Annotated in this window: 56 protein-coding genes and 4 pseudogenes (1 of these 60 running past the window's edge); 45 read left to right on the plus strand and 15 right to left on the minus strand. The window is 42.5% G+C overall.

What is annotated here, in order from left to right:
* Window positions 1–76: 76 nt before the first annotated feature.
* From QGT46_RS06340 to QGT46_RS06350, 3 genes are all read right to left on the minus strand, one after another.
* Entirely contained in the window at window positions 77–826 is a 750-nt protein-coding gene (locus QGT46_RS06340; RefSeq protein ID WP_148458741.1) for a helix-turn-helix transcriptional regulator, read from the minus strand.
* Between the two features lie 158 nt (window positions 827–984).
* Window positions 985–2,619 (minus strand): recombinase family protein, encoded by a 1,635-nt coding sequence (locus QGT46_RS06345; protein WP_301590028.1) that lies wholly within the window; start codon window positions 2,617–2,619, stop codon window positions 985–987.
* Window positions 2,620–2,681: 62 nt separating this feature from the next.
* Window positions 2,682–2,882: a hypothetical protein gene (locus tag QGT46_RS06350; RefSeq protein WP_051405269.1), complete on the minus strand. Its 201-nt coding sequence runs from the start codon at window positions 2,880–2,882 to the stop codon at window positions 2,682–2,684.
* A 397-nt stretch (window positions 2,883–3,279) separates the two neighbouring features.
* Here QGT46_RS06350 and QGT46_RS06355 point away from each other — a divergent pair, with 397 nt between their 5' ends.
* The 9 genes from QGT46_RS06355 to QGT46_RS06395 all read left to right on the plus strand — a co-directional run bounded on the left by QGT46_RS06355 (window position 3,280) and on the right by QGT46_RS06395 (window position 11,126).
* Window positions 3,280–3,852 (plus strand): TetR/AcrR family transcriptional regulator, encoded by a 573-nt coding sequence (locus QGT46_RS06355; protein WP_148458740.1) that lies wholly within the window; start codon window positions 3,280–3,282, stop codon window positions 3,850–3,852.
* 26 nt (window positions 3,853–3,878) lie between these two features.
* The gene (locus QGT46_RS06360) at window positions 3,879–4,670 is read left to right on the plus strand and encodes a class I SAM-dependent methyltransferase (protein ID WP_148458739.1); all 792 of its coding nucleotides are present in this window, start codon (window positions 3,879–3,881) and stop codon (window positions 4,668–4,670) included.
* A 21-nt stretch (window positions 4,671–4,691) separates the two neighbouring features.
* Window positions 4,692–4,862: a cysteine-rich KTR domain-containing protein gene (locus QGT46_RS06365; RefSeq protein WP_148458738.1), complete on the plus strand. Its 171-nt coding sequence runs from the start codon at window positions 4,692–4,694 to the stop codon at window positions 4,860–4,862.
* Window positions 4,863–5,219: 357 nt separating this feature from the next.
* Complete coding sequence (locus QGT46_RS06370; protein ID WP_148458737.1) at window positions 5,220–5,678, plus strand: RNA polymerase sigma factor; 459 nt, start codon at window positions 5,220–5,222, stop codon at window positions 5,676–5,678.
* Window positions 5,650–5,853, plus strand: a complete 204-nt coding sequence (locus QGT46_RS06375; protein ID WP_148458736.1) for a helix-turn-helix domain-containing protein — start codon at window positions 5,650–5,652, stop codon at window positions 5,851–5,853. Before QGT46_RS06370 ends, QGT46_RS06375 begins: the two co-directional genes overlap by 29 nt.
* 816 nt (window positions 5,854–6,669) lie before the next feature.
* Window positions 6,670–7,362 (plus strand): deoxyribose-phosphate aldolase, encoded by a 693-nt coding sequence (deoC, locus tag QGT46_RS06380; protein ID WP_148458735.1) that lies wholly within the window; start codon window positions 6,670–6,672, stop codon window positions 7,360–7,362.
* A gap of 13 nt (window positions 7,363–7,375) precedes the next feature.
* Entirely contained in the window at window positions 7,376–8,389 is a 1,014-nt protein-coding gene (locus QGT46_RS06385) for a Gfo/Idh/MocA family oxidoreductase (RefSeq protein WP_148458734.1), read from the plus strand.
* 18 nt (window positions 8,390–8,407) lie between these two features.
* Window positions 8,408–10,255: a PTS mannitol transporter subunit IICBA gene (locus QGT46_RS06390; RefSeq protein ID WP_148458733.1), complete on the plus strand. Its 1,848-nt coding sequence runs from the start codon at window positions 8,408–8,410 to the stop codon at window positions 10,253–10,255.
* Window positions 10,256–10,361: 106 nt separating this feature from the next.
* Entirely contained in the window at window positions 10,362–11,126 is a 765-nt protein-coding gene (locus QGT46_RS06395) for a DeoR/GlpR family DNA-binding transcription regulator (RefSeq protein WP_024726677.1), read from the plus strand.
* Window positions 11,127–11,240: 114 nt separating this feature from the next.
* Here the strand turns inward: QGT46_RS06395 and QGT46_RS06400 are convergent, their stop codons facing one another.
* Complete coding sequence (locus tag QGT46_RS06400) at window positions 11,241–11,444, minus strand: cold-shock protein (protein ID WP_006565614.1); 204 nt, start codon at window positions 11,442–11,444, stop codon at window positions 11,241–11,243.
* A 159-nt stretch (window positions 11,445–11,603) separates the two neighbouring features.
* Window positions 11,604–12,029 carry a hypothetical protein gene (locus QGT46_RS06405; RefSeq protein WP_024726678.1) on the minus strand — a complete coding sequence of 142 codons (426 nt, stop codon included), beginning with the start codon at window positions 12,027–12,029 and terminating at the stop codon, window positions 11,604–11,606.
* Between the two features lie 183 nt (window positions 12,030–12,212).
* On the opposite strand from QGT46_RS06405, the gene QGT46_RS06410 reads away from it, so the two are divergent.
* Window positions 12,213–12,665, plus strand: a complete 453-nt coding sequence (locus QGT46_RS06410; RefSeq protein WP_024726679.1) for a PaaI family thioesterase — start codon at window positions 12,213–12,215, stop codon at window positions 12,663–12,665.
* 59 nt (window positions 12,666–12,724) lie between these two features.
* Here QGT46_RS06410 and QGT46_RS17495 read toward each other — a convergent pair.
* The 5 genes and pseudogenes from QGT46_RS17495 to QGT46_RS06435 all read right to left on the minus strand — a co-directional run.
* A pseudogene (locus tag QGT46_RS17495) lies at window positions 12,725–12,889 on the minus strand ((2Fe-2S)-binding protein); the annotation flags it as partial.
* A 61-nt stretch (window positions 12,890–12,950) separates the two neighbouring features.
* Window positions 12,951–13,578: pseudogene (locus QGT46_RS06420) on the minus strand (molybdopterin cofactor-binding domain-containing protein); the annotation flags it as partial.
* A gap of 216 nt (window positions 13,579–13,794) precedes the next feature.
* Entirely contained in the window at window positions 13,795–15,069 is a 1,275-nt protein-coding gene (locus tag QGT46_RS06425) for a VanZ family protein (RefSeq protein ID WP_148458732.1), read from the minus strand.
* Between the two features lie 42 nt (window positions 15,070–15,111).
* A complete protein-coding gene (locus QGT46_RS06430; protein ID WP_148458731.1) occupies window positions 15,112–16,569 on the minus strand; it encodes a GHKL domain-containing protein in 1,458 nt (485 codons plus the stop codon).
* Window positions 16,553–17,311, minus strand: coding sequence for a LytR/AlgR family response regulator transcription factor (locus QGT46_RS06435; protein ID WP_024726684.1), 759 nt, complete (start codon window positions 17,309–17,311; stop codon window positions 16,553–16,555). Before QGT46_RS06435 ends, QGT46_RS06430 begins: the two co-directional genes overlap by 17 nt.
* A 269-nt stretch (window positions 17,312–17,580) precedes the next feature.
* Here QGT46_RS06435 and QGT46_RS06440 point away from each other — a divergent pair, with 269 nt between their 5' ends.
* The 13 genes from QGT46_RS06440 (at window position 17,581) to spoIIID (ending at window position 31,218) form a co-directional block, all read left to right on the plus strand.
* Window positions 17,581–18,546, plus strand: a complete 966-nt coding sequence (locus QGT46_RS06440; protein ID WP_024726685.1) for a CobW family GTP-binding protein — start codon at window positions 17,581–17,583, stop codon at window positions 18,544–18,546.
* A gap of 13 nt (window positions 18,547–18,559) precedes the next feature.
* Complete coding sequence (locus tag QGT46_RS06445) at window positions 18,560–19,516, plus strand: GTP-binding protein (RefSeq protein ID WP_148458730.1); 957 nt, start codon at window positions 18,560–18,562, stop codon at window positions 19,514–19,516.
* A 176-nt stretch (window positions 19,517–19,692) separates the two neighbouring features.
* On the plus strand, window positions 19,693–20,601 hold the full coding sequence (locus QGT46_RS06450; protein WP_148458729.1) for a D-alanyl-D-alanine carboxypeptidase family protein: 909 nt from the start codon (window positions 19,693–19,695) through the stop codon (window positions 20,599–20,601).
* A gap of 491 nt (window positions 20,602–21,092) precedes the next feature.
* Window positions 21,093–22,169: a zinc-binding dehydrogenase gene (locus tag QGT46_RS06455; protein ID WP_024726688.1), complete on the plus strand. Its 1,077-nt coding sequence runs from the start codon at window positions 21,093–21,095 to the stop codon at window positions 22,167–22,169.
* A gap of 35 nt (window positions 22,170–22,204) precedes the next feature.
* Complete coding sequence (locus QGT46_RS06460) at window positions 22,205–22,918, plus strand: ribulose-phosphate 3-epimerase (protein WP_024726689.1); 714 nt, start codon at window positions 22,205–22,207, stop codon at window positions 22,916–22,918.
* A gap of 54 nt (window positions 22,919–22,972) precedes the next feature.
* Window positions 22,973–24,343 carry an MFS transporter gene (locus QGT46_RS06465; RefSeq protein ID WP_024726690.1) on the plus strand — a complete coding sequence of 457 codons (1,371 nt, stop codon included), beginning with the start codon at window positions 22,973–22,975 and terminating at the stop codon, window positions 24,341–24,343.
* Between the two features lie 24 nt (window positions 24,344–24,367).
* Window positions 24,368–25,423, plus strand: coding sequence for an NAD(P)-dependent alcohol dehydrogenase (locus QGT46_RS06470; RefSeq protein ID WP_148458728.1), 1,056 nt, complete (start codon window positions 24,368–24,370; stop codon window positions 25,421–25,423).
* A gap of 15 nt (window positions 25,424–25,438) precedes the next feature.
* A complete protein-coding gene (locus QGT46_RS06475; RefSeq protein ID WP_148458727.1) occupies window positions 25,439–26,278 on the plus strand; it encodes a class II fructose-bisphosphate aldolase in 840 nt (279 codons plus the stop codon).
* Window positions 26,271–27,242, plus strand: coding sequence for a carbohydrate kinase family protein (locus QGT46_RS06480; RefSeq protein WP_148458726.1), 972 nt, complete (start codon window positions 26,271–26,273; stop codon window positions 27,240–27,242). The genes QGT46_RS06475 and QGT46_RS06480 overlap by 8 nt, the downstream gene beginning before the upstream one ends.
* A 53-nt stretch (window positions 27,243–27,295) precedes the next feature.
* Window positions 27,296–28,288 carry an aldo/keto reductase gene (ydjG, locus tag QGT46_RS06485; RefSeq protein ID WP_148458725.1) on the plus strand — a complete coding sequence of 331 codons (993 nt, stop codon included), beginning with the start codon at window positions 27,296–27,298 and terminating at the stop codon, window positions 28,286–28,288.
* Window positions 28,289–28,416: 128 nt separating this feature from the next.
* Window positions 28,417–29,175, plus strand: coding sequence for a DeoR/GlpR family DNA-binding transcription regulator (locus QGT46_RS06490; protein WP_301590049.1), 759 nt, complete (start codon window positions 28,417–28,419; stop codon window positions 29,173–29,175).
* A gap of 126 nt (window positions 29,176–29,301) precedes the next feature.
* On the plus strand, window positions 29,302–30,654 hold the full coding sequence (locus QGT46_RS06495; protein ID WP_024726696.1) for a dicarboxylate/amino acid:cation symporter: 1,353 nt from the start codon (window positions 29,302–29,304) through the stop codon (window positions 30,652–30,654).
* A 288-nt stretch (window positions 30,655–30,942) separates the two neighbouring features.
* Window positions 30,943–31,218: a sporulation transcriptional regulator SpoIIID gene (gene spoIIID, locus QGT46_RS06500; RefSeq protein WP_301590051.1), complete on the plus strand. Its 276-nt coding sequence runs from the start codon at window positions 30,943–30,945 to the stop codon at window positions 31,216–31,218.
* A gap of 53 nt (window positions 31,219–31,271) precedes the next feature.
* Here the strand turns inward: spoIIID and QGT46_RS06505 are convergent, their stop codons facing one another.
* Window positions 31,272–31,913, minus strand: a complete 642-nt coding sequence (locus QGT46_RS06505; RefSeq protein ID WP_024726698.1) for a hypothetical protein — start codon at window positions 31,911–31,913, stop codon at window positions 31,272–31,274.
* Window positions 31,914–32,075: 162 nt separating this feature from the next.
* Between QGT46_RS06505 and QGT46_RS06510 the strand changes: the two genes are divergently transcribed.
* Both QGT46_RS06510 and QGT46_RS06515 read left to right on the plus strand, forming a co-directional pair.
* Entirely contained in the window at window positions 32,076–33,395 is a 1,320-nt protein-coding gene (locus QGT46_RS06510) for a replication-associated recombination protein A (protein ID WP_148458723.1), read from the plus strand.
* 3 nt (window positions 33,396–33,398) lie between these two features.
* On the plus strand, window positions 33,399–34,265 hold the full coding sequence (locus QGT46_RS06515; protein ID WP_148458722.1) for an aldo/keto reductase: 867 nt from the start codon (window positions 33,399–33,401) through the stop codon (window positions 34,263–34,265).
* Between the two features lie 41 nt (window positions 34,266–34,306).
* Here the strand turns inward: QGT46_RS06515 and QGT46_RS06520 are convergent, their stop codons facing one another.
* The 4 genes and pseudogenes from QGT46_RS06520 to QGT46_RS06530 all read right to left on the minus strand — a co-directional run bounded on the left by QGT46_RS06520 (window position 34,307) and on the right by QGT46_RS06530 (window position 36,164).
* On the minus strand, window positions 34,307–34,492 hold the full coding sequence (locus tag QGT46_RS06520; protein ID WP_024726701.1) for a hypothetical protein: 186 nt from the start codon (window positions 34,490–34,492) through the stop codon (window positions 34,307–34,309).
* A complete protein-coding gene (locus QGT46_RS06525) occupies window positions 34,489–35,235 on the minus strand; it encodes a tyrosine-protein phosphatase (protein ID WP_148458721.1) in 747 nt (248 codons plus the stop codon). The genes QGT46_RS06520 and QGT46_RS06525 overlap by 4 nt, the downstream gene beginning before the upstream one ends.
* Window positions 35,236–35,534: 299 nt before the next feature.
* Window positions 35,535–35,774, minus strand: a pseudogene (locus tag QGT46_RS17500) (permease); the annotation flags it as partial.
* Window positions 35,775–35,882: 108 nt separating this feature from the next.
* Window positions 35,883–36,164, minus strand: coding sequence for an ArsR/SmtB family transcription factor (locus tag QGT46_RS06530; RefSeq protein ID WP_148458818.1), 282 nt, complete (start codon window positions 36,162–36,164; stop codon window positions 35,883–35,885).
* 572 nt (window positions 36,165–36,736) lie between these two features.
* Here QGT46_RS06530 and QGT46_RS06535 point away from each other — a divergent pair.
* From QGT46_RS06535 to QGT46_RS06625, 20 genes and pseudogenes are all read left to right on the plus strand, one after another.
* Window positions 36,737–36,910, plus strand: coding sequence for a hypothetical protein (locus tag QGT46_RS06535; protein ID WP_270430223.1), 174 nt, complete (start codon window positions 36,737–36,739; stop codon window positions 36,908–36,910).
* 478 nt (window positions 36,911–37,388) lie between these two features.
* A complete protein-coding gene (locus QGT46_RS06540; RefSeq protein WP_148458719.1) occupies window positions 37,389–38,792 on the plus strand; it encodes an AAA family ATPase in 1,404 nt (467 codons plus the stop codon).
* Entirely contained in the window at window positions 38,773–39,486 is a 714-nt protein-coding gene (locus QGT46_RS06545) for a hypothetical protein (RefSeq protein WP_301590058.1), read from the plus strand. Before QGT46_RS06540 ends, QGT46_RS06545 begins: the two co-directional genes overlap by 20 nt.
* Window positions 39,431–39,640 (plus strand): annotated as a pseudogene (locus tag QGT46_RS17505) (hypothetical protein); the annotation flags it as partial. The gene QGT46_RS06545 and the pseudogene QGT46_RS17505, both read left to right, overlap by 56 nt.
* Before the next feature lie 388 nt (window positions 39,641–40,028).
* The gene (locus QGT46_RS06550; protein WP_148458716.1) at window positions 40,029–40,268 is read left to right on the plus strand and encodes a helix-turn-helix domain-containing protein; all 240 of its coding nucleotides are present in this window, start codon (window positions 40,029–40,031) and stop codon (window positions 40,266–40,268) included.
* Window positions 40,268–41,326 carry a DNA cytosine methyltransferase gene (locus QGT46_RS06555; protein WP_148458715.1) on the plus strand — a complete coding sequence of 353 codons (1,059 nt, stop codon included), beginning with the start codon at window positions 40,268–40,270 and terminating at the stop codon, window positions 41,324–41,326. Before QGT46_RS06550 ends, QGT46_RS06555 begins: the two co-directional genes overlap by 1 nt.
* Entirely contained in the window at window positions 41,313–42,359 is a 1,047-nt protein-coding gene (locus QGT46_RS06560) for a DUF262 domain-containing protein (protein ID WP_148458714.1), read from the plus strand. The genes QGT46_RS06555 and QGT46_RS06560 overlap by 14 nt, the downstream gene beginning before the upstream one ends.
* A gap of 4 nt (window positions 42,360–42,363) precedes the next feature.
* Complete coding sequence (locus QGT46_RS06565; RefSeq protein ID WP_148458713.1) at window positions 42,364–43,035, plus strand: MAE_28990/MAE_18760 family HEPN-like nuclease; 672 nt, start codon at window positions 42,364–42,366, stop codon at window positions 43,033–43,035.
* 792 nt (window positions 43,036–43,827) lie between these two features.
* Window positions 43,828–44,334, plus strand: coding sequence for an SEC-C metal-binding domain-containing protein (locus tag QGT46_RS06570; RefSeq protein ID WP_024726707.1), 507 nt, complete (start codon window positions 43,828–43,830; stop codon window positions 44,332–44,334).
* 226 nt (window positions 44,335–44,560) lie between these two features.
* On the plus strand, window positions 44,561–45,847 hold the full coding sequence (locus QGT46_RS06575) for a hypothetical protein (protein ID WP_024726708.1): 1,287 nt from the start codon (window positions 44,561–44,563) through the stop codon (window positions 45,845–45,847).
* Complete coding sequence (locus QGT46_RS06580; RefSeq protein WP_148458712.1) at window positions 45,834–46,505, plus strand: DUF6320 domain-containing protein; 672 nt, start codon at window positions 45,834–45,836, stop codon at window positions 46,503–46,505. Before QGT46_RS06575 ends, QGT46_RS06580 begins: the two co-directional genes overlap by 14 nt.
* 18 nt (window positions 46,506–46,523) lie before the next feature.
* Window positions 46,524–47,456 (plus strand): alpha/beta hydrolase, encoded by a 933-nt coding sequence (locus QGT46_RS06585; protein WP_148458711.1) that lies wholly within the window; start codon window positions 46,524–46,526, stop codon window positions 47,454–47,456.
* A gap of 102 nt (window positions 47,457–47,558) precedes the next feature.
* Window positions 47,559–48,020, plus strand: coding sequence for a MarR family winged helix-turn-helix transcriptional regulator (locus QGT46_RS06590; RefSeq protein WP_024726710.1), 462 nt, complete (start codon window positions 47,559–47,561; stop codon window positions 48,018–48,020).
* Window positions 48,021–48,038: 18 nt separating this feature from the next.
* Window positions 48,039–50,207, plus strand: a complete 2,169-nt coding sequence (locus QGT46_RS06595; protein ID WP_024726711.1) for an ABC transporter ATP-binding protein — start codon at window positions 48,039–48,041, stop codon at window positions 50,205–50,207.
* Window positions 50,200–52,035, plus strand: a complete 1,836-nt coding sequence (locus QGT46_RS06600) for an ABC transporter ATP-binding protein (protein WP_148458710.1) — start codon at window positions 50,200–50,202, stop codon at window positions 52,033–52,035. Before QGT46_RS06595 ends, QGT46_RS06600 begins: the two co-directional genes overlap by 8 nt.
* 102 nt (window positions 52,036–52,137) lie before the next feature.
* Complete coding sequence (locus QGT46_RS06605; protein ID WP_148458709.1) at window positions 52,138–53,127, plus strand: Gfo/Idh/MocA family protein; 990 nt, start codon at window positions 52,138–52,140, stop codon at window positions 53,125–53,127.
* Between the two features lie 14 nt (window positions 53,128–53,141).
* Window positions 53,142–53,912: a peptidylprolyl isomerase gene (locus QGT46_RS06610; RefSeq protein WP_022261241.1), complete on the plus strand. Its 771-nt coding sequence runs from the start codon at window positions 53,142–53,144 to the stop codon at window positions 53,910–53,912.
* 22 nt (window positions 53,913–53,934) lie between these two features.
* Window positions 53,935–55,326, plus strand: a complete 1,392-nt coding sequence (locus QGT46_RS06615) for a PLP-dependent aminotransferase family protein (protein WP_024726715.1) — start codon at window positions 53,935–53,937, stop codon at window positions 55,324–55,326.
* Window positions 55,327–55,355: 29 nt separating this feature from the next.
* On the plus strand, window positions 55,356–56,765 hold the full coding sequence (gene clpX, locus QGT46_RS06620; RefSeq protein ID WP_148458708.1) for an ATP-dependent Clp protease ATP-binding subunit ClpX: 1,410 nt from the start codon (window positions 55,356–55,358) through the stop codon (window positions 56,763–56,765).
* An 86-nt stretch (window positions 56,766–56,851) separates the two neighbouring features.
* Window positions 56,852–57,671: the 5' portion of a fructose-bisphosphatase class III gene (locus QGT46_RS06625; RefSeq protein ID WP_006565581.1), read on the plus strand. Its footprint extends 1,136 nt past the window's final position; only the first 820 of its 1,956 coding nucleotides appear in the window; it begins with the start codon at window positions 56,852–56,854; the stop codon falls past the right edge of the window.

Genomic DNA, 57,671 nt, shown 5'->3' on the forward strand with positions numbered 1-57,671 from the left:
GTTTTACTGCCTGTACTTTGTATTCATGGTCATATTTACGTGCCACTTTGAATACCTCCTTATTCTCTTGGTTTTATTATGAAATCCTTGAGAATAAACTGTCAACTTTTTTTATACCACACCATTCAAGAGGAGATATAACTTTAACCTTATCAAGCATACTAAATACAAGTTCATTTGTCCATGCTAAATCTGATGTATAAAACTGTATTTGTGATTTCTCAGAAGAGCCCTCCACTTTATGAAAGAAAGAAGCATCAATTTTTGATGATAAAGAAAATTCGTCTTTCTGGTCATACTCAAGCACAACCTTGACATATCCATCTCGATATTCTTTAGAAAATAAATTTGCTCCATATTTTGTGTCAAATTTAATTATATCAGTTGGACGCTTCTGAAATTTAACATCTGCTATTTCAAAAGAAACAATGCGGTTAAGCCTAAACATACGAAAATCTTTTCGCTCTTGACAATAGGCGTATAGATACCATAATGAACATTTAAAAACCAGTTTATGTGGTTCTACAGTCCTAACTGTACGACCTTTATTAGAACAATATTCTATTTTTACGCAACATTGATTACAAATTGCTTGATGTAAAGAAGTTGCTTTTTCATAAGTGAATTCATCATTAAACCAAGAGGAAAGATTAATAACATACTGACTTTTGGTGAAAATATCCTTTTCTGGAACAGGAACAAGTTTTGCAATTAAATTCGTGATTGCTTCGTCCTTTTCAATACTATTTAATGCATTTAATGCTGTATATATTTTTTCAGTATCAGCAAAGGATAGAATATTTGTATTTATTTTATACTCTTCCATAATGGATATTCCACCGCTAATTCTAATACGGTTATCTTTTTTGTATTGGTAAGAACGGAAAGTATACCTAATAATCGTTATGTTTTTCGTTATAGGGAAGTATTTTCGATTAAGGCGGTATAGCCCCGATTACAAGGGCTTTACCGTCTTTTGAGTTTCTATGCGCCTTGCCGTTTCGGTTGCGTGTCAGAAAGGAAATTGATTTCCCCGACAAAGTTGAAAACAATATCTACTTTCTGTACCCGTTTCCCATCCACCTTTTCCGGCGCATGGACTATGATTTTTTTGATAAATTCGTTGACGATTGTTGGTGTGAGTTCCTTTATCCCCACATACTTGCGGATAATCGCGGAAAAGCTGTCAAAGTCGCTTTTGTTCTGTTCATAGGTATTGACTTCCTGCTGTTCGGACTTGACCTTTTCTTCCAGTTCCCGCTGTTCCGCTTCATACTCTGCGGATAGTTTCAAAAATCTTTCGTGACTGATTGCGCCGCTTATGTCGTCCTCATAAATCCGCTTGAAGATACGGTCAAGTTCTGCTATCCGCTTTTGTGCCTGTCCGACTTCACGTTTCCTGCGCTTCATTTCCTTTTCTGTTGCGCTTGAACGTTGTGCATACATCATTTCCCGGAAAGCCGTAATGTCGTCATAGAAAAGGGCGGTCACATCAAATATTCTACCCCATACTATCTGCTTCAAGGCTTCCTCACGGATAAAGTGAGCCGTACAGCTTCCCATGTTGCTTTTGTACTTTGCACAGCGGTAATGGTCTTGTCCTTGCCGAAAACTCTTGCAAGTAGAAAAGTGTAGCTTGCTCCCACAATCCGCACAGTACACCAAGCCGGAAAACAGCCCTTGTCGGTCTGCCTTTTTAGGAGGGCGACGTTTGTTCGCCCTTAGTTCCTGTACCCGTTCAAAAACGGCTTCTTCTACAATAGCTTCATGGGTATTGCGGAAGATTGCCTGCTGTTCCTTTGTGGTTGGAATCCTCTTTTTCAGCTTGTGGGATTTGGAATAGCTTTTGAAGTTCACCGTATGCCCGCAATAGTCCATACGCTCCAACATTGCCGCAATCGTACTTTCATGCCATTGATACGGGTTTTCGGGAAGCGGTTTCCCTTTCTGCTTTGCGTGATAGGCTTTAACGGTTAATATGTTTTCTGTCTTTAAGGTTCTTGCTATCTGCATAGGGCCTTTTCCGGCAATACACATGTCAAAAATCCGCTTCACCACAGCGGCGGCTTCCTCGTCCACAATCCATTGCTTTTTATCGGTAGGGCTTACCATGTAGCCATAGGGCGGTTTTGTCAGATGTTCCCCCGCCATGCCCTGCGCCCGTTTGATTGCCCGTACCTTTTTGCTTGTGTCTTTGGCGTAAAAATCGTTAAACAGATTGCGGAACGGGGTAAAATCATTGTCACCCTTTGCGCTGTCCACACCATCATTGATTGCGATATAGCGTACATCACGTTCCACGAAAAAGATTTCCGTATAGTAGCCGACTTTCAGATAGTCACGCCCTAATCGTGACATATCCTTAACTATGACCGTCGCCACGTTTCCGGCTTCAATTTCCGCAATCATGCGGTTAAAATTTGGTCTGTCAAACGTCACTCCCGATACACCGTCGTCAATGAAGAAAACGGGATTGGAAAAGCCATTGTCCGCCGCATATTTGGAGAGGACTGCTTTCTGGTTCACAATGCTGTTGCTGTCGCCCTCTAACGTATCTTCCTGCGAAAGACGGGCGTATAATGCTGTTATCTGTCCGGGCTTATTTGTATTTGCTGTCATGTGTTCATTCCTCCTGTAATGAACGCCCGACAAACAGTAGTGCTGTACTTATTATACATCGCCTATCCCTGTTTGTCATTGGGCGTTTTGACGGTTTCCGATTTTATGAGCCGTATCATCTTGTCGCGGAGCCGTTCCGAGCCGCCGCAGGAGGTAGACACTTCATAGTATGTGCCGCCGATTTTGTAGCAAACGGTTTCCTCTGTTGGTTTCCTGTTCTGCGGTACAAATTCACTATCCTTGATTTCAATATCCCATTCCATTCTTTTCCCTTCCTTTCCGTATTTGTTAAAGTGAGAAGTTTCGGAGCAAGCATAGGAAAAGAGTACCCTTTTCCGTAAATCTGCCCGTTTTCGCCTGCGGCTTTCGGACAGATTTTGCTTGTTGGGAAGAATCCCAAACCCCCTTGAAAATCCTCTCATTACCTACAACACCGCACAGGGCGGAAATGACGAAGTTTTGAGAGAAATTCTTCAAAAAGTTTTCCTTGTTCCTTAATACGGGGAAGTTTGGGAAATGCCAAAAGCTTAGAAAAATAAAACTTACTTTTTTTCAGAAAGAGGAAAATACGAAAATCCTATTGACATTTCCCTTTTTTATATGTTACATTAGTTATGCAACTATTGTAACATATAAAATTTTGTAAAAAGAGGTAATGATATGCCACCCAAAGTCAAAATAACAAAATCCATGATTTTGAACGCTGCTTTAAAGATTACACAAGAAGCAGGATATGAAAGCATAAACGCAAGGAGTATAGCAAATAAGTTGCAATGTTCCACACGCCCTATGTTTACCTGTTATGAAAACATGGAGGAATTGAAAAAGGATTTTCTTGATTTTGCTTTTGAATACTATAATCAGTATGTTGCTAACTACAATGCATCTATGAAAGTAAAACCCTGTCTGCTTCTGCCGCTTTCCTATATTGCATTTGCAAAAGAGGAAACATATTTATTCAAACTTTTATTTATAGATGATATGGATTTAGATATGGTCGTAGCTAATGATTTTTATAAAGAAATCGGTAATGTGGAAAAGGCAAAAGCATTTTCAAAAATGACAGGTATAGAATTAGAGCGTGCAAAGAAGATATTTTTAGATTTATTCCTTTATTCTCATGGTATCGCTGTCTTGACTGCAACAGGGAAAATGTCATTGGATAATGATGATATAGAAAAAATGCTGTTAAACTTTTTGTCTGCTTTTGCGGCTGAAAAGGATATTAAATAATATTTTCAAGAAAGGCAGGTATCAGAATGAAAGCAAACCAATATTTAATCGACTTCTACAATAACTATGACGAGGATAGGCGTCTTGAGCAAAAACATGGTTCAGTAGAATTTCTTACCACCATGCGTTATATACAGAGGTATTTGAAGCATGGTAATCGTGTACTTGAAGTTGGTGCTGGTACAGGACGATATTCTCATGCGTTGGCGCGTCAGGGCTATGCAGTTGACGCAGTAGAATTGATAGAACATAACATAGAAGCTTTTCAAAGAAATACTTTACCACATGAGAATATTTCTATTATTCAAGGAAATGCCTTAGACTTGTCTGCTTTTCCGGACAATCAGTATGACATTACACTTCTGTTAGGCCCTCTGTATCATCTTTATACGAAAGAGGATAAGAGGCAGGCCATTCGTGAAGCAATCCGTGTAACAAAGCAGGGAGGCATAATTTTTGCCGCATATGTTATTTCCGATGGTTGTTTGCTTGACGAGGGATTTCACCGAAACAATATCAATGTTGCTGAATATGTAAAAAATGGGCTGCTTAATGCTGAAACATTTGCCGCAAAATCGGAACCAAAGGATTTGTTTGAGCTTGTTCGTAAAGAGGATATAGATGATTTAATGTCGATATTCCCAACAACCAGACTTCACTATATTGCGGCGGACGGTTGCTCTTTATTTATGCGAGAAGCTATTGATGCTATGGACAGTGAAACATTTCAACTATATCTGAAATATCACTTTGCTATTTGTGAGCGCCAAGATTTATTAGGAGTTACGAGCCATGCAGTTGATATTTTTAAGAAGTAATCTTAAAGAGGGAGTGATTCAATGCAGACTTTGCAATGGATACGCTGTCCTGTCTGCGGAAATAAAACGAGGCTGCAGATACGGGCAGACACAGAATTAAAAAATTTTCCTCTTTTTTGCCCTAAATGTAAACAGGAAAATTTGATTGATGTAAAAAAATTAAATATAATCGTTATTAGAAAAACTGAATAAAAGTAAAGAGCCAGACGCACATAAGACGCAGAGCCGACAGACTTGTGGTAAATCACAGTTTGTCGGCTTTCTTTATGTTCAAAAATAGTGAGCATTTCTGTAAATTTTACAGATTATATATTGCGTATATTAGCAGGAGTTATGATGAAACACAAAATATGTCAACAAAATAGGATAGTTAATGACCTGCCAAAAAAAGCCAAGTTACCGGCAAATACTATTGTGTCTGTGAGTATGAATACACATATCATTTAGTATGTCTTAATAACTCATATTACCCAAGAACCTATGCGGATAAATTCTGCATGGGTTCTTGTTGTAATAGCCCCCTACCGGGAAGAAAGGGGGTGAGAGAAAATGAGATATTCTGAACAGTTCATAGAGCATATTGAATATGCGTTCAATGCGTTCTGTAAGATTGTCCTGCGCTATGAAGCAATCAACGCATGGCGGGATTTGAAGCGGAAAGAAGCAAGGGAAATATCCCTTGAATATCTGATGTCGGAAAGATTTTTTGAACCGTCTGCTATGGATAGTTACTTTGAAAAACAGGACAAGCCGACTGCATTTCTTGTGTTGAGAAAGAAAGTGATAGTTGATAATGAACAGTTAGCAACAGCATTGTCAAAATTGCCGAAATTAAGACGGGAAGTCCTGTTGCTTTATTACTTTGTCGGCTATCGTGATGAAGCAATCGGCAGACTATACGGGCGTTGCAGAAGCACGATAAACAGCAGACGAAATATTGCACTGAAACAGTTGCGAAAGGAATGGGAGAAACTGGAGCATGAGAAACAAGAAGCTGATACCTTTTGAAGTAATCGAAAAAGCGGTTGCCGGAGAGCCGGAAGCAATAGACGCAGTATTACGGCATTATACAGGATACATCAAGTATCTGTCTAGGTATAAGGGGCATATCAATGACGATACACAGGACAGACTAAAAGCAAAACTGGTTGAAGCTATATTAAAATTCCGCTTCGACCGTTAGGAAGTAGCAAAGACAGGAAAAGCTGTCAAGGGTAAACTTCGCGCTACGCGCCCTTGACAGCTTTTCCCGCCTTTGCTTTTGGTCAGTCAAGAGGACGAAATCAGTAAACTGCTTTCGCCCTCTATTTATTATGGGGTTTGTTACGCAGTAGGAGTTATTTTGCCCTTGATTTATGCAGGTTTGCGGGCGTTGAAATGACGGGGTAAGGGTTTTATATGTCTGCCCTCAAAAACGGCGTTCTATTGCGTAACAGAAAAGCAGAGAACCGACCACTAAAGAAAGTGATATATTCTCTGCTTTTGTTTGCACCCTGTCTGTCAGCGTTATTGATAAGTTGTTGTGAATACTTCCTTATCACTATTAACCTTTGTGTTTTCATGCTCATAGTTGTTTCTCCTTTTTAGACCATAATATAAAACCAATCCAAATTAAATAATATTATATCACTCCAATTCTAAAGAGGTAAAACTTGAAAGTAAAGAGTGCAAATCTAATATTATATTTGCACTCTATTCGATATTTAATTGTATTGAAATTTTACTACTACCAGTGTACGCCCCTGGGGATATGGGATAAATAAAAACAAACATTGTATTAGGGCATGCAGAAAACAGACAGATTTGTTCTGTTTGTGTAATATGAATAATTTATTGAATGAGGAGAATTCTGTGTAAACATACATGAAGTTCTTATTTTTTTTGTCTTCATTTCCATATAACTTTCATTAAGTTTTATTTTCTTTTATTTTTACTTGAAAAATGAAAGTTAATATGATAATATACAAGTATAAAATAAAAGATAATAAAAGAAAACAAAATGGAGGAATCAGAAATGAAGTTAAGTGCAGATCAAATAGCAGGTATGGTAGACCACACAAACCTGAAAGCTTTTGCCGATGAGGCAATGTTCGAAAAACTATGCGGTGAAGCCAGAGAATATGGTTTTAAGATGGTGGCCATCAATCCTGCGCAGACAGAACGGTGCAAACGTCTTTTAGAAGGGTCTCCGGTTCACGTAGGGGCAGCCATAGGATTTCCGCTGGGACAGACAACTCTGGAATGTAAAGTATTTGAGACAAAAGATGCCATCGAAAAAGGCGCGGACGAGATCGACTATGTCATCAACATTGCAGAATTAAAGAACAAAAATTATGACTACATAAAAAAAGAGATGGAAGAGATCGTGGCAGAGTGCAGAAAAGCCGACGTGATCAGCAAGGTCATCTTTGAAAACTGCTACCTGACCGATGAAGAAAAGGTGAAAGTAGCTGAAATAGCAAAAGAAGTAAAACCTGATTTTATCAAGACATCAACCGGATTCGGTACAGGAGGGGCTACGCCGGAGGATGTGAAGCTCATGAAGACCACAGTCGGTGATGAGGTGAAAGTCAAGGCTGCAGGAGGAATCAGAGATTTAAAGACAGCGCTTCAAATGATCGAAGCTGGAGCGGAGCGTCTGGGAACCAGTGCGGGCGTGGAAATTGTGGAAGAATTAAAAAAACAGGACTAAAGAGGTGGACAAAATGAAGAAGGTTAGAGTATGTTTGATCGGTTCCGGCAGAGCAGGGATGATTCACGCGAGAAATATGGCGGGAAGTGTTCCGGGCGGAGAGATCTATGCCACATGTGACCCGGATATCAGCACAGCCGAAGCCGCGGCAGAGGAGCTTGGAATCGGGACTTATTACCAGGACTATAAGCAAGCGCTCAGTGATGAACAGATTGACGCAGTGATCATTGCCTGCCCGACCAAATATCACAGAGAAATCGCAGTGGCTGCGGCCAATGCGGGAAAACACATTTTCTGTGAAAAGCCTATGGCGATGAATGAAGAAGAATGTGACGAGATGATCAAAGCCGCAGAGGACAACGGCGTAAAGCTCCAGATCGGATTTATGAGACGGTTTGACGACAGCTTCAGGGAAGCCAAAAAAATGATCGAAGAGGGAGAGATCGGGGACGTGGTCCTGGTGAAATCCCACACGAGAGGGCCGAGCAAGCCGCGTGAGTGGATGTATGACATTGAAAAAAGCAACGGCCCGCTGGCGGAGGTGTGCAGTCATGACATTGACACGGTACGGTGGTTTGCAGGAGGTGAATTAAAGAGTGTCTATGCATTGGGAGGGAACTTCCGGAATAAAGAGATCGCAGACCAGTATCCGGATTTTTATGACAATGTAATCGTGAATGCAGAATTTGAAAACGGAGTGCACGCCTGTATTGAGGGAGCACAGTATGTGCAGTATGGCTATGATGCCAGAGTCGAGATCCTTGGCACAAAAGGGGTGATCTGTATCGGGGATATGCATGAAAAGAAGATTACAAGTGCCAATGAGACTCATGAGCTTAAGAAACCTGCGATGCACAGCTGGACTCATCTGTTCAAAGATGCGTACCTCCTGGAAGACAGAAGTTTTATTGAAGCGATTTTAAATGACGGCGAAGTGGAATGCAGCGGCCATGACGGAAAAATGGCAGTGAAAATTGTGAAGGCGGGGAATGAATCAATTGTACAGAAAAAAATAGTTATGCTATAAGAAGGATAGGAGGAAATTATGGGGAATGAAGCGACAGGATTCCGTGCCAGGATCCAGAAGTTCGGAGGAGTTTTAAGCGGCATGGTAATGCCGAATATCGGGGCATTTATCACCTGGGGACTGATTACGGCGATGTTTTTAAAGACAGGCTGGTTTCCAAATGAAAAGATTGCCGTACTGATCGATCCGATGTTAAAGTATCTGCTTCCTACTTTGATCGGATATACGGGAGGAAAGAATTTTTACGGCGACCGCGGCGGGGTCATCGGTGCGGCAGCTACCATGGGAGTTATCGTAGGATCTGATATTCCGATGTTTATGGGAGCCATGATCATGGGGCCTTTGGCTGCTCTTTGCATGAAACAGGTGGACCGTTTGTTTGAAGGCAGGGTAAAACCGGGATTTGAAATGATCGTCAACAATTTTTCCTGCGGGATTCTCGGAATCTTTTTAGTACTGGCAGCATTTTTTGCGATCGGACCGTTTGTGCAGGTATTAAACCATGTGATGTCTGCCGGTGTAAATGTCATCATCGATCACGGCCTTACACCTTTTGCGAGTATTTTTATTGAGCCTGCGAAGGTTCTGTTCCTTAACAATGCTATTAACCACGGAATTCTTGGACCTCTGGGAATCACCCAGGCAGCAGAGGCAGGAAAATCAATCTTATTTATCCTGGAGCCGAATCCGGGTCCTGGAGTTGGAGTTTTGCTGGCCTATACATTCTTTGGCACAGGGACAGCGAAAAAAACAGCGCCTGGTGTAGCAATCATCCATGCGTTCGGCGGAATTCATGAACCTTATTTTCCATATATCCTTATGAAGCCTCAGATGATCCTTGCATCTATCTGCGGTGCGGTGTCAGGAAACTTTATTTTCCAGATGTTTGACTGCGGACTGGTAGCAACCGCTTCACCGGGAAGTTACTTTTCCGTGCTGGCAGTGGCACCGAAATCTGACTATCTTCCGATCATTGCCGGAATGCTCATATCCACTGCCGTATCATTTGGAGTCGGCGCGTTTATCCTGAGACTCTGCCGTGACTCCGATGAAGAAGCGCTCCAGAAGGCAGTGGCAAAGAAAGACTCTATGAAAGCAGAAGGCACAGGAGGCGGAGGCCGTATCGGTGCACGGGAAGTCATTGATTTTACAGGGAAAGTCATCAAAAAAGTATATGTGGCATGTGACGCAGGGATGGGTTCCAGTGCCATGGGAGCCTCTATACTCAAAGATAAGGCAAAACAGGCAGGTCTTGATATCGAGGTGAAAAACGTGGCGATCCCGAATCTTCCGGCAGACGTGGATGTGGTTGTCACCCATGAATCACTGACGGAGCGGGCTATGAGAGAGCGTCCGGAGGCCATACATATCTCCGTGGATAACTTCCTTTCCAGTCCAAAGTATGATGAGATCGTAAGAAAACTGACAGAGGAGAAAAATCCTCTTCCAGTACTGAAAAAGGAAAATATCAAAGTGACAGATCAGCCGAAAACAAAAGAAGATGTAATCCATATGATTGCGCAGATGCTCTTAAAAGACGGATATGTCACAGAAAGCTATGAGAAGGGCATGCTTTTAAGGGAAAAAGAAAATCCGACCAATCTGGGCAACGGAATCGCTATCCCGCACGGTGTTCTGGAGGCCAAGAAGGAAATCAAGGCATCGGGTATTGCCGCATTGATCGTACCGGACGGAATACTCTGGAATGACGAGACAGTGAGACTGGTTATCGGGATCGCAGGAGCCGACCAGGAACACCTGTCTATTCTTTCAAATGTCGCACTCACTCTGAATCAGGAGGAGGCAGTGAGAAAGATTGTAGATGACAGGGACGTAGAAGAACTATATCACATTTTGACGAAATAGCAGAAGCAAAGCTGCGGGGGCGGTAGTTCCCGCGGCTTTTCCTTTTGAGGCCGCTGTGCTATAATTTATCTTAACAAAAAGTACACGAAAAGCACGGAGGGATCGCATGTTTGCAGAAGAAAGAAAAGAAAAGATCATGGAGCTTCTAAGGCAGAATAAGAGGACGAGCATCGGGGAGCTCACCGAAATGTTTCAGGTCAGCGGAACAACGATCCGTACTTACCTCACAGAGCTTGAAAGAGCTGGAAAACTCATCCGGACACACGGAGGAGCCATGCTGAATGAAGATGTCCTGGACATGGAAGAGTCCATCTCAGCGAGAAAAGATAAACGGATGGAAGAAAAGCAAAAGATTGCAAAGACTGCCAGAGCAATGATCGAAGACGGCGATATGATCCTCCTGGACAGCGGGACGACGACGCTGGAACTCGCCAAGCTCTTAAAGGATGCAAATAATCTGACGGTGGTGACCAATGACCTCCAAATCGCTTTGGAACTTCAGAGACATCAGGGGATTTATCTCATATTTTTAGGCGGTCATGTGAGAAACTATTTTGAATGTACGGTGGGCAACATGGGACTTAAATTTTTGGAAAATCTGTCTGCAGATAAGGCATTTATGTCTGCCAATGCCCTGTCCCTGGCCAAAGGTGCCACCACGCCGAATCTGGAACAGGCAGAGATCAAAAAAGGGATGATGGGGATCGCAGAGTGGAAATATCTTATCTGTGACAGTTCAAAGATCGGAAAACGCACCATCTGTTCCTATGCAAAAGCGGAGGAGTTCCACCGGCTGATCACCGACGCACAGATACCGGACCATGCAAAGGAGGTCCTGGAAAAGCAAGGAATAGAAGTGGTTTGTTCCTGAAAGGATAAGGAGGGAAGGCCGCAGAATTTTCTATGAAATAAAGAATCCCGCAGACAGTGGTGTGCACCGTCTGTGGGATTCTTGCAAAATCTATTTAATTCAAAAAGAAAAAGATTAAGCTAATTTGGATACGTTCTCAGCCTGTTTTCCGCGAGGTCCTTCTGCGATTTCAAAGCTAACCTGCTGTCCTTCTTCTAAAGTCTTGAATCCATCACCTGAGATTGCTGAGAAGTGTACGAATACATCGTCTCCGCCTTCCTGAGAAATAAATCCGTAACCTTTTTCTGAGTTAAACCATTTTACTGTACCAGTGTTCATTTGGGTACCTCCATTAAAAATAAAAATTAACATTACTTTCATTATCAGCGAAATAAAAAGATCACGTTCCAGAGGGATACATAGCAATGCAACATCTACCCGGACGTGATCTATACATTCACTAATAACAGTAATTATCATACCACAACCATTGTTTTTTTACAAATACTTTTTTAAACTATCGATACTTTCTTCGTAGAGTTTTACAAGATCAGATGCCATCGACAAATTGTCCTTGGAAGCGTCACAGTTTTTATGAGAACTCTGTATCAGCTGGATCATTCCCATGGTATATCCCTGGATGGACATTTCTGCTAAATGGCTTGTAGATTTGTCGGCGAGGGCTTTCATCTTGGTCATCCATTCCGCATATTTTTTCTGAATTTCGCCGATTTCTTCCGGCTGCTGCATGTCTTTTGTCATAGCCTGTTTGACTCTTGAAAAAAAGTCCTGGAACTGCTGTTCCTGCTGTTCTAGACAACCTTTCAGATCACAGTCTGAGGTGGCCTGGGTGAGCTCAGGCATGGTATTTAACACCATCTGAAGATTTTGATACATCTCGTTTAATAAGTTCTGGTTATCCATAATGAAACTCCTTTCAAATACATCTGTTACAGGTAGCATTTACATAAAACAGAAAAATTATACCCAAAGGGCACATCGTATTTTATGTCCTTTGGACCTGGCGCACTTCGCGCGTTAAGGTGTGCAAAAAGGAGTCATCTGTGTTAAAATTATCAGAAAGCAAAAAGAAGGGAAGTGAATCTTATGGGTAACCGTGAGAGTTTTGAAAAAAATATGAGGCGCAGAGTGGAGGCCATCCGCCATGTGAGCGACCACAGTATTTTCAATGAATTGAGAGGAAAGATTGTGGATTACAATTATGATGAAAAACGTGTGACGATGGAATATGAGGTCGGGGATTTCCACCGAAACGGATTTAATATTATGTTTGGGGGATCTTTGGTGGGGATGTTTGACATCACCTTTGGCACGCTGACAAGCGGACTGGGCGATTATGATATCGCACCCACGGTCCAGCTCTCCACTTCCTTTCTGAAGGGAATCCCCATTGGATCTAAAGTGACAGTAAAAGCCGAAGCTGTATCCACTGGAAAAACGATCATGAATTTCATGGGAAAAGCATATGTGGGGGACGAGCTGGTGGGCAGTGCCACCGGAATATTTAAGACTCCGAGACCATTTAAAACATTTCGGTAATCTGTAATTCATGACATTTTCCACATGATTTCCGTTCGGCTCTTAGAATGCCTCACTCCAGTCATGTAGAAAATGGACATAATGTCATACCCGCAGGGCACACCGCATTCTCCCACCTCGAAGCCTTTTTTTACGGAAGTCAGGCCAAGACGGTTTCTGAGCATCTCTAACAGGGATTCTCTCACATCTTTCAGTGTCCGGGTAGAAAGATCGGTCCTGCACAGGACGCAGCAGCTCCAATAGAGATCGTTCCGTGGTTTTCGATGAAAACTCCATTTATCCCCCTTATATATAATCAGATTTTTTCAATGCCTCAAATACCCTCTGAGGTGAAAGAGGGACCTCATTGACGGGAATCCCGGTTGCGTGAAGAAAAGCATTGCGGATGGCCTGGGCAGGAGGAATTGCGGGAGGCTCGCCCAGAGCCTTGTTTCCGAACGGGCCGTTGGATCTTCAAGTTCTACAAAGTCCAAACAGAGATCCGGGGAGTCCATCATAGTGGGAAGTTTGTAGTCTAACAGGCTGCCGTTCAGTACGCGCCCGGTCTTTTCATCCAGGAGCATCTGCTCACTCAGACCATAGCCTATGCCCACGGACATATCGCCGTGGACCTGCATGGAGGCCATCTGTGTAAAAACAGTGTCGGAACCCTGCCCGATTTCTGCGGCACCGGTCCGGAGATGGACACTTCCGTCCTGATTGAGGATAAGTCTGGTTCCGGATATTTCCATGGAAATTTTATAGGCCAGATCATCCATCATCCATCGGATATGAAGCAAAACTGGGGAATACCGTAACCCCTCATGGCTCCGCCTGCCGGTGCATTTGTATAGACGGTATAAGCATCGGCGCGGATATTCTTTACATCATATAAATGGCGCCATGCGGTAGCACCGTTGGCTGCGATGGCATGGCCGATCTCGTGCTCAATATTTTCCGGAATTTTCCGGATACCCTCTCATAAGCATCTACCCTTTTTATGCTTTGACCAACAGTTTTCATAGGCAATCCCCCTCTGAATATAAAATACCTGAGCGTTTTCTAAAAACATTCTATGAAAAAGAATGCTGTTAGAGACGCCCAGGCCACGATCTAACGAAAGTCAGCTGACGCATGAAGCCAGAAAACGTTATTTGTGGAAAATATACACGGTAACAGATTCCGCGTAAAATATTTTATCTTTGACGGTTCCTTTCAGAAGAACGCTGCGGTCCTTTTTCAAGTCCTTTAAGCTGCCTTTCCGGTAGCTGGTTTTTGTTCCCTGATCATAGGCATCACAGACGGTAATCTTCAGATCCTTTTTGTATTTTACTGTGATATGAATATTAGTGCTTTCAGCAATTTGTCCGCCGTTTTTCTTGTCATCATAAGTGTTGATCTTGCTGATCGTAAATGTTCCTTTTCCCAGACTAATGACAGTACCGTTCAGTTCTTTCTTTTCTTCGGAAGGCCCATCTGTCTTGACGCTCTCGCTGTCTGTATTGACAGGGTCGGACAGAACAATGATATCCGCATTCCTGTCGTTTTTAGAAAACCAGACAGAAACTTTGGAATGTTTTTTCACAGATTTCAGCTGAGATAAGCTGTATCGCTTATAGACAGTATTGATCTGATGAAAGCTGGTCTTCTCTTTTTCATAGCTTAAGTGGAAGATTTTTGTAGCAGGGGTGATATTTATGACAGAAGGATCGCCGAATGCCTCATCTGTGTCGCTGGTACAGCGGAGCTTTCTGTTACTTCCGGAAATAAAGTAACCAGTGTAATCAGGCTCTCTTTTTGGTATGTCCTCCCCGCCTATGACAGTACTTTTATAATGCACGAGGCCCAGGCGGTTCCCGAATTCCGCATAGGCGATCACACCCGCTCCGACAAACGAAAGGAATCCAAGGATGAGACTGATAAGATAGATCCGGTGAAGATCTTTCCTGCACAATGCCGTTAGAATATGGAAGCAGAGAATCCCCGCGGCAGCGCCGAGCACATTCAGGAGCAGGTCGTCAATGTCGGCAGATCCAAGATAAAAAACATATTGGCTGGTCTCAAAGAAGAGACTTAAAAGAGCCGACAGGAACAGAATCTTTCGCTTAGAAATTTTCGGGCTTTTCAACAGAGCAAGAAGATAACCAAAAGGAAGGAAAATCAGGCTGTTTCCCAAAAGATTTGATATGCTCCACAAAAAATTTCCGTTCCCTGCAATGCGGGAAAAATTAAGAAAGGTCTGAAAAGGAATAAGGTTGAATGAACGGAATCCCTTTTTTTCACCGGTCAAAAACTTTGGAAGAGCAGAGAGGTCCGTATCTTTTAACAGAACGATCTTTATCAAAATCAACAGATAAAATATAAATACTGCCCAGAAAAATCGTTTGAAATATTTGTTTGTTTTTGTTTGTCTTTGTTTGTTCATAGTGATCTCCTTTGCTATGTGTGGAGATCAGGCAAAACGGAATCATTCAGAACTGGTAATTTCAAGGTGCTGGATGAATTTCCCGTTGTTTGTATAGGTGTTTAAAATAATGTTAGGATAGGTTTCCAGTATCTTATGGACAATCATCAGCCCATTGCCCCGGCCCAGTCCTTTATCTGACAAGCCGGGCACTACGTCCTTCTCCCTCCGGACAGAGTTGGAGATGACAGCTTCATACATATCTTTATTTGAGACGAACCGGATGTCGATCTGTTTGTCCATGGTAAGAGCAGCTTCCTCCATGGCATTGTCGAGGAAAATCCCCAAAATGCGGATAAAGTCCAGAAAATCAATGTTATCTGTGATCAGACTTTCTTTAAAGACACCGTCGAACGACAGGCGGATGTCTAAGTGCTCCTGAAAGCCGGCAGAGATTTTATAATATAGAAAAGCTCTGAGCTGTTCATCGTCTGCCTGCTGCAGCTGGGCATATAAATCATTTTTCTTAAGCTCATCCTGAAAATAAGGATTGACGGTTTGTTTAAAATATTTTTTCAGAGGTTCATCATGGCTGTTCTCAATTAGATGGCCCAGTGTAAAAAGGATATTTTTCATATCATGCTTTAAATTTCTGATCTCGGTCAGATTTTTCTCCAGATCATTGCTGTACAAAAGCAGGTTTTCCTCATAGCGCCGTTTTGCGTCAATGGTAAAACGATATTTGGAAAACATAAGAAGGGTCGCCAGGATGATGATCTGAATCAGCATGACACAGAGCGTTATCGTATCAATACAATTCATGATCTGATTATAAAATTCAAGATAATTCGCCGTATAAAAAAGCGTCATGAACGTGGAAAGCTGATATTGAAAAATCAGAGCCAGTAAAAACAAACAAATGGTACATAGAATAAAATTGCGGGCGATCTTCGGATATGACTTTTCCAGCACTGAAATTTTGAAGAGATATTTCCCGAAAATTTTTTTTATCAGAAAGATAAACAGTGTGTCCAATAACACCACAGCAGCGGAAAGAAGGACAAAGATCCCTGCTTTGACCAGATATTCAGTCTGCAGTCCGTTTGCATAGCGGAAATAAAAATCTTTAAAAGAGTCATAAATGTTCCGAAGAAACATACGGTTTGCTACATACAGGATAAATGTGATCCATGAAAACAAAACTTTGCCTTTCTGAAGCTCTTTTCTGTAGTAGCCGATGCCGAAGATCAGAAAGAAGATCAGGAAATCTGAAAATCCTTCAATAAAGTACGTTTTCGACACGACCATGAAGATTACAGAAAATAGCAGCAGATAATCAGGGAGCCGAAAGCGCAGCAGATTTAAAATGGCGATAGACAGAACAGAAACAAGGCTCATCACGAAGTACTGCATAACCGTAGTACCAGTCATTGACAGTATTCTTGGAAACTGTGTGTACCATATCACCCCCATGGCTGCAGGATAAAGCAGCCACATGATCTTTTTAGCTTTGCTTTCCATAGATGACTCCTTTTATTTCATTTCTCTGCCGGAAGGAACAGGGGACCGTATCCCCATTGATAAACTTGACCATTCCGTCAGAGAGACTGATCATATGGCACTTCTGGACAATAACGGAGCGGTGGCTCTTCATAAATCCCTCTCCTAAAGTCTCAAGTGCATGGTCGATCGTTTCACGGACTGTAATGGAAGAACCGTTCACTGTATGATAGCAGATACAGTGGGACTTCGTCTTGACTGCCTCCACATACAGGATATCGGCTTTGGGAAGTGACAGCTCCTCGTCGGTGCCGATTTTTAAAGTGACAGTTTCCGTATCCTTCTCTGATTCATCTGGAGGAAAGCTTTTTTGGGCCAGATAGATATACTGATAACAGCACTGGTTCATCTTCATAATGTCTGTGGTTTTTTCGATAAAGCCAAAAGGCTCCACTCCAGATTTCAGTACTTTAAGTGCCAGTTCATAGTGGTTCGTCACAAATACGATCTTTGAACCGGGAAAACTTTTTTTGACCTGTTTTGCAATATCAATTCCATTAAATTCATTGCTTCCAAAGTCCAGATCCAGAAAGAAAAGATATTCACCGGGATGTTTCTTTAAAAAAAGAAACAGTTCCTGATAGCCGGAGGCAACACATGCAATCCGGCCCTCAGAGATGGACTCTGATAAAATATGTTCTACCTGTTCTCTGATGATTTTTAAAATAAAAGGATCATCATCGCAGAGAATGATTTCTAACATAAAACTCCTTTCTAATTGCCTGATCTCTTTTGATTCCTATACAGGAACTACTATAAGAGAAGAAAACAAAAATGTCTTAAAAATATCCTGTGATACCGCGGACAGAACGTGAAGTTTTAAGAATTAATTACGTTCAGGACAAAAACCGCGCATTCGGGATGTTTGAAATATTTTCAAAAAGTAGTACAATAAAAAAATACTGTGGTATAAATAAATTATATGTGACCCGGCCGCAGGATGCAATCATCCAAAGAAAGGAAGTAAGATTTATGACAAAAATAGATATCATTTCAGGATTTTTAGGAGCAGGCAAGACAACGCTGATCAAGAAGCTTTTAAAAGAGGCTCTGGGACAGGAAAAGGTTGTCCTGATCGAAAATGAATTCGGTGAAATCGGCATCGACGGCGGATTTTTAAAAGAGGCCGGGATTCAGGTGACGGAGATGAATTCCGGATGTATCTGCTGTTCTCTGGTAGGAGACTTTGGAACGGCGCTCAGAGAAGTGGTTTCACAGTATGCTCCGGACCGCATCATCATCGAGCCGTCCGGCGTTGGGAAACTGTCCGATGTGATCAAAGCTGTGCAGAAGGAAACAGAGAACTGCTCTCTTACCCTAAACAGTTTTGTCACGGTGGCAGATGCGAAAAAGTGTAAAATGTATATGAAGAATTTCGGAGAATTTTACAATAATCAGGTGGAATACTCAGGCACCGTCATATTGAGCAGAACGGCACAGATGCCGGAAGAGAAACTCGGACAGGCAGTGGAATTGATCAGGGAGCATAATCAGAAAGCAGCCGTGATCACAACACCGTGGGAAGAACTTGACGGAGAGAAGATACTCGCCGTAATGGAGGAAGGAAACCAGCTGGAAATGGAACTTCTTGAAGAAGAGGAGATCTGTCCGGAATGCGGACACCACCACAGCCATGGGGAGGAACACCATCACCATGCCGATGAGGTGTTTACAAGCTGGGGAGCGGAAACTCCGAAGAAATACGAAAAAGAAGCAATGGAGCAGATTTTGAAAGATTTATCGGGAACAGACTGTTATGGAACGATCCTGCGGGCAAAAGGCATCGTAGAAGGGCCGGATCATACATGGCTGCACTTTGACCTGGTACCGGGTGAGTATGAAGTCCGTGAGGGAGAAGCAGATTATACCGGAAGAATCTGTGTTATCGGCTCAGATCTGGACACGGAAAAGATCCAGGCTCTTTTTGGGCTTGAATAGGGAGGTAAAAACTATGGAAATGCCGGTTTACCTGATATGGGGATTTTTAGAGAGCGGCAAAACTTCTTTTATAAAAGATACTTTGAACCAGGAATATTTTGCAGACGGTGAGCGCACGATGATTCTTTCTTTTGAAGAAGGGGAGGAAGAATACGAAGAAAGCTTTCTCAGGGAAAGTAATTCTTTTGTCCTGCAGGTGGAGGATATAGAAGACTTTACTCCGGCCTTTGTGGAAAACTGTGAGAAGAATTATCATCCGGACCGTATTATGATCGAATACAATGGAATGTATCAGATCGAGGATGTCATGGACGTGATCGATGAGACGGATATGGAATTGTATCAGATCATTGTCACGGTGGATGCATCCACTGCAGAGCTGTATTTGAAAAATATGCGCTCACTGATGGTGGAAATGTTCAAGATGGCAGATATGGTTATTTTCAACCGCTGTACTGATGAAACCAATGCGTCTTCCTATAGAAGGAGTATTAAGGCAGTAAACCGAAGAGCGCAGGTAGGATTTGAACGGGCGGACGGAAAGGAATTTGAGCTGAATGAGATGCTCCCATACGATCCGGAGGCGGAGATCATCAGGGTGGAAGAGGATGATTTTGGGATCTGGTACATTGACGTTTTGGAACGGCCCAATGTCTATATGGGCAAAGTGGTGGAGCTTTCCAATGTGTTTGTCAGGAGGCCTTATGGAATCCCTGCCGGACTGATTCTGCCGGGCCGGTCTGCCATGACCTGCTGTGAGGACGATATTACATTTATCGGTTTCATCTGTCAAATGAATCATGTCAAGTCTTCTACGATCAAAAAAGTACAGGATGGTTCCTGGGCCGTGCTGACGGCAAAAATCAGTATGGAAAACCATAAAACGTACGGAGGAAAGCAGGGCCCGGTTCTAAAGGCACTGCGCATAGAACAGGGAACACAGCCAAAAGATAAGCTGATCTGCTTTTAAGCAGCACACTGTAAGAAGCGGAGGCAAACGTCGGCCATTTGGCCCAAACGTTTGTCTCTGTTTTATTTGAGGCAGGATGATGCCCAATACAAGGTTTTTTTATCACGGCTCTTTTATTTATCTTTATACTGAAAATTAGAAAGACAAACTGAAAAGATAAAACAGGAGGGACTAGAATGAAAAGAAAAAGAGTTTGGATGTTGATCATCATCCTTGCCGCGGTATTGTGGGTAAAAGGCGGATATTGTTTTCCTGAGGATATTCCATTTGGGGGCGCTGTTTTCAGGGAGGTATCAAATTTAAGACAGGTCTCAGATCAAAAGATCTACAGCAATTTTGTGATTCTGGCAGAACAAAAAACGGGTAAGATCCTGATGAATAAACAGGGAAACCAGAAAATATATCCTGCCTCTTTAACAAAGATTATGACGGTTCTGCTGGCTGTGGAATCTGTTTCAAATGACGACAGGGAAATCTTGCTGAGCCAGGATATTTTTCAGTCTCTGGCCCAAAGACATGCCTCGATGGCAGGATTTCTGCCGGGGGAGAAAGTGAAATTAAAAGATCTTTATTATGGAGCGATGCTGCCGTCAGGAGCGGAGTGCTGTCTCGGGCTGGCAAAGTATCTGGCAGGAAGTGAAGAAAAGTTTGCCGTGCTGATGAATCAGAAGGCAAAGGAGATCGGAATGAAACATACAAATTTTGTGAATTCAACCGGCCTGCATGACCCGCAGCATGTTTCAACAGCGGAAGATCTGATGATCCTTCTCCGGTACGCATTGGAAAACCCACGGTTCAGAAAGGTATTTGAGGCGATGCAGTACCGGACGGAAGCCACTCAAAAGCATCCTGAGGGACTTCTTCTGCGCAGTACCCTGACAGATTATAAAGACCAGCTGAAGCCAAAGAATGGAAGGTTTCTCGGCGGAAAGACAGGATATACAAAAGAAGCGGGACTCTGCCTGGCAAGCTGGGTCAATATAAGCGGAAAGGAGTATATACTGGTGACTGCGGGTGCCAGAGGAGACCATCAGACCAGACCGTTCCACGTACTGGACGCGGAATCTATATATCAAGAATTATAGGAAGTCTGAACGGAAATGTATTTAAGCTAGGGGCGTATCCGGAATATATATGTGTCCGGAAATTATAAAGGTACAGGCATTTCATATGAACTGCGATTGAAACAGGTTCTGAGAATAGCGGGCTGCTTAAATTCAGTACTATAAAGAAAAAATATTGGCCATAGATGATCGTACAAGTGTTGTGATAAGAATTTGGCGTAGGCGTTCAATAATGAACGCCTATTTTTGTTGTTCTCAAATATAAAGAACATTTATATTATGAAAAAGATAGTCACTGGTTAAAAGGATGATAAGCTTTCTATCTTCGGTGAAAATGTATAAAAAACAGAAAATAATTTGGAAAACAGTAACAAAATCTTTGAAAAACAACATAAAATGCTTGGAATACAGAAAAAGTGATGATAAGATGAAACCATAACAAATGAAGAATGAAACATTTGTTTTCGGCCGAAACCAGTTAACAATGAGATTCATAATTTGGAGGAAAAGCGATGAAAGCATTAGCAAGATATGGAAAAGAATTTGGAGGATACAGAATGATTGATGTTCCGGAACCGGAATGTGGACCGGAGGATATTATCATCGAGGTGAAAGCCGCTGCAATTTGCGGTGCGGATATGAAACATTATAAGGTTGAAAATGGATCTGATCAATTCAATTCCATTCGCGGACATGAATTTGCCGGAGAGATTATTAAGATTGGTTCAGAGGTGAAAGATTGGAAAGTTGGACAGAGAATCGTATCTGACAATAGTGCCCATGTTTGTGGTGTATGTCCGGCGTGTGAGAATGGCGATTTCCTTTGTTGTGAAGAAAAAATAAATCTAGGTTTAGATAACAATACATGGGGTGGAGGTTTTTCGAAATATTGTAAGATTCCAGGAGAGATTTTGAGAATCCACAAACATGCAATATGGAAGATTCCAGAAGGTATTGAATATGAAGAAGCGGCAGTGCTTGACCCAATTTGTAATGCCTACAAAGCTATTGCACAGCAGGCGCATCTTCTTCCAGGACAGGATGTTGTAGTATTTGGAACAGGCCCGCTTGGCTTATTTTCCGTTCAGATTGCGCGCATTATGGGGGCGGTGAACATTGTAATGGTAGGCCTAGAGGAGGATACAAAGGTACGCTTTGGTGTTGCAAAAGAATTAGGCGCTACACATTGTGTGAATGGGTCCAGGGAAAACGTAGTAGAACGTTGTCAGGAAATCTGCGGTAAAGAGAACCTTGGACTGGTGATTGAATGCTCCGGCGCCAATATTGCACTTAAGCAGGCAATTGAAATGACAAGAGCAAATGCAGAGATTGTCCGCGTTGGTATGGGATTCAAACCGTTAGAGTTTTCTATTAACGACATTACATCCTGGAATAAGAGCATCATTGGACATATGGCATATGATTCTACTTCTTGGAGAAATGCGCTTCGCCTTCTGCAGTCAGGTGCTATCAAAGTAAAACCGATGATTACACACAGAATTGGACTTTCTGAGTGGGAAAAGGGATTCCAGGCTATGGCAGACAAGGAAGCAATCAAAGTAATTATTACTTATGATTATGAGGACTAATAGAGAAGCGTAACAAAGTATTTAAGGAAGAGGTTATGAAGAGAAAATTAATGATTGCGCCATCGGTAGGGTGCTGTGATTTGTTTCATGTGAAAGAACAGATGGAAATAATCAATCAACACTCAGACTTTTTGCATATGGATATCAAGGACGGAGTCTATGTGCCAAGTTATGGAATCGGACCGGATTATCTGGATTACTTAAACCGGCACATAGATCAGCTAAAGCCGATGGATGCGCATCTGATGGTAAAGCGTCCACAGCAGTATCTTGAGGTATTTGCCAGGGCGGGCGCGACATACATTACACCTCACACAGATTGTATCGAAGGAGATGCGTTTGTGACAATTCATAAGATTAAAGCGTTGGGCTGCAAAGCCGGTGTTGCACTTAGCCCATCTGTTCCGTTGTCAACAATTGAATATTATCTCCCGCTATTGGATAAGGTGACAATTATGATTGTGGATCCTGGTATCGCTGGACAACCAGTTGACTCTCAGATGTATGTTAAGATCAAGCGACTGGCGCAGATGCGAAAGGAACGAGGCCTCCACTTCCTGATTGAGGCAGATGGTTCCATGAACAAAAGTTTATACCGGCCGTTATATGAGGCAGGGACGGATCTTGTAGTGATGGGACCTCCGGCGCTTTGGAATAATGACAAAGATTTTAAAAAGGCGTGGGATATTATGGAAGAAGATCTCGAGAGGGAGCTCAGGGACGCCAGATGTGACGAAGAAATTTTGTAGTCACGAAGAGATGCTATATGAAAAAGCTGATATTTTACCGAAAGGAAATAGAATATGAATAAAAAGAATGCAAATATTGGAGCAAGGCTGGATCGTCTGCCTAACTCATCATGGCATATTAAAATGTGGCTGGTAACAGCCTTTGCACTGCTGGTTTGCTGGTCAAACGGTATCGGCGGCGCAGTACAAAACATCCTGTTAAATGAGATTCATTGGCTGGAGCCGGGTTCCAGACTGCTTGCCATGTGGGGAACCATTTATACGGCGGGGCAGTTATTTGGAGCATTAATCGGGGGCCCGATCGGAGATAAGATTGGACGTAAGAAATCTATTCTTTTATATGAAATAGTACATATTATCGCAATGATCGGAGGCGCGCTGTCACCAAATGTATACGTACTCTATGTGTTCAGACTGATTCAGGGTCTCGGACTGGGAGCGTTGTTAGTTGTTTTATTTGCCGGATTCACAGAGTATGTACCTGGAAGAAACCGTGGTACATGGTCAAGCCGTACTTCCTTTATTGGAAACTGGGCGCACCCTGTCTGTAATGGTATCGCGCTGCTTGTCGGTTCTATTGTGGCAAGTTATGCGTTGAACTGGAGAATTCAGTTTATGATTCCATCTGTACTTTCTATCATCGCAAGTATCCTAGTGTATAAGAAGTTTCCGGAATCACCAAGATGGCTGGAATCACAGGGGAGAGTTGAGGAGGCAGATGAAATTGTAACAAAGATTGAAAAAGAGATTGAAGCAGCGACAGGCAAACCGCTCCCGGAAGTGACAGAGGGGCCAAAGCCGGTGAAACAACTTCCGTATTCGGCATTATTTAAAGGAAAGCTTTTAAGAAGAACGATTGTAGGTTCACTTGTACTGATTGGTATGAATACCATTCAATATACATTGATGAACTGGATGCCGTCCATGCTTTCCTCTATGGGATTTGATACATCACAGTCACAGTTTATGACAATGTTTGGCCTTTTTGGAGCACCCTTTGGAATATTCATTGCGTCATTAATTATGGATAAGATTCCAAGAAAGGCAATGGGAGTTGCACTGCTGGCAATTATGGCTGTATTCGGAATTATTACAGGGCAGCAGTCTTCAATGAGCGGGCTGATCATTTGGACATTCCTGCTTAACACAGCAATTTATATGTATGTATGTTATGCATCCGCAGTATATGTGCCGGAGATGTGGCCGACATCTGCAAAGCTTTCTGGATCTGGTTTTAGTAATGCCATGGGACGTGTGAGTAACATTTTCTTCCCCTTCCTTGTAACATATGTTGCCAGTACAATCGGAGCAAATGGTGTGTTCGTTCTCATCTCCATTGTTGCGGTAATCATTGCTGTAGCTATCTTGTTCCTCGGCATTGAGACGAGAGGAGAATCGGTAGAAGATATCGGAAACGTTGACTGACAGACAGATGAAGGAGGTTCTATTATGCAGAATTCAGAAGCAATTTTAGTGACACCGAAACAATTTGAGATTCAGGAGTGCCCGATGCCCGAGCCGAAAGAAAATGAGATTTTGATGAAGGTGGAATATGTGGGAATGTGCGGGTCAGACATTCATGGATTTGAATTCGGACCGTTTATCCCACCGAAGGATCCAAATCAGAAAATCGGACTTGGACATGAGGTGGCTGGTGAAGTCGTGGGCGTTGGTGCAAAAGTTACGAAGTTTAAAGTGGGAGATAAAGTGCTGATTGAGCCCGGAGTGCCGGATGATACATGTGAATATTGCAGAACCGGCCGTTACAATATTTGCCCGAAGGTTGATTTTATGGCGACACAACCTAACTATAAAGGGGCGCTGACACAGTACATGACTCATCCGGAAGAATGGACTTATCATATTCCGGAGGAGATGTCTACATTGGAAGGAGCTCTGGTAGAACCGGCGGCAGTCGGTATGCACGCGGCAATTTTAGGAGGTGCACAGACTGGAAAAAGCGTTGTGATTCTCGGGGGCGGAGCAATCGGACTTATGGTACTTCAGGCCTGCTTAAGTCTGGGTGTTACAGATATCACTGTAGTAGATGTGATTCAAAAACGTCTTGACCTTGCTAAAAGGCTTGGCGCCAAGAGAGTTATAAACGGGAAAGAGGAAGATACCGTTGCGGCAATTCGATCAAAGGAATTATATGGAGATCATGGTGTGGATTTGGTGTTTGAGGCAGCAGGCTCTGCATTTACAACCAATCAGGCGGTACAAATGGTAGCGCGTGGCGGGAAAATTATGATGGTTGGAACACAGTCCCAGCCGGTTCCGATTGACTTTTTAAAAATTAACCGGGAAGTGACAATTCAGACTTCCTTTCGGTACTGTAACAATTTCCCGCAGACTATCGAAGCGATTGCAACCGGGAAGTTTAATGTAAAAGATATGGTAACAAATATTTACGAATATAAAGACGTTCAAAAGGCATTTATGGAAGCCATCGACCCGGTGAAAAAAGCCGATATAGTAAAAGGTGTTGTGAAAATTTCTGAATAAGAAAAGGAGAAGAATATGATTTCAGATATCAGATATTGGGAAAAAAAAGCAAAAGGAGGACATTATGCAATTCCTCATTTTAATGTATGGAATGCGGAGATGCTGATGGGAGTAATTGACGCGGCAGAAGAGCTCCGTGCGCCGATTATTATTTCTTTCGGTACAGGGTTTGTTGGAAATACTTCCTTCGAGGACTTCTGCTACATGATGGAATCTATGGCAAAAAATGCAACAATTCCTGTAATTATGCATTGGGATCACGGCCGCAATATGACGATCCTTCAGAATGCGGTGAACCATTGCATGAATTCTGTAATGCGTGATGCGTCTGCTCTCCCATATGAGGAGAATGTGGCGGAGATTAAAAGATGTGTAGATTATTTCCATGCATATAACATCCCGGTGGAGGCAGAACTTGGACACGTAGGAAATGAGACTGTCTACGAAGAGGCATTGTCAGATTATCATTATACTGACCCGAAGATGGCAAAAGATTTTGTCGAGAGAACAGGATGTGATTCTCTGGCAGTTGCCATTGGAAACGTGCATGGGGTATACACCTCCGAACCGGAACTTGCATTTGATATTCTGGAAGAGGTTGCCAAAGCAGTAGATGTGCCGCTTGTACTTCATGGCGCTTCAGGTATTGGAGACGAGGATATCAAAAAGGCAATTTCACTCGGTATTTCTAAAATAAATATTCACACAGAACTCTGTCAGGCAGCGATGGAGGCAGTCAATGCACATAAGGATGAGCCATTCCTGGCAGTTCAGCGTGAAGTGAGAAAAGCAGTTAAAGAACGTGCAATGTATAAGATTAAACTGTTTGGTGACGACGGAAGGGCTGATGAATAAAGTGGATAAGAAACTAGACGTAATTATTATTGGCGCAGCGCTTGTAGACCTGCCCCTCAGGCCGGTGGGGAAGGAAGTATTTGATGTAGTATCTTATCCGGTGGACGGGATTAAGATGACCATCGGGGGCGATGCGATTAATGAAGCGACAATTATCACTCGATTAGGACATAAGGTGGGACTGATGAGCTGTGTTGGGGTAGACCTGCCGGGGTGGTTTGTCATGGATCACTGTAAGACAAACGGTATTGATACAACCTATATCAAGCAGGATCCGACCAAAGATACCTCTATTAACGTAGGGCTTGTAGCGGAAGACGGAGAAAGAACATTTATTACAAATCGGCAGGGAAGCTTATGGAAATTCTGCTATGAAGATCTGGATATGTCTGCATTAAAGGACGCAAAGATTCTTTCATTTGCAAGTATTTTCAATAATCCCTTATTTGACAACAAGGCGCTTGTCTCAGTCTTTTCAAAGGCAAAGAAGGAAGGAATGACAATTTGTGCGGATATGGTGATGCCGAAGGTGAATGAAACCTTAAATGACATTCGCGAGGCACTGAGCTATGTAGATTACTTCTTCCCCAATTTTGAAGAGGCAAGTGAGATGACGGGAGCGGTCAAGGAAAATGAAGTAGCCGATATCCTGTATGGATGCGGTGTTAAAAACGTTGTTATGAAGATAGGAAAGCGGGGATGTTATATTCGCAATTCAGAAGGGTCTGTGATTGTTCCGGCGGCCAAGGGAGTGACGGCGATTGATACAATCGGAGCAGGAGATAATTTTGCATCTGGATTTATCACAGCATTGCTGGAGGGCAAGACGCTTCGGGAATGTGCCGCCTATGCAAACTGCACTGCAGCGGTTTCGGTCCAATATGTTGGCGCCACCGGCGGAGTAAAGGACAGAGCGATTGTGGAAGAAATGTTTACAAGGTATCGTAAAGATTATGGAGCGTAGTACATGCAGTATTGTGTGCAGGGGCTCTATAGACAAGAAAGGAACAAAAAAGTATGAAAACAATGAAGCTTGGTAAGACAGGAATTGATATTTCAAGGATCGGTCTCGGAACATGGTCAATCGGCGGAGGCTCGGCATGGGGCGGAGACCACGATATTCAGGTTGTGGTAGACACTATCAGAGAGGCTCCCAAGGCTGGTGTAAATCTGATTGATACCGCACCGGGATATAACTTCGGCAACAGCGAGAAAATCCTCGGAAAAGCTTTGGAAGGAATGAACCGGAATGAAGTAGTCGTTATTACAAAATGTGGTGTCACATGGGATCAGGAGATGAAAGGCGACCTTTTTAACAAGGTAAACGGAGTTCAGCTTTACAAGAACTTAAACAGTGCGTCTGTAAAGAAAGAAATTGAAGCATCTTTGGAACGTCTGGGAACAGATTATGTGGATGTTTATATGACACACTGGCAGGCAATAGAAGGAAGCGAATATTACGTGCCGATTCAAAAGACCATGGATGTGTTAAATGAATTGAAGGCACAGGGAAAGATTAAAGCAATCGGTGCAGCCAATGTGGATATCCGCCATATCGAAGAATACCTGAAATGGGGGCAGCTTGATATTGTGCAGGCAAAATACTCAATTCTTGACCGTGGTATTGAAGAAGAAATCATTCCTTGCTGCCGTGAAAATGGAGTGACGATTCAGGCGTATTCACCACTTGAGATGGGACTGCTCTCAGGGACAATGCCGAGAGATTACCAGCCAGTAGGCGCACAGATTCCGAAGAAATGGTTCCAGCCGGATCACATGCAGGATGCTATGGACATGATGGATGAGTGGAGACCGCTCTGTGAAAAATACAACTGCACTATCGCGAATCTGGCACTTAGCTGGATTCTTGCACAGGGAGACTTCTTGAATCTGCTGAGCGGATCTACAACTGTGGAGCAGATTCAAGAAAATGTAAAATCAGCAGAGTTAGAATTAGATCCAAAAGATGTACAGATTATGCGTGATATGGCAGAGAAAATTGATAAATAAAGAAAATAGCAAGTAATACTCCTTTAAATGTTGAAATTAAAAGAGTAATCTTTGATTTCAACATAAGATGTGATATAATTATTTCCAAGTGAAATAGCGGAGATGGTATAGAGAAGGGGAGTGAGTTAGTGGCAGCAAAGGATAGGCTTGAATTGATCAAAAAAATGATTCAGACAGAAAAAAAGGTGATTGTGTCCGAATTGAGTACATCATTTGGCGTGATGGAGGAGACGATCAGACGCGACTTGGAAAAATTAGAGAACAAAGGGGTTTTGAACCGCACCTTTGGCGGTGCAGTTCTGAATGTTGAAAATCAACGAGAAGGCATTCATTTTTATCAAAGAGCGGGAATCCATATAGAAGAGAAACGGAGGATGGCAACAGTATTTGAACCGATTTTAAGAGGTAAAAGTACGATTGCCGCAGATGCGAGCACCTCTGTGATGGAAGTTGTCAAAAGGGTGAAGAACAGCCGTGATATTACGATACTTACAACTTCAACAGCCATGCCGGCAGAGCTGGCAAGCACTGATATCAACATCATTTTAACCGGCGGAGTCTTTAACCGCAGTACCTTGTCTTTGCAGGGAAAGACAGCAAGAGAAAATATTCGCAATTATCATGTGGATATTCTGTTAATCAGCTGTAAGGGAATTGACATAGAAAAGGGTGTGATGGATTCTAAAGAGACGGAAGCGGAAGCAAAGAAGGTTATGATTAAACAGGCAAATGAGGTCGCGCTTTTCGTGGATCACTCCAAATTTGATAAAACGGCTTTTGCGCATTTGGCGTCATGGGATCAGATTGATTATCTGGTTACCGATCGCAGACCAGACGACAGATGGGCGGAATTTTGCAAAGAGAACGATATCAAGCTTATATATTAGAAAGAAGCATCCGGAACGTGGATATAGGTGTTTCGGTGTAAGCAGAGGACTCTTGTGGATGTTATATCTCAGACGGGATACATGCGCAAGGGTCCTTTTATGGTTCATGGAGAACGGAGGAATTTGATGGGAAAGCGACAGGACAGGAAACCAATGTCCATTATGAAAAAAATGGCCATTGCATTGTTTGGGGGCATTGGTGTGGGAATTCTCTTCCTGCTGTTACGTGAGTATTTGAATGCGAATGGTATGGGGCAGGTTTGGGATATAATTAACAAAATCTTTTTTAACGATATTACAAAGGATGACGGATTTAAGTCAATCGGTATTTTTTACATTATAAGCCAGTTGTTTATGAATGGATTACAATTGGCAATTGTGCCACTGGTGCTGGTATCACTCAGCTTGTCACTGTGCAGTATGACAAATCCGCGGAAACTGGGGGAAATTTTCGGAAAGACACTTTTTTGCTTTATATCATTTTATGTGGTTGGAGCATTTTTGGGAGGCTGTTTTGCATACATGGTTAAAACACTTGGTTGGTTTTCCGTTCAGCTGCCCACTGCGGACACATCGAATCTGGCAACAATGGATTCTTACAATCCGCTCACAACCATAGTAAATGCAGTGCCGAATAATATCTTTTCTGTATTTACGACCAACACGAGCATTCTTGCAGTTGTAGTGATTGCGGTTATCATCGGACTTACCATGAATGCACTCAGAAAGCAGTCAGAACCCGTTAAAAAGGTTTTGGAGAGTCTGAATGAGATGATTCGTGTGTACATGGAATTTCTGATTAATAAGATCAGTCCCATTGCAATCTTCTGTATGATTAGCAGAACCTTTGCAACTTATGGGGTAGAGTATCTTCGGCCTGCACTGGCATGGATTGTATCGACAATTTTTATTTGTATTCTGCTTGTATTTACGATCTACCCATTGGGAGTTTGGTTTACTACAGGGTTAAATCCACTGACATTTATCCGGAAGGTATTAAAAGTAGGACTTTTTGCAGCGGCGACACAGTCTTCAGCGGCTACCCTCCCTTTGAACAAAAAGACTTGTGTCGAGGAGCTTGGATGCAGTGAGGAGATTTCAAACTTTGTATTGCCTACGGGTATGACAATAAATATGAATGGAACTACCGTCATGCACATGATGGCAATTACATTTATTGCAACCTCGGCAGGGCTTGATGTCACACCGGCTCACCTTGTGCTTGCGGCATTTCTCTCTATTTCTACATCGATGGGGACTCCGGCGATTCCGGTTGCCGGGACTACGATGGTATTCGCGGTATTGAATGGACTGGGATTCAATTCGGAACTTTGCATGATAGGATATGCGTTGGTTCTGGCGATGAACTATCCTCCGGGAATGGCGGTAATTACATTGAATGTAGTAGGAGACGCTGCGGCAAATGTAATTATAAATTCAAAAGAAAAGGAACTAAATAAAGAGATATATAACAGTTAAGGAGACATAGTGACGGTAAAATTAAAAGAAATCTGGATATTGATCTGACGGACAGGACGGTAGAACTGGCAGATATCAATCGTCCGGCACTTCAACTGGCAGGTTTTTTGACCATTTTGAATCGGATCGTGTATAAGTGATAGGAAATGAGTTACCATTTACCATGTATCGTGTTTTATGTGAGTATCCGGCCTTAGCTCTGAGTCTTGTGCAATAGCCGGCGAAATCAAGGAATAAGCCTTAGAGCCCCTGCATACACTGTAAAAACAGAGAATGCAGGGGATTTTTATGAAAGAGTACATTGAAGAACGCGCGGTAGAAGTCGGCAATTATATCGTAGATAAAAAAGCCACAGTCAGACAAACTGCCAAAGTGTTCGGAATCTCTAAATCTACCGTACATAAAGATGTGACGGAACGATTGGAAAAGATCAATCAGTCCCTGGCCAGGAGGGCCAGAGAGGTACTGGATCTCAACAAATCGGAGCGGCACATACGGGGCGGCATGGCGACCCGTGGAAAATACAAGAAGATTAAAAAAAATACAAAAGCAATTCAGGGGTGAATTGCTTTTGTATTTAAGATACGGTATACCAAAGAAGGCAGCGCTTTTATGGGTCAGCGGCCGGCATTGACATTTCCCGTCTGATTATGTAGGAGCTGTTCATTGTACTTCAGCAGGGAGGATATCGGTTTTGAAAGTGTCAGATACTGTCTTGTATGACACCTGAGCGAAGATTTTTTCTGAGCGTATAATTTTTGCGGAGTAAAAAAGTCAGAGCCCTCAAACGGTGTCCTTTTAATGGAAATATCAATTACGATATCTAAAAAACGATTCTGGTGAAAGATCTTCCTGGTACATTCCTTTTTATAAGTAGGATGGAGCTTATTGATGGTGAACTGGAAATACAAAGAATTCATCGCCGGCTCTTCACTGTCCAGCAGGAACTGATAATCTCCGCTGAGCATTTTTTCTACTTCTTCCTGTGTCAGGGAAAACTTTGTCTTATGGACCACATGTCCGCTGGTCTGATTCTGAATGAAAAAAAAGTTTGTGTGGTCTTCCTCATAAATATAGTAACGGATATTCGGTTCTCTCTCCAGCCCCTCAAACATCAATACTCTTACGGGCATGCTGATCATGTATTTTTCAGGAGACCTGGACAGCAGGTATTCCTCCTGTATCTTTTCGTATTCTGTCTGACTGATATTTTTGCTGACTTCAGTGTAAGAAAGCTTTTCTACTAATATTTTACCCATAATAACTCCAATACGCAGTTTTGGTTTATTGTTTCTTATCAATATACTAGTGACATTATATCAAATCGTGTATATAAAATCATGACTTATTTCTAAAAAAAGTCTTAATTTTGCGTGGATTTTCATCGGCCCCTATGTTAAGATTACCAAAAAGGAGGAGATATGGATTTATTTGATTATGCAAGACAGAAAAACGGAAGGAAAGAAGCTCCGCTGGCCGGCAGGATGCGGCCTGAAAACCTCGATGAAGTCGTGGGACAGGAGCATATCATAGGAAAGGACAAGCTGCTTTATCGGGCCATTCAGGCAGATAAACTCAGCTCGATCATTTTTTACGGGCCGCCGGGTACTGGGAAGACGACGTTAGCAAAAGTCATTGCCCAGACAACCCAGGCCAATTTTGTGCAGATGAATGCCACTACCTCCGGCAAGAAGGAAATGCAGGAAGCCGTGAAGGAGGCCAAAGAAGCACTGGGGATGTTCCAGAAAAAAACGATTCTGTTCATCGATGAGATCCACAGGTTTAACAAAGCCCAACAAGATTTTTTGCTGCCTTTTGTAGAGGACGGGACAATCATCCTGATCGGGGCCACAACGGAAAACCCTTACTTTGAAGTAAACCAGGCGCTCATCTCAAGATCCAACGTTTTTGAACTCAAGTCTCTGGAGGCAGAGGACATTAAAAAACTGCTGGTCAGAGCCGTGACCGACGACGAGAAGGGCATGGGGATCTATCAGGCCAAGGTTACGGATGAAGCCCTGGACTTTTTGGCAGACATGGCCGAGGGCGATGCGAGGAGTGCCCTGAATGCCATTGAACTTGGAATCCTCACCACAGAACCGGGAGAAAACGGACAGATCGTGATTGACATCGGCGTGGCCCAGGAGTGCATCCAGAAGCGGGTCATGCGGTATGACAAGGGCGGGGACAACCACTATGATATTATCTCTGCATTTATTAAGAGCATGAGGGGATCGGATCCCGATGCGGCAGTTTACTATCTGGCCAGGATGATCGATGCCGGAGAGAGTGTTACCTTTATTTCCCGGAGGATCATGATCTGCGCTTCGGAAGATGTGGGGAACGCGGACCCGCAGGCTCTGCAGGTTGCGGTCGCGGCATCTTTAGCTGTGGAGAGGGTCGGACTTCCGGAAGCCAGGATCATTCTTGCACAGGCGGTGACCTATGTGGCGGGGGCGCCTAAGAGCAATGCGGCTTATATGGCTGTGAACCAGGCATTGGAGGCCGTCAGAAAGAGAAAAAACGGGATGGTTCCAAACCATCTGAGAGATGCCAGTTACAAAGGGGCGTCCAAACTGGGACGGGGGATCGGATACCGGTATGCCCATGATTATCCGGGACATTATGTCAAACAGCAGTATCTTCCGGATGAACTCATGGGAACCGTATTTTATGAACCAACAGAGAATGGATACGAGAAAAATATCAGGAAATATTTGGACAGCCTGAGGGAGGAATGAGTCATGAACAGTTTACAGGATGGATATACGCTGAGAAATGGAGTAAAAATTCCATGTATTGGCTTTGGGACCTGGAAGTCCCCAGACGATGTGGTTTGTGAGAGTGTGAAAATGGCGATTCAGGCTGGTTACCGCCATATAGACGGGGCAGCTGCATATGCCAATGAGGCAGGTGTAGGAAAAGGAATCCGCGAGAGCGGAGTGCCCAGGGAAGAACTGTTTATTACGAGCAAGCTTCCCAATGCAGACCATGGATATGAAAAGGCAAAGAAATCATTTGATAAAACACTGGAACATTTAGGCCTTGACTATCTGGATCTTTACCTCATTCACTGGCCGGTTGTGATCGAGCATAAGGACGACTATGAGCAGGATATCCTTGACACATGGAGAGCTTTTGAGGAGCTTTATGAGGCGGGTAAGATCAGAGCCATCGGTGTCAGCAATTTTATGATCGAACATCTGGAAATATTAAAGAACCATGCAAAGATCATGCCAATGGTCAATCAGGTGCAGCTTCACCCGCAGCATCCTCAGGAAGAGATGGCCGCTTACTGCAAAGAAAACCAGATCGTGCCGGAGGCTTGGAGTCCGCTGATTCAGGGACAGGCATTTAAAAGAGAGCTGTTAAAAGAAATGGCCGTAAAATACGACCGTACTGTGGCGCAGATTTGTATTCGCTGGATCATGCAAAAAGGTGTGGTCCCGCTGCCGAAAGCGTCCAGCATGGAGCGTATCAGGGGAAATGCAGATGTTTTTGATTTTGAGATCAATGAAGAAGATATGGAAAAGATTGCAACGCTCAGATCTTATGGGATGATCGGGGAGGAACCGAGTATACCGAGAACAAGACAAGTCGTAGGATTTTAAAAACAGAAGGTGCATTCCGGGAATGGGAAGCACCTTCTGTTTCAGTCTTTACTTTTTTTGTATAGAAAAATAAGCACCCACAGGAGCAGCGGATAAAAAAACATCAGTGCCAGCATACCGTAGAACGCTCCGTTTCCGGTAAATGCACAAAACAGAGTGAGGCCTATGACGAGAAAAATGGACAGGATCACAAGGATGGACAGGATACGTTTTGTTTTTTGTTTCATGAGCTTTTCCTTTCCAAGACAAGTTCTTTCAGATGTGTAATTTCAGGATCGGACAATCCATGTTTTGTAAGATAGGACACAAGGTGAAGTTCTTCAAACAAATTAAGCAGCTGTTCCATATGGGCGGCATCTGAGCCGAGCATCGGAAGCATGGATTTATAGTCAGGAAGTTTCATGGCTGCTTTGTTTACGCCGCGCTGATTGTATGTAAAGGAAACCTGATATTCTGCGACGATGTCTTCTCTGGCAGCGCCAAGAAGTGTTAGGAGTACGGCAGAAAGAACACCGGTCCGGTCTTTCCCTGCGGTACAGTGGAACAGAACTCCGCCTTTGTTAAGACATTGAACGACAGTTTTCACTGTGCCGGCGATCAACTCAGGACTGTCATACAGCATTTTCTGATAACCGTCAGCCAGGCTTTTGGTGAAGGCCTTTGAGGCTGAGTCTGCAGCATTTTCAAAGTCAATCTCTTCTTTTTGAAGGGGACAGTGATAATACTGCATTGACTCCGGAACCTGATCTTTCATAAGGAGTGTCTCGGATCTGCTCCGAAGATCTATGACAGAGACAATCTCGCATTTCTCAAGCTTTTTCCATTCGTCTGGAGAAAGGAATGCAAGACAGTCACCGCGGTATAGGCGGTTCCATCGGATGACTGAGCCATCCGCGGTTTCCAGGCCGCCCAGATCCCTGATATTAAATGCATGTTCTAAACGGATTCTTTTTAATGGTGTGTAATTCAAAAGATAACCTCCCGCACAATAGATTTGTTTCTTCTATTTTAATGGGAAGAGAAAGAAGATACAAGGGGTGATTTTGGACAGAGTGTGACGTTCTTCTTTATATAAACAGATACTGGAATACATTGAAAAAGTATCCCACAAAACAGTTATGAATAACCGCGCCTATGGCGACACCCGCCAAAATATATGGTGTGACCCCTTTTACTGTGATTTTTGCTGTCTTCCATGCATATTTGACTCTGTTTTTAAAGCACAAAGATTCCTGCGGCACATCCAGGACATGATCAGATTCATTAAAAGATTCGTTTTGTTCTTTCCGGCGGAAAGTAACTTTGGATGTAAGAGATCAGGAAGACCAATATTCCCAGCAGCACCATGATCTTCATCGTGTCATATATAAAAAACTGTATACTGTTTCCAACCCTGGATGAGGTATCAAGGCCAAAGGATTCTGAAAGTTTTTTTATGATTTGGTTCAGCCAATTCATTCCGGGGATTTCATTCTGAAAGAAATTCCATATTGATTTTATTGTATCCATGTTGTTAAAGCCCTTTCTTATATATAGATATATATAAATGTATTTATGTATAGAGTATAAATAATTTTCGCAGCGATCTTTATGATTGCTCAGGTCACCACTAAATTTTTACGATAATTTTTTGCCTGTCAGTGCATGCAAAGTCCGAAGGGCAAAGAACACTCCTTCAGATGAAATTGAATAGTAGGTCCATTTGCCTTCTCTGCGGCCCGATACAACTCCGGAATCACACAAAATTTTCATATGATGGGACATGGTAGGCTGCGAAACATCAATCTTTTCATTAAGCTCGCAGGCACATTTTTCACCTGTAACTAAAAGCTTTAAAATTTTAATGCGGTTTTCATCACAAAAAGCTTTAAAAACGGCGGAAGCCTTCTTTTCGTCAATCTCCAATTCAGATACCTCCCATAGATGATTATCTATATTTACTATATGATAAATATAGATATATGTCAATGTGTTTTTGGAGGATTTCACAGGCGTTGCGGGAAATGAAGATAACTGATACAATAAAATACAATAAGATGGTATAACAAATATTAAGCTCTTATGATAGTCTCTCTACAAAGGCGGTGAAAGAATGAAGAATATTGGAAGACTGCGATTGGATTACAGGAAGTGGATTATCTGGAGCTATCAGACTATCTGATAGAATTGTCCAAGGAAAATATATACGGTAAATTATCGAATGAGTCTGTTGAAAAGCTTTTGTATTCTCATTACAAAAATATGACGGAAGATGACCGGATAAGTCGAAGAATGGAATGTGACTTAGTATCAAACCGTATTGTACAACTATTGAAGGATGATTCTTTCACTTTCAGTCCGGCTGTGCTGAAGTCAATTCATAAATACTTGTTTCGGGGGATTTATGATATTGCGGGAGAGATCAGATCATATAATATTTCTAAAGCAGAGCCGATTTTGAATGGAGAGACTGTAAAGCATGCTAATTTTTTATGATTGAAGATACATTCCAATATGATTTTGAAGAGGAAAGACATTTTAATTATCTTGCCTGTGATGAATTTGAATTAGAGAGTCATATAGCAAGATTTACCTCTGCTATCTGGCAGGTACATGCATTTGGAGATGGAAAGGTAACATTGGGACACCAAGGAAAAGTGGCATAAACAGCAACAAATTACTTTGTATCACTCCATAATAAAATTAAATAACATATAAAATTCAGGAATACCTATAAAAAAGGGTGTTCCTTTTCTATGTGCGCCGGGCATGGCATGTATCTCCGCCAAGTGTAGCGGATCACAGACTGTTGACAGTGATTTTTGAAAAATAGCAATCCGATATTGTTTAACGGTCTGGTACTGAACTGTTGGCTCTGGGCTTATCTTGCAGATGTGAATGAAGAGGCACAGGAGGGGATTGTGTTGAATGAAATAGTATATACGTAAATTTTTGGCGGATTTCATTTGATTGTGGAGCCCGCGTTTTTCTAATAAATACGACAAGAAAATCGAAGGACAAAAGCGGAACAAAAAGTATAGAATATGAGATTGAATATTGAATTATAAATAAGGGAATGATATAATAGGAGCATCAATAGAAATAATACAGAAATATGAATTATATAGGGGCATGGAGGTTGTTATGGGCGGACGTTTTGTCAGGATAGAAAATATAACTATAGAGAATTTTAAAAATGTAAAGTACGGAACCCTTGATCTTACAAATCGCAAAAAAAATTATCGTGCAAGTATTGTGGGGGTGTATGGACAAAATGGTTCAGGGAAAACTGCGTTAGTTGATGCATTACAAGTGCTTAAATTTGCATTATGTGGAAAGGCTATTCCGGAAAAATATGCGGATTATGTTCATGTTGACGAAGACCATGCTACTTTAAAATTTCAATTTAAAATGCAAAGGGATGAAGTCAGTTATGACATTTGGTATCAATTTTCATTAAAGAAAATGATAGATGATACACATTCTAATGAAGAAGGCGTAAATGCTGATCTGGAATATAAAACACAAATATATGATGAAGTATTAAGCTTCGCATACACTTCAAAGGATGAAAAAGTCCGTAAGGGGCCACTTGTTGATACAAGAACTTCAGGAGTGTTTGTGCCAAAGTCGAAATTTAATGAACTTTTAGGTGAAGTAACAAATGATATTACAGAATTGCTTGTAACGAAACGTCTTGTTCAGACGCAGGGAAGAACATTCGTTTTTTCACGAGAAATGATAAATGCCTTTAGGAAAAACTGTAAGAATGAAAAATATATGGCATTAATTGAAGGATTATACACATTTGGAAACAGAGAACTTTTTGTTATTGACACGGAAAATTCGGGATTGATTAGCATGAATGCCTTGCCGTTGGCATTTAAGTATAAAGAAAAAAATTCAGAAACTGTTGGAAATTTAATGCTGCCCCTGAATGTGGCAGCTCCAATTCCGGAGGATGCAATGGAACTGGTGAAAAAAATTATTTCTAATATGAACATTGTTTTAGAAGAAATCATTCCGGGCCTAACAATTGATATTGATGATTTGGGACCGATGGTTTCGAAGGATGGTAAGATTGGAAGGCTTATTCAATTGATGTCTTTAAAAAATAATAAAGCAATTCCTTTTCAATATGAGTCAGAAGGAATTAAAAAAATTGTTTCGATTTTACAGTTGTTAATTGTTGTATATAACAATCCATCTATTACAGTTGCTATTGATGAAATGGATGCCGGAATTTTTGAATATTTATTAGGCGAACTTCTCAATATTATATCCGAAAGAGGAAAAGGGCAGTTGATCTTTACATCTCATAATCTTAGGCCGTTGGAAACGATTGATAAGGGATTTATTGCTTTTACAACAACAAATCCGGATAATCGTTACATTCGTATGACAAATGTGAAAGGAAACAATAATCTCCGGGATTTCTATTATCGAGATATTGTTTTAGGTGAACAGAATGAGCCGGTTTATAATCCGACCAATAATTATGAGATAGCTTTAGCGTTCAGAGAGGCGGGTGAAGTATTTGGCTCGTAAGAAAATTGTACTTGTCATTGTAGAAGGTCCTTCAGACAATGCTGCTCTGGGTGTCATGTTGAATCAAGTATATGATAAAGATTCGGTGTATGTTTATATCATGCACGGTGATATTACTACCAGAACAGGAGTAACTTCACAAAATATTATTTCCAAAATAGGAAATGAGGTGCGTGGTTATGCAAAATCGCATCATTATACAGCAAAAGACTTTAAACAAATCATTCATATTGTTGATACAGATGGTGCGTATATTCCTGAGGATCGAATATTGGAAGAACAGGATTGTAATGAGATTTTGTATGAATCTGATGGAATTCACACATTGAATCGACAGGCAATTATCAGACGTAATCAGCAGAAACAGGAAAATTTGTATCGTCTCACGAGCACAGGACAAATCTGGAAGATTCCTTATAAAGTGTATTATATGTCTTGTAATTTAGATCATGTATTACATAATAAGAGAAACAGTACAGATGAGGACAAGGAAGATGATGCATATGCGTTTGCTATAAGATATAGAAAAAATCTGGAAGGATTTGTCAAGTTTATCTGTGAATCGGATTTTTCTGTTGAGGGCGAATATAAAGAAACATGGGCATATATTGAGGATGGTATGAATTCGATCGAGAGGCATACAAATCTTGGGATTTGCATTACGGAAGAATTACAAAACAGAAGAATTAATTAGTAAAAAGAATGCAGTTCAGATGTTTGATTCGGGATTTTTCAATAATCTGGAAGCAACATTGCAGAGTGTTAATAAAATGCCACAACCAACTTTCGATAAAATTGTTGAAAAATATGTAGAAATGAATGTTGCTCACCCGTTTAGAGATGGAAATGTAACACAGAGACACCAGCAGAAAACGGCGTAACAGCGGCAAACTGCTTTGTACATAAAATTAAATAGCGTATATGCCAAAGGGCATTTCATCTTTTGTCTAGATGGATGTCCTTTTTTACACTTACTTTTAAGAGTATGGTATACGTACCTTGTACGTCATACGGATGCATGACTTCCAATATGCCAGAAACCTTGCAAACCATAGGCTTTCTCGAACATTCTATTCGTTACAGAGTGCTTGTTCGTATAACGTATTTTTTGCTAATTCTGTATCATCCTATTAGTAAATATAATTATACATGCAAGATGAAAAATAGTTTTTTGTGACTTATTGTATGTTGACTTATTGTATTCACTTGGTTAGACTAGAAAAGGGTGAATTTAGCGTGGATGTAATTAAGGTATTTTCAAGAAATGTAAAAGCATATCGTATGCAATTAGGTCTTTCTCAAGAACATTTCGCAGAAAAAGCAGGATTGCATAGGACATATATTAGTGCAATAGAATGTGGAAAACGAAGTATCTCTTTAGACAATATACAAAAAATTGCTGATGCATTACAGATAGACACATATTTACTTTTTATTGATCAAGAAAATTTCAATCAAAAGGGAGGTGAGGTTTAGTGCCTTCTACCGCAATAGATTTATTTTGTGGAATTGGTGGCTTAACAAAAGGATTATCGCTGTCGGGTATAACTGTGCAAGCTGGTATAGATATTGACGATTCTTGTCGATTTGCTTATGAAAAGAATAATAATGCGCAATTCATAAATTGTGATATTACTTCTTTACAGGGAGAACAATTAGAGGCATTATATCCTGATAACGCTACCCGAATACTTGTCGGATGTGCACCATGCCAACCATTTTCCAAATATACTAATCGCTATCGAAAAGATGGACCAACTGATGATAAGTGGAAATTATTATATTCTTTTGCAAGGTTAGTTCAGGAGATAAACCCTGAAATAATATCTATGGAAAATGTACCAGAATTAGAGAGTGAAAAAGTCTTTGCCGATTTTGTATCTACTCTGAAAGAATTGAATTATTATGTTGACTGGAAAATTGTATATTGTCCGGAATATGGCGTTCCTCAAAATCGAAAAAGACTGGTTTTATTGGCTTCTCGCTTGGGAGAATTAAAATTGATTCCTCCGTTGTATGATTCCGAACATTATCCAACAGTACGTCAAGCCATAGGGGATTTGCCTGCATTAAAAGATGGAGAACAGGATGCCAATGATTTGCTTCATCGTGCTTGTCGGCTTTCATCCACTAACTTGAAAAGAATAAGACAATCTACTCCTGGGGGTACATGGCGCGATTGGGATGAAGAACTACAATTAAAATGTCATAAAAAAGAAAGTGGAAAAACATATCCTTCTGTATATGGGAGGATGTCCTGGGATGAACCTTCTCCTACTATAACAACACAGTTTTATGGATACGGAAATGGACGATTTGGACATCCTGAGCAAGATAGAGCTTTGTCATTAAGAGAGGGCGCTATTTTGCAATCGTTTCCTCCGGATTATATTTTTATTGACAATGATCATCCATCGAACCGACGCGAAATAGGAATACATATAGGAAATGCCGTTCCTGTTGAATTAGGGCGAACTATAGGGATTAGTATTCAACAACATTTACAGGAGGTAGAGGAAAATGCCGCGAATTAAAAAAGAACATATTATTTCTACGGAAGAAAAACAAGCTGCTGATCTGCAAATCAAAGAAATGCAGAAACAAATTGATTATGACACAAAAGATTTTACCATAGAACTTTTGATTGCAAAATTTAAAAAGAAAGACTTTTTTATACCGCCATATCAAAGAAATTTTGTATGGCAAACTAAAAATAAAACTCTTTTTTTGGAATCAATCTTTCTTGGTTTACCAATTCCGTTTATGTTTTTTGCAGATTGTGATAATGGTAAACAAGAGGTAATTGATGGTGCTCAACGTATGCAGACTCTTGTTGAATTCCACAATAACAAACTGCAACTTAGCGGCTTAAAAAAATTAACCAAACTTAATGGATTTTATTTTAAAGACTTATCTGATGCTCAGCAACGTAAATTTCTGAATAAAACCTTAAGGATTATTGTTTTGGAGGAAGATACACCTACTGTAGCTAGACAGGATCTCTTTTATCGAATTAATACAACCGGAATGAAAGCTAATGATTCAGAAGTGCGGCGTGGCTCTTATCCTGGTCCATTTACTGACTTTATTGAAAAATGTTCTAAAGATGAAGCGTTTGTTGCGCTCTGCCCTATGAGTGAAGATAGAGTTAAGAGACATGAACGATTTGAATTTGTTCTCCGTTTCTTCGCCTATTTAAATAACTATGAGAACTTTGGACACACCGTTAATGAATTTTTAGACGAATATCTCATTAATAATCTGGTTGATTTTGATGAATATACTTTTTACGCAGATTTTCAACGCATGGTTTCTTTTGTAAAAGAAAACTTTCCTTTTGGCTTTGCTAAGACCGAAAAAGCGAAAGCAACTCCTCGTGTTCGTTTTGAAGCAATTTCTGTTGGCGTCGCATTAGCATTAAGAGAAAAGCCAGATTTAAGAATAAGCAATGTTGACTGGCTTGATTCTGATGAATTTAAAGAATACACGACTTCAGATGCCAGTAATAATGAAGGAAAATTGAAATTACGTGTTGAATATGTGAGAGATCAATTATTAAAAGGATAAAGCTATGCAAAACACACTAAGCATTTTTGCTGACAGAAAGCAAGAAATTGAATTTTATTTTTCTATTATGGTTGAAATTGATAATGGGAGTCCTAATATACAGACCATTGACAATACACGCTTCTATAAGATTATGAAATCCAATTTTTTGCTAATGTTATATAATTTGGTCGAGGCATGCATCGTTAGTGGAATGATGGAAATTTACGAAGATTTGAAAAACGACAATTGTTCTTATAATCAAGTAATCCGTGAGATTCAAGATATTTGGTCGAAATATAAAATAAATGAAATATATGGACCTGCCACAGAACGAGTTGCCTATGAAAATCGCGTTCAAGAAATTATTCGAGATATTACGACTAATGCACCGATTATTCTTTCAAGAGACGCCTTGGAAATTAGTGGTAATCTAAATGCAAAAAAAATTAAAAACATTTGCGATAAACATAGAATACGCTATCGTCTAGCAACTTCAGGAGAATCTTTAGAACGTGTTAAAAGGGAGCGGAATAGCTTGGCACATGGAGATGTTTCTTTTAGCGATTGTGCAAGGGATTTAACCATTAGCGATTTAGAAAATATTAAAGATGAAGTAATACTGTTTTTGACAGGAATCTTAGACGGAATGAAAAATTATTATGACCAAAAGCTATACAAACTTCCAACAACTTAATAATAATTTTTTTCAAAGTGGGAATTCAAAAGCATTCGATATTGAATACCTATTTTCAATAGAAATGAGATTTACATAGAATTAAGCAGAGAAAAAAGTATTAGCTTTAATCAAAAAAGATTCATTTACTACTACTGAAATGGCTAGACAGTTATCTGTTAATAGATAAACAATTTGAGGAGGTTTAGATGTGAGATAAAACAAAGTGTGATAGAATACAAAGGTGGTAAACGATACGGTTATTGGGAAGTTTACGAATAGGTTTTTGTATCCCTATCGTTCCATTTCCAGAAGGAAATACGAGAACTACTGCGGTATTTATCGAACGATATTTAAACAGTATTGGTTTTCCAGTCAATAACGATATGTTTCAGAAACATGCTCGATATTTCAGAAACGCTCTTGTGCGTTCTAACTATGCAAACTATCCAAAAGGGATTTGAATAGAATTTAAATATCTGGAACGATTTTTTTATAACTTACTTATAGAGGAAAAATACGAATTGCGGAATAGGGAATTGATTGTACGAAATCTGTTTTAGCAGAGAACAAAGTGGGCAAGTCTATTTCAGCTCCACGGCCCCTCAATTAAATAAAAAACATGCAGGAGGCCCTGAAACTCAAGGCCTCCTGCACGTAAAGGGGAGGATAAGTATTCTAATCTATTGATTAGACATTAAGAGTATGTCCCCTGTAATTATTTTTATACACAGATTGAAAAAATATTTTAAATTTGTTATAGTATCTTAAGTATCACGAAAGCAATAAAATCAGTAAAAGGATGGATAAATCATGGGATTACTTCAGGAATGGCGCGACTATGCGTATAAATTTGACGACCGTACACAGGAAGGACAGCAGTTTTGGCTTTCCTATTTTGGAATCGAAAAAGAGATTTACGAAAAGTTATTATCAGATAAAGACTTTGTAGAAAAAGGAACCGTCAAGGAGCTGGCAGAAAAATACGAGACTGAACTTCAGTTTTTTGTAGGTTTTCTGGATGGGATCAATGACAGTCTGAAAACTCCGAATCCGATCGAGGAGATGGAGGAAGATACAGAAGTAACTTTAGATATCGACTTTGAAAAATTATACTACAACATGGTTGCATGCCGTGCAGAATGGCTGTATGAGCTGGAACAGTGGAATGATATTCTGTCAGAAGAGAGAAGAAAAGAATTATATAAAGAACAGAAATCATCCACGACAGTTGTAAAAGGCGAGAAGATCGGAAGAAATGATCCGTGTCCTTGCGGCAGCGGCAAGAAATACAAAAAGTGCTGCGGAAGAAATGCGTGACATTTTCCACATGATTTCCGTTCAGCTCTTAGAATGCCTCACTCCAATCATGTAGAAAATGGTCATAATGTCTTCTGGAGGTGGTATCTTCTCAACAAAAGATGCTGTCCCCCGACTGTGCTGTAAAACTGTTTATAACACCCGAAAAGTTGTCAATTAAGTTTGGCAGCTTTTTGTTTATAGATAGAAATTTCTTTTGATTTTGCTTTTTAGGAAGGTAAGAATTATGAAAAAGAGAGAAGATCATATTACATGGAGGAAGCTTGACAATACGGCCCAGCTTTTTCCGGTGATCGCAAACAGGGAGATCAGCCATGTTTACCGTATCTCAGCCACTTTGAAAGAGGAAGTACGTCCGGAACTGCTCCAGAGAGCGCTGGAAGATGTCCTTCCGTGGTTTGACGTGTTCCGGGTGCGGCTTCGAAGGGGATTTTTCTGGTTTTATTTTGAAGAAAATAAGAACCGGCCCCAGGTGGAGGATGAGACCGAGTATCCTTGTCGGTATATCGATCCCCATGGAAGGAGGAAGTTTCTGTTCCGTGTTTCCTATTACAGAAGGAAGATCAATCTGGAAGTATTCCACGCTGTCTCAGACGGCATGGGAGCCATCACGTTTTTAAAGGAGCTCACTTACCGCTATATTGATCTGCTCAGGAACGAGTCCAAAGGAGAGATGAAAAAATATTCTCCGAGCGAAGAATGTATTTTGGATCAGGAAGACAGTTACTTTAAGCATTACAGAAAGAAAAAGGGAAAGGGTTACAGCACGCAAAAAGCTTATCAGATGAAAGGAAGAAGGATTTACGGAGGCGCCATCAGCGTCATACACGGTTATGTCAGTATTGCGGATCTGAAGAAAACCTGCAGGAGCTGCGGGGTCAGTGTCACTAAATATCTGACCGCCGTATTAATATACAGTATATATGAAGAATACATGAACAGGCAGCAGGATAAAAATCCTATCGGGATTAATCTGCCGATCAATTTAAGGGCTTTTTTTGACTCCAGTACGACCAGCAACTTTTATGCGGTGACGTTGATAGAATTTTTATCCAGGGGGGAGGACCATACGTTTCAGGAGGTCCTTTCTGAAGTCAGCCGGCAGATGGACGAAAAGATTAAAAAGGAAAAGATCGAGGAGGTGCTGTCCTATAATGTTTCAGCAGAGAAGAACCCATTTATACGGATTCTGCCGCTGGCTGTGAAAAACCTTGGACTAAGTTATAAGTTCAGGCGTTCCAGCAAGTCAGCGACTACTACGCTGTCCAACCTGGGACAGATCAAAGTGCTTCCCGGATATGAGGATGAGATCGAGAAATTTCATGTGATGATGGGTGTCTTCAAGACACAGGAGATGAAATGCGCCATGCTGAGTTATAAAGACCAGGCGGTCATCACATTTACGTCGGTATTCCAGGAAAGCTATCTGCAGAAAGCTTTTTTCAGAAATCTGGCGAAGGAAGGAATCAAAGTAGCCATAGAAAGCAATGGGGTAATCAATGAAAAGGTGTAAGAATTGCCAGGTGGAAGTCCTGGATGAGACAGTGACGTGCCCGCTCTGCAACAGGGTACTGATTGACGACGGAAAACCCTTTCAGCCGGAGAGAATGTACCCTGATCCGGAAGAAGAAAGAGAGAGGCTTTACGGGATTAAAAATATTTTTTTTATTCTGCTTGGTATGATTGCAGTTCTTATGGGAATCATCAATTATATTACATATAATGGATTCCTTTGGTCGGCAATCGTCCTTGCAAGTATTTTATATCTGATGGTGACTGTATCCTATTCGATTGTACACAGGAGAAATCTGGCTGCAAAAATTGTTGTGGAGGTAATCGGCGGAGGAATCCTGGTATCTGTCATTGACTATGTCATCGGATATGAAGGATGGTCTGCGGCTTATGTCATACCGGGGCTGATCCTAACGGCAGACCTGGCAGTGATAGTGCTGGTGTTAGTAAACAGAAAGACATGGTACAGTTATCTGATGTACTTGATCTTTATAGCGGTCTTGAGTGTGGTACCGGTTATCATGTACCTGTTCGGACTCTTTGAACAGCCGCTGATCGCATGGATCTCCTGCGGAATTTCAGTGCTGACAGTATTTGTTATTTTAGCGGCGGGAAACAAGCAGGGGAAAAATGAACTGGCCAGAAGATTTCACACTTAATCAGAGAAGGAGCATACTATGAAACGAGCAAGTTTGCGCGGACAGATGGCCGTTCAATGCATCAGAGGATTTACAGCGACACCCAGAGGAAGGACGTATGCCACCGGCATGGGACACCAGAATCCGAAGGAATATCGGTGGAAGTGTCCGAAAGGATATACAAACGAGAAACTGGCACATGAGAATTTTCAAATGGAATTTTTATCTCCGGATCAGGATAAAAATGACCTGGCAGTTCTGCAGCTTCACGGCGGCGGATATATCGGGACTCTTAGAAACGCATACCGAAGAGCAGCCCTTCAGTACTCCATTTGCAGCGAGGGAGGAAGTGTCCTGTCACCGGATTACCGGGTTGTGCCGGAACATCCGTTTCCTGCGGCGCTTAAAGACGCTGTCTCATCCTACCGATGGCTGACAGAGGAGAAGGGGTTTTTGCCGGAAAAGATTGTGGTTGCAGGCGACTCGGCGGGGGGAGGACTTGCGCTGGCTCTCGGATTATATCTGAAGGATCATGGAATTTCCATGCCGGCAGGTTTTATTTTGATGTCACCGTGGACGGATTTGACGCTGAGCGGAGAAAGTCTTAAGTATAACTACGGGAGAGATCCGCTGTTCGGCAGATCAAAGGTCACGATGCTTTATGATTCTCTGTATCCGGGAAGTGAGGATGTAAACAATCCATATATTTCTCCGCTGTTCGGAGATTATCATGGATTTCCCCCGATGCTGTTTCAGGCAGGCGGCAGGGAAGTTTTGCTGGACGATACACTGAGAGCGGCAAGAAAGGCGAAGGAAAGCGGTGTTTCGGTGAGATACAGTGTCTATCCCGACATGTTCCATGTGTTTCAACTGGCGATGGGAATGCTGCCGGAAAGCAAAGAGGCCTGGAGAGAGATCAGGACCTTTTTCAGAATGATTTTCGGGCCAAAAAACGTTACTAAATATTCATAATTCTTTTCTTGTATTTCAATTTGCACTGTGCTATGATAACTATTAGTCAACTAATGATTAGACAACTAATGTATTTTTTCAAAGTTTTAGAAAGGAGTCATCATGTATGAAGATGACGGCATTTATCACCTGCTTCTGAAGATCAACCATAAGAATTTTGCAATCGGATTTGCCTATTTAAAAGAGGCAGGTCTGCATCCGGGGCAGATGCCGCTGATCACCGGCCTTTACAAGAAAGAAGGAGTGACTCAGAAGGAAATTGCAGATAAATTGGGCATTAAGCCTTCAACGATCAATGTCATGATCCGCAGGCTTGAAAAAAGAAAGTTTGTCATCAGGAAGCAGGATCCGGAAGATCAGAGGAGGAGCCTCGTGTATCTCACGGAGCACGGCCGGCAGATCTATGAGAAAATTTCCGAAGCTACCGTCGAAATCAAAAATCAGGTCATGAAGACCTTCACGGAAGAGGAAAAAGAAGAACTGTTCCGGCTGCTCACAAAGTTTTATGAGGGGCTTGATAAATTAGTTGATTTGGAAATAGAAACTTGTAAATGTAAGGAATAATCGTAGAAAGGAGACATCATGCTGAAAATATTCCGATATCTGAAAAAAGCATATATCCCGATCGCATGTATTGTTTTGCTTTTGTGTGTGCAGGTCAGCTGTGAACTGACGATCCCGACGTATACGTCCAATATCGTCAATGTGGGAATCCAGCAGGGCGGAATTGAGGACGCAGTGCCGGATGCCGTCCGGGAAGAGTCCATGAAGGCACTCATGGGAATGATGAAGCCAAAGGATGCAGAGAAAGTGAAGGATGCCTATGAATTATATTCGAGAAAACAGGTGAAAGACTCAGATTATAGTTCTTATAAAAAAGGCCGTCTCTATGTGAGAAAAGACATCAGTAAAAAGGAGAGGGAGGACTTAGACATAATCCTGTCAAAACCGATGCTGATGCTGGAAATGAAAATGATGGAGCAAAGCGGCCAGACCAAAGAAAATGCCAGGATGGCGCAGAAATTCAAGGGAAAGAGCATTGACGACATGCCGGAAAGCATCATCAGCCAGGCCGCGATCTCTTTTGTAAAAGCTGAATATAAGGCCATGGGACTTGATTTAGACCAGATACAGACCAACTATATGTTAAGGACCGGAGCCATTATGGTGGGGCTTGCGCTGCTGGCTATGGCTGTGTCCGTAACGGTCGTGCTTTTGTCTGCAAAACTGGCAGCCAGACTGAGCAGGATTCTCCGTGACCATATTTTTAAAAAAGTCATGGATTTTACGAACTCAGAGTTTGATAAGTTTTCCACGGCGTCCCTGATCACCAGGAGCACGAATGATATCCAGCAGATCCAGATGTTTGTGACCATGATGTTCCGGATCGTTGTATTTGCACCGCTGATGGGGCTTGGAGGCATCTATAAAGTACTGAAGACCAATGTGGACATGACATGGACCATTGCCATCGGAGTCGTGGCGATCATGACCGTAATTTTAGTCCTGTTTACAGTGGCCATGCCAAAATTTAAGGTTTTGCAGAAGCTGATCGACCGGCTGAATCTTGTATCCAGGGAAATCCTGACCGGACTTCCTGTCATCCGTGCATTCAGCACCGAAAAGCACGAAAAAGAACGGTTTGATACGGCCAATAAGAACCTGATGAAGACCAACCTGTTTGTCAACAGGGCGATGACTTTTATGATGCCGCTCATGATGCTGATTATGAATGCCATGACAGTCCTGATCGTCTATGTTGGAGCAGACAACATTGACCTGGGAAGGATGCAGGTGGGAGATCTGATGGCATTCATCCAGTATGCGATGCAGATCATCATGTCATTCCTTTTCATATCCATGGTATCCATTATGATGCCGAGAGCCCAGGTGGCAGCAGAGCGTGTCAATGAAATTTTAGACATGGAGATCATGATCAAAGATCCAAAACAGCCGAAAAAATTTCTGAATGAGAAAAAGGGAGAAGTGGAATTCAGGCATGTTTCTTTCCGATATCCTGATGCAGGAGAGGATATGCTCCACGACATCAGTTTTACGGCGCCTTCGGGAAAGACCACGGCGTTTATCGGAAGCACAGGAAGCGGAAAGTCTACGCTGATCAATCTGATCCCAAGGTTTTTTGATGTGACGGAGGGGAGCATTTTTGTTGACGGAGTGGATATCCGGGAGGTAAAACAGTCGGAATTAAGAGATAAATTGGGCTATGTACCCCAGAAGGGTGTCCTGTTTTCCGGAACCATCGACTCGAACCTGCGTTACGGAAAAGAGGATGCATCCGAAGAAGAGGTGAAGAAAGCGGCAAGGATTGCACAGGCTGCAGATTTCATCGAAGAAAAGAAAGAGGCATATGATTCTCCGGTCGCCCAGGGAGGCTCCAACGTATCCGGAGGACAGAAACAGAGGCTGTCCATCGCCAGGGCGGTCGCCAAGGACCCGGAGATCTACATTTTTGACGACAGCTTTTCCGCACTTGATTATAAGACGGATGTGACACTTCGGCAGGCACTGGCCAGAGAGACAAAGGGAAGCACGACCCTGATCGTTGCGCAGAGGATCAGTACGATACTGCACGCAGACCAGATCGTTGTCTTAGATGAGGGCCGTGTCGTGGGCACAGGAACTCATGAAGAACTGCTGGAGTCATGTCCGGTCTACTTACAGATTGCAAAATCCCAGTTATCTGAGGACGATTTTGCAAAAGCTAGAGGGGAGGCGGCAGAACATGAGTAATCAGAACAGAAGACCAGTCAGGAGAATGGGTCACGGCCCGATGCAGGGCGGAGAAAAGGCAAAAGATTTCAAAGGAACCATCAAAAAGCTTTTAAAATACATGAGACGATATTACGGCGCCATCGCTTTTGTTATTTTGTTTGCCATTGCCAGTACGGTATTCAACATTGTAGGCCCAACCATACTGGGAAATGCCACAACTGAAATTTTTAACGGACTGGTAAAAAAAGTCCAGGGAACCGGCGGTATTGATTTTTCCAAGATACGGGGCATATTGCTGACGCTTCTCGGACTGTACCTGACATCTGCGGCATTTTCATTCCTCCAGGGACTGATTATGACCCACGTGTCCAACAACACCACATACCAGATGAGAAAAGATATTTCTGAAAAGATCCACAGGATGCCGATGAAATATTTTGAGAGCAGAACATTTGGTGAAGTGCTCTCAAGGATCACCAACGATGTGGATACTTTGGGACAGAGTCTGAATCAGAGTATGACACAGATCATTACTTCTGTGGCTACCATTATCGGTGTGTTCGTTATGATGATCAGGATCAGTGTTCCGATGACGGTCGCTGTGGTCGTGATCCTTCCGGTTTCCTTCCTGATGATCGGGGCAATCATGAAAAAATCCCAGCCTTATTTCCAGGCGCAGCAGGCATTGCTTGGGGAAGTCAACGGCCAGGTAGAGGAAATTTACAGCGGCCACAACATCGTAAAAGTATTCAATAAAGAAAAGAGTGTTGTGGAAGAGTTTGAAAAAGTAAATGAAAAATTATATAATTCAGCATGGAGATCTCAGTTCTTCTCCGGGGCAATGATGCCACTGATGCAGTTTGTGGGAAACCTTGGCTATGTGGTCGTTGCGATCCTGGGAGGCTTTCTGGCAATCAAGAATACCATTGAGGTAGGGCAGATCCAGTCATTTATCCAGTATGTAAGAAACTTTACCCAGCCGATCACCCAGCTGGCCCAGGTCGGCAATATGATGCAGACGACCGCGGCCTCCGCAGAGCGTGTCTTTGAATTCCTCGAAGAAGAGGAGGAAGAAGAAGTAAAGGAGAATCCTGTGGATGTGTCTTCGCTGGACGGAAATGTGACCTTTGAACATGTATCCTTCGGGTACAATGAAAAACAGAGGGTCATTAACGATTTCTCCGTGGAAGTCAAAGAAGGACAGAAGATCGCCATCGTCGGGCCGACAGGCGCAGGAAAAACGACGATGATCAAACTTTTGATGAGATTTTATGATGTCAGCGGCGGATCGATCAAGATCGACGGTTATGATGTCAGAGACTTTAAAAGAAGCGATATCCGGCAGATGTTTGGAATGGTTCTCCAGGATACATGGCTTTACAATGCTTCCGTCCGTGATAATATCCGGTACGGAAAGTTAGACGCCAGCGAAGAAGAGATCCAGGGAGCGGCAAGAGCTGCATTTGCCCATCATTTTATCGAGACACAGCCGAAAGGTTATGATATGATAATAAATGAGGAGAGCAATAACATTTCCCAGGGACAGAAACAGCTTCTGACCATTGCGAGAGCGATCCTGGCCGACCCTAAGATCCTGATCTTAGATGAAGCTACCAGTTCCGTTGATACAAGGACGGAGGAGCGGATACAGAAAGCCATGGATAATCTGATGGAAGGAAGGACCAGTTTTGTCATCGCACATCGTCTTTCTACGATCAAGGATGCTGATATGATCCTCGTCATGAACCACGGGGATATCGTAGAACAGGGAAATCACGAGGAACTGCTTGCGAAAGGCGGTTTCTATGCGAACCTCTATAACAGTCAGTTTGAAACAGCGGACTAGAAGGAATTTTATCTTCCGGTCCTGAAAGCCTCCGGTACCGTCGGTGCATTTTTGCCCCGATGTGCCAGAGGCTAAATTGCATTTAGGTATAAGGAGGAAATTATGGTACGGTTGGCATGTATAGGAACGAATTTTATCACGGATTGGCTCTTGGAAGGCATCCGGGAGGTCGAAGGGATCGAGCTTTCAGCGGTCTATTCAAGGACAATGGAAAAGGGGAAAGAATTTGCGGCCAAATACGGGGTCGATAAGGTATATGATAATTATGAAGAACTGGCAAAGGACCCTGAGATCGATGCGGTCTATGTGGCAAGCCCTACCTACTGTCATTTTAAGCACACGATGATGATGCTCAACCACAAAAAGCACGTGTTATGTGAAAAGCCTGTGGCATCCAATTTAACGGAGCTTGAACTGATGATTCAGGCGGCAAAGGAAAACCAGGTCGTATTTATGGAAGCCATGAAGTCCGTACATACACCCGGATTTAAAGCAATGAAAGAATATCTTCCTAAGCTCGGCACCGTGCGCCGTGCCACGATCCAGTACTGCCAGTATTCTTCACGATATGACAAGTTTAAAAACGGAATTATTGAAAATGCTTTTAAGCCCGAGCTTTCCAACGGAGCCATTATGGACATCGGCGTGTACTGCGTGCATTTTCTTGCAGCTTTATTCGGGATGCCGGAAAAAATACTGGCAGATGCCATATTCCTGGACAACGGTGTGGACGGGGCAGGCTCTCTTATCGCGTCCTATGGGGATAAACAGGCGGAAGTCATTTACTCAAAGATCACCAATTCCAAGCTTCCGACCCAGATCCAGGGAGAGAAGGGCTGCATGATCGTGTCAGAGTGCCCGAATCCAAGAGAGATCAAGATTCTTTACAACGACGGCAGCGAAGAGATCATTGAATGTGACAGCCGTTCCAACCCGATGAATTACGAAGCACAGACCTTTGTGGAACTGATAGAGACAGGGCAGACAGACCATCCATATCTGGAAGCTTCTGTCATGGAAATGAAGATCATAGACGAAGCCAGACGGCAGACCGGAATCGTATTTCCGGCAGATAAAATCACAGAACAGTAAAGGAGAACAGATTCATGAAAAAGAAACTGATCGCAGGGGGGCTGATCCTCTGCACATTAGCGCTTTGTGCATGCCAGACCGGAAAAAAACAGGAGAAAACAGAGAAAGCAAAAACCACCGCCCAGACATCCACAGAGGCAAAGGTACTCAGCAAATATAAAGAGATCAGGATCAACGGAGCCAAAAAGACCGTGCAGATCGGGGAACCGTCCAAAGGGGAGACGGTTGCTATTGTGAAAGTCAAGGGTTACGGAACAATGAAGTTTAAGTTTTTCCTCAAAGACTCCCCGCTGGCAGTCAAGAACTTTTTGACTCTGGCATCCAACGGATATTATGACGGAATTATTTTTCACAGGGTCATCAAAGATTTCATGATCCAGGGAGGCGATCCGACGGGAACAGGAAAAGGCGGGCAGAGCATCTGGGGAAAAGAGTTCAAGAATGAGACTTCCGACAAACTGATCCCGGTAAGAGGCGCTCTCTGTATGGCAAATGCAGGACCCGACACCAACGGAAGCCAGTTTTTTGTAGTGCAGAACAGGGAAATTACTGATGAAATGCTGGATTCTTCTCCGATAGAGCTTACAAAATCGCAGAGGAATCTGTTTAAAGACCAGGGAGGATACCCGTCTCTGACCGGAGACTACACGGTATTCGGACAGCTGTATGACGGATACGATGTTCTGGACAAGATTGCAGAGGCTCAGACTGTGTCAGATGCAAAGGCCGAAAACAAACCTAAAAAAGACATTGTCATTCAAAAAATCACTGTAAAGAATTACTAGAAAAACTGCTGGGGAGGGACAGATGCTTACCATCGGACTGGATCACACAAAAAAAGAACCGCTTTACAGGCAGATTTATACTTATATCCGGGATGAAATACGGAGTGGGGCTCTGCCCTGCGGGTCCAGGCTTCCGTCCACCAGGAGGCTGGCAAAGCATATGGACCTGAGTCGGAATACGATCGATCTGGCCTACGGCCAGCTGACAGCCGAAGGATATATTGAGGCAAAGCCCAAGCGCGGATATTTTATCTGCCAGGTGGAAGACCTGGCGTCTTTAAATATTCCCGTGGAGACAGAGGAGGAAGATCCGGTGCAGGAGGAAGATCCGATCCCTTTTGATTTTTCTCCCGTAGGAGTCGACATGACTCTGTTCCCCTATAATGTATGGAGACGGCTTCTGAAAGAAGTCATGATGAACGACAACAGTGAGCTGTTCCAAAAAGGAGAAAATCAGGGGGATTTAGGCCTGAGGAGGGCTATTATGTATTACCTCAGGCAGTCCAGAGGCGTCCACGTGGGCACCAGCCAGATTATCATAGGAGCGGGGATTGAAAACCTGCTGTTTCTCCTGAGCCTGACTCTGGGTAAGGGCAGGACCATGGCCATGGAAAACCCGGCATACCTAAACGCCTATCAGACGGTCCGCGAACTCGGATTTCAGGTACTTCCCGTAGACATGGACGAGGAAGGCATGAGGGTTTCGCAGCTGGAGCAGAGCGGTGCGGATCTCGCCTATGTCACGCCCGCCCGTCAGTATCCTACCGGTGTGGTTCTTCCGATCGGCAGAAGGAGCCGGCTGATCAAATGGGCCAGAGAAAAGGAAGAACGGTATATTATCGAGGATGACTACGACAGTGAGTTCCGGTACTATGGAAAGCCGATCCCGGCCCTTCAGGGCATCGACGAGAGTGATAAGGTAATATATATGGGTACTTTTTCTAAAGCGATCGCCCCTGCCATACGGATCGGTTATATGGTGCTGCCCAAAAGCCTTGTGCCTGCATACAGAAAGACCGCGGGTATTTTCTCCTGTGCGGTATCCAGGATCGACCAGAGTGTTCTCACCTCTTTTTTGTCGGAAGGTCATTTTGAACGGCACTTAAACCGGATGAGAAATGTTTATAAAGAAAAGCACGATCTTCTGATTCAAAAGCTGAAGGAAATTGACAGCCGGATCACAGTTTACGGTGCCGGAGCAGGCCTTCATGTGCGCGTTGATTTTCATATTCAGGATACAGATTGGTTTGAAAAAGAACTGCTGAAACGGGGAGTCAGGGTTTATCCTCTTTCGATGTATTATATAGACGGAGGTCCCGAAAAGGAGCAGTATATTTTAGGCTTTACGAAAATGCAGAAAGAAGATATGATAAAAGGACTTAAAGCCATCCGGGATGTTTACCGGCTGGCATGACATTTTCTACAAGAAATGAGGTACAAATAATGTCTGAAGAAATAAATGAAACAGAATTAGAAGAAAAAGAAGTGCCTGCAAAAACTACTGAGGAGAAAGACGAAACCCATGATGTGGAGCGCTACTGCTATCTGTGCCGCAGGCCGGAATCGATTACCGGAAAGATGATCACGCTTCCCAAGGATATACATATATGCGTAGACTGTATGCAGAGAACTATGGACAGTATGGGAAACGGACAGTTCGGCTTTATCGATGCCACAAACATGGACCTGAACAATATGGACTTATCCCATCTGATGGAAAATATGCAGGAACCGCCTGCGCAGGCAGTGAAGAAAAAAGATAAAAAGAAGAAAAAGAAAGAAAAAAAAGAATTAAATTTAAGAGATATTCCGGCACCGCACAAGATCAAGGCTATGCTGGATGAATATGTCATAGGACAGGATTATGCAAAAAAGGTCATGTCTGTGGCGGTCTACAATCACTATAAACGGGTGGTGACCAACACCATGGAAGAGATCGAGATCGACAAATCCAACATGCTCATGGTCGGGCCTACCGGTTCCGGAAAGACGTATCTTGTCAGGACTCTGGCGAGGCTTCTTCAGGTGCCGCTTGCCATTACGGATGCCACTTCTCTGACGGAGGCTGGCTATATCGGAGATGATGTGGAGAGTGTGCTCTCCAAGCTTCTGCAGGCAGCAGACAATGATGTCGACGAGGCAGAACACGGCATTATTTTTATTGATGAGATCGATAAAATCGCAAAGAAACAGAATACCAACAGCCGTGATGTCAGCGGAGAATCCGTACAGCAGGGGCTGTTAAAGCTTCTGGAGGGGGCGGAGGTAGAAGTGCCGGTGGGTGCAACAAGCAAGAATGCCATGGTGCCCATGACGACAATTAATACAAAGAACATCCTGTTTATTTGCGGGGGTGCCTTTCCTGATCTTGATGAAATCATCAAAAAGCGTCTCATGAAGCAGACATCTATCGGCTTCCATGCAGACCTAAAAGATAAATTTGACAAAGACGAGAACATTCTGTCCAGAGTCACTGTGGATGATCTGCGGGAATACGGTATGATACCGGAATTTTTAGGGAGACTCCCGATGGTATTTACGCTGGAAGGGCTGTCAAAGGATATGCTGGTCCGTATTCTGAAAGAGCCGAAAAATGCAATCTTAAAACAGTACCAGAAGCTTCTGGAGCTGGATGAAGTTGAGCTGATATTTGACGAAAGTGCGCTGGAAGCAATCGCGGAAAAAGCGCTGGAAAAGAAGACAGGTGCCCGTGCATTAAGGGCGATCATAGAGAAATTTATGCTGGATATCATGTTTGAGATTCCGAAGGATGACACGATCGGAAGAGTGATCATCAACAGGGATTATATTTTAAATCACGGTACGCCGGTGATCGAACTGCGGGGACAATAACAGAAAAAAGCCGGATCATATGATCTGGCTTTTTGCCTAATATTTTTGCTGAGGAGATGATATAATAGCTTTATGGAGGATTGTGTATGAATGATTTTAAGTATTTGAAAGAATTGTCCAAGCAGTACCCAAACATTTCTGCGGCCTCTGCGGAAATTATTAATTTGCAGGCTATTTTAAATCTTCCCAAAGGAACAGAGCATTTCGTTTCCGATCTGCATGGGGAGTACGAGAAATTCAGCCACATATTGAGAAACGGTTCCGGGGCGATCAGGGGGAAGATTGACGACCAGTTCGGCAATATTTTAAGCATCAAAGAGAAAAAGAATCTGGCGTCTGTCATCTATTATCCCGAGCAGAAGATGGACCTGATGGAAGAGGAATTGTCCGAAGAAGAGCTGGATTCCTGGTACCGGACCACGCTGATCCGGCTGATTCTCATGGCGAAGCTGGCCGCAAGCAAGTATACGAGATCGAAAGTGAGAAAAGCTATGCCTCCGGTGTTTGCGTACATCATGGAGGAATTGATCACAGAACACGGAATGCTGGACAAGGACGAGTATTTTGACCAGATCATCGAGACGGTTTTAAAGACCGGGCAGGTCAGGGAGCTGATCGCGGCCCTGGGCCATCTGATCCAGAGGCTGACCATCGACCATCTCCATGTGATCGGGGATATCTATGACCGCGGACCGGGAGCACACCGGATCATGGACTGTCTGATGGATTATCATTCTCTGGATATCCAGTGGGGAAATCATGACATTCTCTGGATGGGAGCGGCATCCGGACACGGGGCGTGTATTGCCAATGTGGTGAGGATCAGCGCCAGATATAATAATCTGGATACCCTGGAAAACGGATACGGAATCAATCTCATCCCTCTGGCGAGGTTTGCGCTGGACT

Source organism: Anaerostipes faecis (assembly GCF_910574135.1).
Lineage (GTDB): Bacteria > Bacillota > Clostridia > Lachnospirales > Lachnospiraceae > Anaerostipes > Anaerostipes hominis.

Bases quoted from the DNA above. Each gene is read 5' to 3' on its own strand.
- QGT46_RS06585 (WP_148458711.1), top strand. From the start codon at position 46,524: ATGAAACGAGCAAGTTTGCGCGGACAGATGGCCGTTCAATGCATCAGA.
- QGT46_RS06450 (WP_148458729.1), top strand. From the start codon at position 19,693: ATGAAAAGAAAAAGAGTTTGGATGTTGATCATCATCCTTGCCGCGGTA.
- QGT46_RS06590 (WP_024726710.1), top strand. From the start codon at position 47,559: ATGTATGAAGATGACGGCATTTATCACCTGCTTCTGAAGATCAACCAT.
- QGT46_RS06410 (WP_024726679.1), top strand. From the start codon at position 12,213: ATGGGTAACCGTGAGAGTTTTGAAAAAAATATGAGGCGCAGAGTGGAG.
- QGT46_RS06340 (WP_148458741.1), bottom strand. From the start codon at position 826: ATGGAAGAGTATAAAATAAATACAAATATTCTATCCTTTGCTGATACT.
- QGT46_RS06355 (WP_148458740.1), top strand. From the start codon at position 3,280: ATGCCACCCAAAGTCAAAATAACAAAATCCATGATTTTGAACGCTGCT.
- QGT46_RS06535 (WP_270430223.1), top strand. From the start codon at position 36,737: ATGATTGAAGATACATTCCAATATGATTTTGAAGAGGAAAGACATTTT.
- deoC (WP_148458735.1), top strand. From the start codon at position 6,670: ATGGAGGAATCAGAAATGAAGTTAAGTGCAGATCAAATAGCAGGTATG.
- QGT46_RS06400 (WP_006565614.1), bottom strand. From the start codon at position 11,444: ATGAACACTGGTACAGTAAAATGGTTTAACTCAGAAAAAGGTTACGGA.
- QGT46_RS06425 (WP_148458732.1), bottom strand. From the start codon at position 15,069: ATGAACAAACAAAGACAAACAAAAACAAACAAATATTTCAAACGATTT.
- QGT46_RS06350 (WP_051405269.1), bottom strand. From the start codon at position 2,882: ATGGAATGGGATATTGAAATCAAGGATAGTGAATTTGTACCGCAGAAC.
- QGT46_RS06375 (WP_148458736.1), top strand. From the start codon at position 5,650: ATGAGAAACAAGAAGCTGATACCTTTTGAAGTAATCGAAAAAGCGGTT.
- QGT46_RS06515 (WP_148458722.1), top strand. From the start codon at position 33,399: ATGAACAGTTTACAGGATGGATATACGCTGAGAAATGGAGTAAAAATT.
- QGT46_RS06475 (WP_148458727.1), top strand. From the start codon at position 25,439: ATGATTTCAGATATCAGATATTGGGAAAAAAAAGCAAAAGGAGGACAT.
- QGT46_RS06405 (WP_024726678.1), bottom strand. From the start codon at position 12,029: ATGGATAACCAGAACTTATTAAACGAGATGTATCAAAATCTTCAGATG.
- QGT46_RS06345 (WP_301590028.1), bottom strand. From the start codon at position 2,619: ATGACAGCAAATACAAATAAGCCCGGACAGATAACAGCATTATACGCC.
- QGT46_RS06435 (WP_024726684.1), bottom strand. From the start codon at position 17,311: ATGTTAGAAATCATTCTCTGCGATGATGATCCTTTTATTTTAAAAATC.
- QGT46_RS06605 (WP_148458709.1), top strand. From the start codon at position 52,138: ATGGTACGGTTGGCATGTATAGGAACGAATTTTATCACGGATTGGCTC.
- QGT46_RS06390 (WP_148458733.1), top strand. From the start codon at position 8,408: ATGGGGAATGAAGCGACAGGATTCCGTGCCAGGATCCAGAAGTTCGGA.
- QGT46_RS06370 (WP_148458737.1), top strand. From the start codon at position 5,220: ATGAGATATTCTGAACAGTTCATAGAGCATATTGAATATGCGTTCAAT.
- QGT46_RS06360 (WP_148458739.1), top strand. From the start codon at position 3,879: ATGAAAGCAAACCAATATTTAATCGACTTCTACAATAACTATGACGAG.
- QGT46_RS06495 (WP_024726696.1), top strand. From the start codon at position 29,302: ATGGGAAAGCGACAGGACAGGAAACCAATGTCCATTATGAAAAAAATG.
- QGT46_RS06610 (WP_022261241.1), top strand. From the start codon at position 53,142: ATGAAAAAGAAACTGATCGCAGGGGGGCTGATCCTCTGCACATTAGCG.
- QGT46_RS06395 (WP_024726677.1), top strand. From the start codon at position 10,362: ATGTTTGCAGAAGAAAGAAAAGAAAAGATCATGGAGCTTCTAAGGCAG.
- QGT46_RS06455 (WP_024726688.1), top strand. From the start codon at position 21,093: ATGAAAGCATTAGCAAGATATGGAAAAGAATTTGGAGGATACAGAATG.
- clpX (WP_148458708.1), top strand. From the start codon at position 55,356: ATGTCTGAAGAAATAAATGAAACAGAATTAGAAGAAAAAGAAGTGCCT.
- QGT46_RS06385 (WP_148458734.1), top strand. From the start codon at position 7,376: ATGAAGAAGGTTAGAGTATGTTTGATCGGTTCCGGCAGAGCAGGGATG.
- QGT46_RS06600 (WP_148458710.1), top strand. From the start codon at position 50,200: ATGAGTAATCAGAACAGAAGACCAGTCAGGAGAATGGGTCACGGCCCG.
- QGT46_RS06365 (WP_148458738.1), top strand. From the start codon at position 4,692: ATGCAGACTTTGCAATGGATACGCTGTCCTGTCTGCGGAAATAAAACG.
- QGT46_RS06595 (WP_024726711.1), top strand. From the start codon at position 48,039: ATGCTGAAAATATTCCGATATCTGAAAAAAGCATATATCCCGATCGCA.
- QGT46_RS06465 (WP_024726690.1), top strand. From the start codon at position 22,973: ATGAATAAAAAGAATGCAAATATTGGAGCAAGGCTGGATCGTCTGCCT.
- QGT46_RS06570 (WP_024726707.1), top strand. From the start codon at position 43,828: ATGGGATTACTTCAGGAATGGCGCGACTATGCGTATAAATTTGACGAC.
- QGT46_RS06430 (WP_148458731.1), bottom strand. From the start codon at position 16,569: ATGGAAAGCAAAGCTAAAAAGATCATGTGGCTGCTTTATCCTGCAGCC.
- QGT46_RS06445 (WP_148458730.1), top strand. From the start codon at position 18,560: ATGGAAATGCCGGTTTACCTGATATGGGGATTTTTAGAGAGCGGCAAA.
- QGT46_RS06560 (WP_148458714.1), top strand. From the start codon at position 41,313: ATGCCGCGAATTAAAAAAGAACATATTATTTCTACGGAAGAAAAACAA.
- spoIIID (WP_301590051.1), top strand. From the start codon at position 30,943: ATGAAAGAGTACATTGAAGAACGCGCGGTAGAAGTCGGCAATTATATC.
- QGT46_RS06520 (WP_024726701.1), bottom strand. From the start codon at position 34,492: ATGAAACAAAAAACAAAACGTATCCTGTCCATCCTTGTGATCCTGTCC.
- QGT46_RS06615 (WP_024726715.1), top strand. From the start codon at position 53,935: ATGCTTACCATCGGACTGGATCACACAAAAAAAGAACCGCTTTACAGG.
- QGT46_RS06565 (WP_148458713.1), top strand. From the start codon at position 42,364: ATGCAAAACACACTAAGCATTTTTGCTGACAGAAAGCAAGAAATTGAA.
- ydjG (WP_148458725.1), top strand. From the start codon at position 27,296: ATGAAAACAATGAAGCTTGGTAAGACAGGAATTGATATTTCAAGGATC.
- QGT46_RS06540 (WP_148458719.1), top strand. From the start codon at position 37,389: ATGGGCGGACGTTTTGTCAGGATAGAAAATATAACTATAGAGAATTTT.
- QGT46_RS06440 (WP_024726685.1), top strand. From the start codon at position 17,581: ATGACAAAAATAGATATCATTTCAGGATTTTTAGGAGCAGGCAAGACA.
- QGT46_RS06480 (WP_148458726.1), top strand. From the start codon at position 26,271: ATGAATAAAGTGGATAAGAAACTAGACGTAATTATTATTGGCGCAGCG.
- QGT46_RS06580 (WP_148458712.1), top strand. From the start codon at position 45,834: ATGAAAAGGTGTAAGAATTGCCAGGTGGAAGTCCTGGATGAGACAGTG.
- QGT46_RS06470 (WP_148458728.1), top strand. From the start codon at position 24,368: ATGCAGAATTCAGAAGCAATTTTAGTGACACCGAAACAATTTGAGATT.
- QGT46_RS06460 (WP_024726689.1), top strand. From the start codon at position 22,205: ATGAAGAGAAAATTAATGATTGCGCCATCGGTAGGGTGCTGTGATTTG.
- QGT46_RS06510 (WP_148458723.1), top strand. From the start codon at position 32,076: ATGGATTTATTTGATTATGCAAGACAGAAAAACGGAAGGAAAGAAGCT.
- QGT46_RS06505 (WP_024726698.1), bottom strand. From the start codon at position 31,913: ATGGGTAAAATATTAGTAGAAAAGCTTTCTTACACTGAAGTCAGCAAA.
- QGT46_RS06575 (WP_024726708.1), top strand. From the start codon at position 44,561: ATGAAAAAGAGAGAAGATCATATTACATGGAGGAAGCTTGACAATACG.